This window comes from Collinsella aerofaciens, assembly GCF_015553355.1.
In the GTDB taxonomy this organism is placed as follows: domain Bacteria; phylum Actinomycetota; class Coriobacteriia; order Coriobacteriales; family Coriobacteriaceae; genus Collinsella; species Collinsella aerofaciens_V.
This window is the reverse complement of record NZ_JADNGN010000002.1, coordinates 1-52,738: the sequence shown is the minus strand read 5'-3', so window position 1 is coordinate 52,738 and position 52,738 is coordinate 1. Positions and strand designations below refer to the sequence as shown.

At 59.8% G+C, this 52,738-nt stretch carries 48 protein-coding genes; 40 read left to right on the top strand and 8 right to left on the bottom strand.

The genetic code is table 11. From position 1 onward, the window contains the following. The 30 genes from I2D57_RS10060 to I2D57_RS01010 all read left to right on the top strand — a co-directional run. On the top strand, positions 1-85 hold an 85-nt coding region (locus I2D57_RS10060; protein ID WP_148315932.1), incomplete at its 5' end, for an arginine deiminase family protein. A 105-nt stretch (positions 86-190) separates the two neighbouring features. After that, positions 191-1,186 carry an ornithine carbamoyltransferase gene (gene argF, locus I2D57_RS01150; RefSeq protein WP_006234279.1) on the top strand — a complete coding sequence of 332 codons (996 nt, stop codon included), beginning with the start codon at positions 191-193 and terminating at the stop codon, positions 1,184-1,186. Positions 1,187-1,324: 138 nt separating this feature from the next. Beyond that, positions 1,325-2,812, top strand: a complete 1,488-nt coding sequence (locus tag I2D57_RS01145; RefSeq protein WP_411161247.1) for a YfcC family protein — start codon at positions 1,325-1,327, stop codon at positions 2,810-2,812. 485 nt (positions 2,813-3,297) lie between these two features. Further along, on the top strand, positions 3,298-4,779 hold the full coding sequence (locus I2D57_RS01140) for a DUF1846 domain-containing protein (protein ID WP_006234276.1): 1,482 nt from the start codon (positions 3,298-3,300) through the stop codon (positions 4,777-4,779). Positions 4,780-5,028: 249 nt separating this feature from the next. Further along, on the top strand, positions 5,029-5,367 hold the full coding sequence (locus I2D57_RS01135; RefSeq protein ID WP_195361183.1) for a helix-turn-helix domain-containing protein: 339 nt from the start codon (positions 5,029-5,031) through the stop codon (positions 5,365-5,367). A 178-nt stretch (positions 5,368-5,545) separates the two neighbouring features. Further along, a complete protein-coding gene (locus I2D57_RS01130) occupies positions 5,546-7,207 on the top strand; it encodes a CTP synthase (protein WP_195361182.1) in 1,662 nt (553 codons plus the stop codon). 2 nt (positions 7,208-7,209) lie between these two features. Then, on the top strand, positions 7,210-8,151 hold the full coding sequence (gene xerD / locus I2D57_RS01125; protein ID WP_195361181.1) for a site-specific tyrosine recombinase XerD: 942 nt from the start codon (positions 7,210-7,212) through the stop codon (positions 8,149-8,151). Positions 8,152-8,612: 461 nt separating this feature from the next. After that, positions 8,613-9,047 (top strand): division/cell wall cluster transcriptional repressor MraZ, encoded by a 435-nt coding sequence (locus I2D57_RS01120; protein WP_035137949.1) that lies wholly within the window; start codon positions 8,613-8,615, stop codon positions 9,045-9,047. A 20-nt stretch (positions 9,048-9,067) separates the two neighbouring features. Beyond that, positions 9,068-10,033 carry a 16S rRNA (cytosine(1402)-N(4))-methyltransferase RsmH gene (gene rsmH, locus I2D57_RS01115; RefSeq protein WP_195361180.1) on the top strand — a complete coding sequence of 322 codons (966 nt, stop codon included), beginning with the start codon at positions 9,068-9,070 and terminating at the stop codon, positions 10,031-10,033. Positions 10,034-10,123: 90 nt separating this feature from the next. Further along, a complete protein-coding gene (locus tag I2D57_RS01110) occupies positions 10,124-10,594 on the top strand; it encodes a hypothetical protein (RefSeq protein WP_022094483.1) in 471 nt (156 codons plus the stop codon). Positions 10,595-10,776: 182 nt separating this feature from the next. Then, positions 10,777-12,477, top strand: coding sequence for a peptidoglycan D,D-transpeptidase FtsI family protein (locus I2D57_RS01105; protein ID WP_324249177.1), 1,701 nt, complete (start codon positions 10,777-10,779; stop codon positions 12,475-12,477). 126 nt (positions 12,478-12,603) lie between these two features. After that, positions 12,604-14,028: a UDP-N-acetylmuramoyl-tripeptide--D-alanyl-D-alanine ligase gene (locus tag I2D57_RS01100; protein WP_195361179.1), complete on the top strand. Its 1,425-nt coding sequence runs from the start codon at positions 12,604-12,606 to the stop codon at positions 14,026-14,028. Positions 14,029-14,031: 3 nt separating this feature from the next. After that, positions 14,032-15,051: a phospho-N-acetylmuramoyl-pentapeptide-transferase gene (gene mraY / locus I2D57_RS01095; RefSeq protein ID WP_117746963.1), complete on the top strand. Its 1,020-nt coding sequence runs from the start codon at positions 14,032-14,034 to the stop codon at positions 15,049-15,051. Between the two features lie 9 nt (positions 15,052-15,060). Further along, entirely contained in the window at positions 15,061-16,467 is a 1,407-nt protein-coding gene (murD, locus tag I2D57_RS01090) for a UDP-N-acetylmuramoyl-L-alanine--D-glutamate ligase (protein WP_195361178.1), read from the top strand. Positions 16,468-16,503: 36 nt separating this feature from the next. After that, the gene (gene ftsW, locus I2D57_RS01085; RefSeq protein WP_195361177.1) at positions 16,504-17,997 is read left to right on the top strand and encodes a putative lipid II flippase FtsW; all 1,494 of its coding nucleotides are present in this window, start codon (positions 16,504-16,506) and stop codon (positions 17,995-17,997) included. Then, positions 17,987-19,102, top strand: coding sequence for an undecaprenyldiphospho-muramoylpentapeptide beta-N-acetylglucosaminyltransferase (gene murG, locus I2D57_RS01080; protein ID WP_195361176.1), 1,116 nt, complete (start codon positions 17,987-17,989; stop codon positions 19,100-19,102). The genes ftsW and murG overlap by 11 nt, the downstream gene beginning before the upstream one ends. 97 nt (positions 19,103-19,199) lie before the next feature. Continuing rightward, on the top strand, positions 19,200-20,618 hold the full coding sequence (murC, locus tag I2D57_RS01075) for a UDP-N-acetylmuramate--L-alanine ligase (protein WP_055286074.1): 1,419 nt from the start codon (positions 19,200-19,202) through the stop codon (positions 20,616-20,618). Between the two features lie 5 nt (positions 20,619-20,623). Then, complete coding sequence (murB, locus tag I2D57_RS01070; RefSeq protein ID WP_006234257.1) at positions 20,624-21,535, top strand: UDP-N-acetylmuramate dehydrogenase; 912 nt, start codon at positions 20,624-20,626, stop codon at positions 21,533-21,535. Between the two features lie 424 nt (positions 21,536-21,959). After that, positions 21,960-22,748, top strand: coding sequence for a cell division protein FtsQ/DivIB (locus I2D57_RS01065; protein ID WP_227790121.1), 789 nt, complete (start codon positions 21,960-21,962; stop codon positions 22,746-22,748). A 199-nt stretch (positions 22,749-22,947) separates the two neighbouring features. Beyond that, positions 22,948-24,102 carry a cell division protein FtsZ gene (gene ftsZ / locus I2D57_RS01060; protein WP_022094491.1) on the top strand — a complete coding sequence of 385 codons (1,155 nt, stop codon included), beginning with the start codon at positions 22,948-22,950 and terminating at the stop codon, positions 24,100-24,102. Positions 24,103-24,312: 210 nt separating this feature from the next. Further along, the gene (locus I2D57_RS01055) at positions 24,313-25,113 is read left to right on the top strand and encodes a polyphenol oxidase family protein (protein WP_195361175.1); all 801 of its coding nucleotides are present in this window, start codon (positions 24,313-24,315) and stop codon (positions 25,111-25,113) included. Beyond that, the gene (locus I2D57_RS01050; RefSeq protein WP_195361174.1) at positions 25,110-25,946 is read left to right on the top strand and encodes a phosphate ABC transporter substrate-binding protein; all 837 of its coding nucleotides are present in this window, start codon (positions 25,110-25,112) and stop codon (positions 25,944-25,946) included. The genes I2D57_RS01055 and I2D57_RS01050 overlap by 4 nt, the downstream gene beginning before the upstream one ends. Position 25,947: 1 nt before the next feature. Further along, positions 25,948-26,874, top strand: coding sequence for a phosphate ABC transporter permease subunit PstC (pstC, locus tag I2D57_RS01045; protein WP_195361173.1), 927 nt, complete (start codon positions 25,948-25,950; stop codon positions 26,872-26,874). 3 nt (positions 26,875-26,877) lie between these two features. Continuing rightward, a complete protein-coding gene (gene pstA / locus I2D57_RS01040) occupies positions 26,878-27,783 on the top strand; it encodes a phosphate ABC transporter permease PstA (RefSeq protein WP_006234250.1) in 906 nt (301 codons plus the stop codon). A gap of 12 nt (positions 27,784-27,795) precedes the next feature. After that, positions 27,796-28,599 carry a phosphate ABC transporter ATP-binding protein PstB gene (gene pstB / locus I2D57_RS01035; protein ID WP_006234249.1) on the top strand — a complete coding sequence of 268 codons (804 nt, stop codon included), beginning with the start codon at positions 27,796-27,798 and terminating at the stop codon, positions 28,597-28,599. 92 nt (positions 28,600-28,691) lie between these two features. Then, the gene (locus tag I2D57_RS01030) at positions 28,692-29,549 is read left to right on the top strand and encodes a phosphate signaling complex PhoU family protein (RefSeq protein WP_161162099.1); all 858 of its coding nucleotides are present in this window, start codon (positions 28,692-28,694) and stop codon (positions 29,547-29,549) included. Positions 29,550-29,668: 119 nt separating this feature from the next. Continuing rightward, complete coding sequence (locus tag I2D57_RS01025; RefSeq protein ID WP_138112193.1) at positions 29,669-30,406, top strand: YggS family pyridoxal phosphate-dependent enzyme; 738 nt, start codon at positions 29,669-29,671, stop codon at positions 30,404-30,406. A 60-nt stretch (positions 30,407-30,466) separates the two neighbouring features. Continuing rightward, entirely contained in the window at positions 30,467-31,189 is a 723-nt protein-coding gene (locus I2D57_RS01020) for a cell division protein SepF (RefSeq protein WP_195361172.1), read from the top strand. A 15-nt stretch (positions 31,190-31,204) separates the two neighbouring features. After that, positions 31,205-31,492 carry a YggT family protein gene (locus tag I2D57_RS01015; RefSeq protein WP_040358293.1) on the top strand — a complete coding sequence of 96 codons (288 nt, stop codon included), beginning with the start codon at positions 31,205-31,207 and terminating at the stop codon, positions 31,490-31,492. 61 nt (positions 31,493-31,553) lie between these two features. Further along, entirely contained in the window at positions 31,554-32,228 is a 675-nt protein-coding gene (locus tag I2D57_RS01010; protein WP_022094499.1) for a DivIVA domain-containing protein, read from the top strand. Between the two features lie 165 nt (positions 32,229-32,393). Here I2D57_RS01010 and I2D57_RS01005 read toward each other — a convergent pair whose 3' ends face one another. From I2D57_RS01005 to I2D57_RS00995, 3 genes are all read right to left on the bottom strand, one after another. Further along, on the bottom strand, positions 32,394-32,924 hold the full coding sequence (locus I2D57_RS01005) for a nitroreductase family protein (protein WP_195361171.1): 531 nt from the start codon (positions 32,922-32,924) through the stop codon (positions 32,394-32,396). 283 nt (positions 32,925-33,207) lie between these two features. Continuing rightward, positions 33,208-33,831, bottom strand: a complete 624-nt coding sequence (locus tag I2D57_RS01000; RefSeq protein ID WP_055309822.1) for a DUF47 domain-containing protein — start codon at positions 33,829-33,831, stop codon at positions 33,208-33,210. Positions 33,832-33,897: 66 nt separating this feature from the next. Then, on the bottom strand, positions 33,898-34,947 hold the full coding sequence (locus I2D57_RS00995; RefSeq protein ID WP_117584218.1) for an inorganic phosphate transporter: 1,050 nt from the start codon (positions 34,945-34,947) through the stop codon (positions 33,898-33,900). Positions 34,948-35,197: 250 nt separating this feature from the next. Between I2D57_RS00995 and I2D57_RS00990 the strand changes: the two genes are divergently transcribed. From I2D57_RS00990 to I2D57_RS00975, 4 genes are all read left to right on the top strand, one after another. Next, positions 35,198-35,536, top strand: a complete 339-nt coding sequence (locus I2D57_RS00990; protein ID WP_118256758.1) for a hypothetical protein — start codon at positions 35,198-35,200, stop codon at positions 35,534-35,536. Positions 35,537-35,615: 79 nt separating this feature from the next. Continuing rightward, positions 35,616-36,311 carry a Bax inhibitor-1 family protein gene (locus I2D57_RS00985; RefSeq protein WP_195361170.1) on the top strand — a complete coding sequence of 232 codons (696 nt, stop codon included), beginning with the start codon at positions 35,616-35,618 and terminating at the stop codon, positions 36,309-36,311. Positions 36,312-36,451: 140 nt separating this feature from the next. Then, positions 36,452-37,582, top strand: a complete 1,131-nt coding sequence (locus I2D57_RS00980; RefSeq protein WP_195361169.1) for a TIGR02452 family protein — start codon at positions 36,452-36,454, stop codon at positions 37,580-37,582. A 78-nt stretch (positions 37,583-37,660) separates the two neighbouring features. Further along, positions 37,661-38,320, top strand: a complete 660-nt coding sequence (locus I2D57_RS00975; protein WP_195361168.1) for a GDSL-type esterase/lipase family protein — start codon at positions 37,661-37,663, stop codon at positions 38,318-38,320. A 335-nt stretch (positions 38,321-38,655) separates the two neighbouring features. Here I2D57_RS00975 and thiD read toward each other — a convergent pair whose 3' ends face one another. Both thiD and thiC read right to left on the bottom strand, forming a co-directional pair. Further along, complete coding sequence (thiD, locus tag I2D57_RS00970) at positions 38,656-39,486, bottom strand: bifunctional hydroxymethylpyrimidine kinase/phosphomethylpyrimidine kinase (RefSeq protein ID WP_022094507.1); 831 nt, start codon at positions 39,484-39,486, stop codon at positions 38,656-38,658. A gap of 177 nt (positions 39,487-39,663) precedes the next feature. Next, a complete protein-coding gene (gene thiC / locus I2D57_RS00965; RefSeq protein WP_195361167.1) occupies positions 39,664-40,998 on the bottom strand; it encodes a phosphomethylpyrimidine synthase ThiC in 1,335 nt (444 codons plus the stop codon). A 171-nt stretch (positions 40,999-41,169) separates the two neighbouring features. On the opposite strand from thiC, the gene I2D57_RS00960 reads away from it, so the two are divergent. Further along, a complete protein-coding gene (locus I2D57_RS00960) occupies positions 41,170-41,691 on the top strand; it encodes a hypothetical protein (RefSeq protein WP_006234163.1) in 522 nt (173 codons plus the stop codon). 134 nt (positions 41,692-41,825) lie between these two features. On the opposite strand, the gene I2D57_RS00955 is transcribed toward I2D57_RS00960, so the two are convergent. Both I2D57_RS00955 and I2D57_RS00950 read right to left on the bottom strand, forming a co-directional pair. Next, complete coding sequence (locus I2D57_RS00955; RefSeq protein ID WP_195361166.1) at positions 41,826-42,635, bottom strand: YaaA family protein; 810 nt, start codon at positions 42,633-42,635, stop codon at positions 41,826-41,828. Between the two features lie 100 nt (positions 42,636-42,735). Then, positions 42,736-44,133 (bottom strand): aminopeptidase, encoded by a 1,398-nt coding sequence (locus tag I2D57_RS00950; RefSeq protein WP_195361165.1) that lies wholly within the window; start codon positions 44,131-44,133, stop codon positions 42,736-42,738. Between the two features lie 166 nt (positions 44,134-44,299). Between I2D57_RS00950 and polA the strand changes: the two genes are divergently transcribed. Further along, positions 44,300-47,050: a DNA polymerase I gene (polA, locus tag I2D57_RS00945; protein ID WP_195361164.1), complete on the top strand. Its 2,751-nt coding sequence runs from the start codon at positions 44,300-44,302 to the stop codon at positions 47,048-47,050. A 277-nt stretch (positions 47,051-47,327) separates the two neighbouring features. Here polA and I2D57_RS00940 read toward each other — a convergent pair whose 3' ends face one another. Then, positions 47,328-48,155, bottom strand: a complete 828-nt coding sequence (locus tag I2D57_RS00940) for a Cof-type HAD-IIB family hydrolase (protein ID WP_195361163.1) — start codon at positions 48,153-48,155, stop codon at positions 47,328-47,330. Between the two features lie 555 nt (positions 48,156-48,710). Here I2D57_RS00940 and I2D57_RS00935 point away from each other — a divergent pair. From I2D57_RS00935 to ndk, 4 genes are all read left to right on the top strand, one after another. Further along, complete coding sequence (locus I2D57_RS00935; protein ID WP_195361162.1) at positions 48,711-49,937, top strand: argininosuccinate synthase; 1,227 nt, start codon at positions 48,711-48,713, stop codon at positions 49,935-49,937. Positions 49,938-50,168: 231 nt separating this feature from the next. Beyond that, positions 50,169-50,339 (top strand): hypothetical protein, encoded by a 171-nt coding sequence (locus I2D57_RS00930; RefSeq protein ID WP_156058436.1) that lies wholly within the window; start codon positions 50,169-50,171, stop codon positions 50,337-50,339. Positions 50,340-50,457: 118 nt separating this feature from the next. Then, entirely contained in the window at positions 50,458-51,888 is a 1,431-nt protein-coding gene (gene argH, locus I2D57_RS00925) for an argininosuccinate lyase (protein WP_195361161.1), read from the top strand. A 385-nt stretch (positions 51,889-52,273) separates the two neighbouring features. Beyond that, complete coding sequence (gene ndk, locus I2D57_RS00920; RefSeq protein ID WP_055251725.1) at positions 52,274-52,678, top strand: nucleoside-diphosphate kinase; 405 nt, start codon at positions 52,274-52,276, stop codon at positions 52,676-52,678. Positions 52,679-52,738: the final 60 nt, after the last annotated feature.

Genomic DNA, 52,738 nt, shown 5'->3' with positions numbered 1-52,738 from the left:
TCTCGTCGTGCCCTCCGCCGAGCTCTCCCGCGGCCGCGGCGGCCCGCGCTGCATGAGCATGCCCTTCTGGCGCGAGGATCTCTAAGTCTTTCCGTTTCCGGTGCGGTCCCCCTACAACCGCACCGGCTTCGCCCGTTAAACGGGCAACACTAATACTTACGTAATTCATTTCTTCGAAAGGAATCAAACCATGGGTGTTAACCTCTCCGGCCGTAGCTTCCTCAAGCTTCTCGACCTCACCACCGAGGAGATCGAGTACCTGCTCAAGCTCTCCAAGAACTTCAAGGATATGAAGCGCGCTGGCGTTCCGCACCGCTATCTCGAGGGCAAGAACATCGTTCTGCTCTTCCAGAAGACCTCCACTCGTACCCGCTGCGCCTTCGAGGTCGGCGGCATGGACCTGGGCATGGGCGTTACCTACCTCGATCCCGGTTCGTCGCAGATGGGCAAGAAGGAGTCCATCGAGGACACCGCCCGCGTTCTCGGCCGCATGTATGACGGCATCGAGTTCCGTGGCTTTGCCCAGGACGACGTCGAGGAGCTCGCTGCTAAGTCCGGCGTGCCTGTCTGGAACGGCCTGACCACCGAGTGGCACCCCACCCAGATGCTCGCCGACATCCTGACCGTCCAGGAGAACTTCAACTACGACATCAAGGGCAAGACCCTCGTCTTCATGGGCGACTGCAAGAACAACGTCGCTCGTTCCCTCATGGTCGTCTGCTCCAAGCTCGGCATGAACTTCGTGGCCTGCGGCCCCGAGGAGTGCATGCCCGCCGACGACGTCATCGAGGCCTGCAAGCCCATCGCCGAGGCCAACGGTTGCACCATCAAGCTGACCACCGACGTCAAGGACGGCGTCACCGGTGCCGACGTTATCTACACCGACGTGTGGGTCTCCATGGGCGAGCCCGACGAGGTCTGGGCCGAGCGCATCGCTCAGCTCACCCCGTATCGTGTCACCTCCGAGGTCATGGCTATGGCCAACCCGGGTGCCATCTTCCTGCACTGCCTGCCCAGCTTCCACGACACCAACACCACCATTGGCGCCGAGAAGTGCGAGCAGTTCGGCATCACCGAGCAGGAGGTCACCGACGAGGTCTTCGAGAGCCCGGCTTCCAAGGTCTTCGACGAGGCCGAGAACCGCATGCACACCATCAAGGCTGTCATGTACGCCACGCTCAAGTAAGAGCATCTAGCATCTCGCTCGGGGTGTCTTGCTGCACACCCCGAGCAGTTTTATCTGGTAATAATCTCGCATCAAGCGGCAGGCACGGCACGGAAGAGCCGCTTCTGGCGAGATCAGTAAATGATTTATGAAGGGGGGATGAGAACTATGACTGAGACCGCTAAGAAAAAGCGCGGTATGCCTTCATCGTTCACCATTCTTCTTGCTCTGCTGGCAATTGTCGCAGTGATTACCGTTATCGTCTCCGGCACGTCCGGCGGCGCGGTTACTGCCGCCCGTCTGAGCGATTTCTGCACCGCCCCGATTAAGGGCTTCGCTGACGCTCTGCCCGTCTGCCTCTTCGTTATGATCCTGGGCGGCTTCCTCGGTATGATGACCGAGACCGGCGCCCTGGACAACGGCATCGCCGTTCTGGTGCAGAAGCTTAAGGGCAACGAGATTATGCTCATTCCCGTGCTGATGCTCATCTTCTCCCTCGGTGGTACCACCTATGGTATGTGCGAGGAGACCGTTCCCTTCTACGCCCTGCTCGCCGCTACCATGATGGCTGCTGGCTTCGACCCCATGGTCGGCGCTGCTACCGTCCTGCTCGGCGCTGGCTGCGGCTGCCTGGGCTCCACGGTTAACCCGTTCGCCGTCGGCGCTGCCGTCGACGCTCTGACCGGCGTTGGCATTGAGGTCAACCAGTCCATCATCATCGGCCTCGGTGCCGTCCTGTGGATTGTTACCACTGCCATGTCCATCTTCTTCGTCATGAGTTATGCCAAGAAGGTCAAGGCTGACAAGGGTTCCACCATTCTTTCGATGCAGGAGCTCAAGGACGCCGAAGAGGCTCACGGCAAGGCTGCTTCCGAGGTCCACAAGGAGGTCAAGCTCACCGGTCGTCAGAAGGGTGTTCTGATCGCCTTCGCCTTCACCTTCGTCGTCATGATCGTCGGCTTCATCCCGCTGGCCGACCTCAACGAGGGCGTCGCCAACTTCTTTGACGCTGGCGCTGTCTACGATGCCGACGGTAACGCCATCGTTCAGGGCTGGTCTGCCCTGATCACCGGCCTGCCCATTGGCCAGTGGTACTTCGACGAGGCTTCCACCTGGTTCTTCCTCATGGCTGTCCTGATCGGTATCATCGGTGGCCTGTCCGAGAAGCAGATTGTGAACACCTTCATTACCGGCGCTGCCGACATGATGTCCGTTGTCCTCGTCATCGCTCTCGCCCGCGGTATCTCCGTCCTCATGGCTAACACCGGCCTCGACGTCTACGTCCTCGACGCCGCCGCCAATGCCCTGGCTGGCCTGTCCGGCGTGATCTTCGCTCCCATGAGCTTCCTGGTCTACTTCGGCCTGTCCTTCCTGATCCCCTCGACCTCCGGTATGGCCACCGTCTCCATGCCCATCATGGGACCGCTGGCTGTTAAGCTCGGCTTCTCGCCCGAGGTCATGGTCATGATCTTCTCCGCCGCCATCGGTGTCGTGAACCTGTTCACCCCGACCTCCGGCGCCATCATGGGCGGTCTCGCCCTGGCCAAGATCGAGTGGACGACCTGGCTCAAGTTTGCCCTTAAGCTCATCGTCGCGCTCTCCGTCGTCTGCGCCATCATCCTGACCGTCGCCTGCGTGTTGCTCTAAGTACCCAACGGGTACCCCACGGAAACCTTGACGATCCTGTAAAGGATCACCTGGTCATCGTCTGTCCGGTGGGGTAAACCCACCGGTAGACTCCTACCTTTAGCCCCCTCCCGTTCCGTGCGCGGGAGGGGGCGCTCTTGTGTTCCGGCGTTTTACCAAACGCCGGAACCACTCGACGCTGCAAGCCCGCCAGAGCGGCAATCTGACGTTCAATCGTCGGGCATGGCCAAAAGGCCTATGCCCTCCTCTTTCACGTCACCTTGCTCGCTCTGGCGGGCTTTCGCTGACTTTTGCTCCACCTGCGGCGCTGCCATTGTTGGTGTTATGGGGCGGTGCAATGGGGTCAGGTTAGTTTGCACCAAATATGTCCGACAAGAGGTTTGACGGATGTTTGGTTGGTGCCTGTTGATGGTCTGGGTATCGGGGAGGGCGGGCTCCGTTATAATCGCCTAGAACATTAAATGGAAACGGGACGGGAGCCATATATGCGCCAGGGTTTCGACAACGCGAAGTATATCGAGCTGCAGGCTGCTCACATTAAGGAGCGCATCTCGCAGTTTGGCGGCAAGCTCTATTTGGAGTTTGGCGGTAAGCTATTCGATGACTATCATGCGAGCCGCGTGCTACCGGGTTTTGAACCGGACAGCAAGTTCCGCATGCTCAAGAGCATCGCCGACGATGTCGAGGTTATCATCGCGATCAACGCGAACCACATCGAGAAAAACAAGGCTCGTGGTGACCTGGGCATTACCTATGACGAGGATGTGCTGCGCCTGGTTGACCTGTTCCGCGGCAACGGCTTTGCCGTCGCGGCTGTGGTCATCACCCAGTACGCTGGCCAGCCTGCTGCTGATGTGTTCCGCAACCGCCTGAACGCGCTCGGTATTCCCGCCAAGCTGCACTATCCCATCGAGGGGTATCCGCACGATGTCGATCTGATCGTGTCCGACGATGGCTACGGCAAGAACGAGTTTGTCGAGACCACGCGTCCGCTCGTCGTGGTCACCGCTCCCGGCCCCGGCTCAGGCAAGCTCGCCACTTGCCTCTCGCAGCTCTATCACGAGCACAAGCACGGCACCGCCGCCGGCTACGCCAAGTTCGAGACTTTCCCGGTCTGGAATCTGCCCCTCACGCATCCGGTCAACATCGCCTATGAGGCAGCAACGGCCGATCTCGACGATGCGAATATCATCGACTCCTTCCACTTGGAGGCCTATAACAAGACTACGGTCAACTACAACCGCGACGTCGAGGCCTTCCCGGTGGTCCGTGCTCTGATGGAAAAGATCCTGGGCAAGAGCCCCTACCAGAGCCCCACGGACATGGGCGTCAATATGGTCGGTTTTGCTATTACCGATGACGATGCCTGCCGCGACGCTTCCAAGATGGAGATCGTCCGCCGCTACTTTACCGCGGTCGAAAATGTGCGCCGTACCGGCGTGGGCGATGAGCAAGTCGACCGTCTCAAGATCATTATGAAGAAGGCCGGTATCGACAAGAACTACTCGCCGGCACGCTCGGCCGCCCTTACCAGGGAGCAGCTGACGGGTGGCCCCGTAGGCGCCATGGTCATGCCCGATGGCTCCGTGGTGACCGGCAAGACTTCCACGCGCCTGGGCGCCGCGAGCTCGCTCATCATGAACGCACTTAAGCATGTCTCGGGCGTTGACCTTGAGCTCGAGGTCATTAGCGATGAGGCGATCGAGCCTATCAGCAAGCTCAAGACGCATTTCCTGGGTAGCAAGAACCCGCGCCTGCACACCGACGAGACGCTTATGGCGCTCTCGATCACCTCGGCAACGAGCGAGACGGCGGCCCGCGTCCTTTCGGGCCTGGAGCAGCTGCGCGGCTGCGATGCCTTCTTTAGCGTGATCATCTCGCCGACGGACGAGACGGTGTTGCGCAAGCTGGGCATCAACGTGTGCTGCGAGCCCAAGTTCGAGCGCCGTGGTTTCTTCCACCGCTAAGCCTGGATTAATTGGTCTGAAAGGGGCGCATCGGGTATGCATTCGGTGTGCCCCTTTTATCAACAAAGCTACCGTTTAACCTAAAAATAGCCCGTTTACCTGCCTATGAGCGATTTGGGCGGTATACAATAACCCTAACTGTTTCATCCTTTTGCGGGGATGCCGCATGATGGATGTTGCCGGCCATCATGGGGTGTGCCGGTCGCGCACGGTGCAGGTGATGCCCGTGCTCGGTTTGAGGAGGCTGCCATGGCTGGCAAGGGTCGTGCGAGTGTCAACGATATGAAGCGTGTCGAGGTACAGGTGCTGATGGAGATCGCACAGCCGTCCGAAGACAACGGCGGATTTTATGGCTTTTCGCGCAAGACGCTTGCCGAGCGTGTGGGGGTGTCTCCGTATCGCGCCCGCGCGGCAATTGAACGCTTGGAATCCGAAGACATCATCGAGGTCGTCTCGCGCTACAGCGACGACGGCGGCCAGCTCGCAAATGGTATTTGTCTCACGGAGCGTGGCGAATGGTATCTAGAGGGCATCCGTGCCGGTATGCTCGTGAAGGACTTGATCGAGGATGAAGCCGCCGATCGATAACAGCGTGCATTCATAGTGGAAACGACGCCGCCTGGGCAACCGGACGGCGTTTTGTTTCGAGATGGAGAAATGCGATTGCGCGTAAGAAAAAATGCGTGCGGCGCGCGTCGCGAGTATTACAATGAAGACCCGTAAGATGTGTATGGACAACTTCTACGGGAAGCGCAGGTAACTCAATATGACCAAGCATGTGTTCGTGACCGGCGGCGTGGTTTCGTCTCTGGGCAAGGGTATTACCGCGGCCTCGCTGGGCCGTCTGCTCAAGTCGCGCGGGTACAAGGTAACGATGCAAAAGGCCGACCCGTATCTGAACGTCGACCCCGGCACCATGAGCCCGTTCCAGCATGGCGAGGTCTTTGTGACCGAGGACGGCTACGAGTCCGATCTGGACCTGGGCCACTACGAGCGCTTTATTGACGAGAACCTAACCCGCGATTCCAACTTTACGACTGGTGCCATCTATAAGAGCCTGATCGCCCGTGAACGTCGCGGTGACTTTTTGGGCGGCACCGTACAGGTGATTCCGCACGTCACGAACGCCATTAAGGAAAAGTTCCGTCGTATTGAGGAGCAGACCGGCTCCGATGTAGTCATCACTGAGCTGGGCGGCACTATCGGCGACATCGAGTCCCAACCGTTTGTCGAGGCCATTCGTCAGTACCGCAAGGAGGCCGGCCCCGAGAACGTCTGCTACATCCACGTGTCGCTCGTTCCCTATATCGCCGCCGCCCACGAGGTCAAGACCAAGCCGACGCAGCACTCCGTTAAGGAGCTCCGCAGCTTTGGTATCCAGCCCGATATTATCGTTCTGCGCTCCGACCACCATATCGACGATGCCATCCGCGGCAAGATCGCAAGCTTCTGCGACGTCGACACCGACTGTGTCTTTACCAACGAGGACTGCGCGAGCATCTACGATGTTCCGCAGTTGCTTGCCGAGCAGGACTTTGACCTGCGCATTTGCGAGCGTCTGGGTCTGGACCCGCGTGAGCGCGACCTGAGTCAGTGGAACGAGTTCCTGCGCAAGCAGAACCATGCCAACCAGCACGCCGACAAGGTGAAGATCGCCGTCGTGGGCAAGTATACGCAGCTGCCCGATGCCTACCTGTCGGTTATCGAGGCCCTGCACCACGCTGGTGTGTTCTACGATCGCCACGTTGACGTGCAGCTGGTCGATGGCGAGAGCCTCGACGAGCAGAATGTCTCCGAGGTCCTGGGTGACGCCTCGGGCATCTTGGTCCCTGGCGGCTTTGGCAAGCGCGCCCTGGAGGGCAAGATCCTCGCGGCCGAGTTCGCCCGCGAGCACAAGATTCCGTATCTGGGCATTTGCCTGGGTATGCAGGTAGCCGTGTGCGAGTTCGCCCGCAACGTGGTCGGCCTTGCCGGCGCCAGCTCTTCCGAGTTCGATCCGGATGGCCCGTATAGTGTCATCGACCTGATGAGCTCGCAGGAGGACGTGACCGAGAAGGGCGGCACCATGCGCCTGGGCGCCTATCCGTGCAAGCTCGCCGCCGATACCCTCGCGCGCGAGGCATACGGCGAGGAGCTCGTCTACGAGCGTCACCGTCACCGTTTTGAGTTCAACAACGCCTTCCGCGATCAGCTCGAGGACGCCGGTCTGGTAATCTCGGGTCTTTCGCCCGACGAGCGTCTGGTCGAGATGGTCGAGCTGCCGCGCGACGTACATCCGTGGTATGTGGCAACCCAGGCTCATCCCGAGTTCAAGAGCCGCCCGACCAACCCGCAGCCGCTGTTCCGCGAGTTCGTGCGCGCTTCGATCGGCCAGCACGAGGGCGTCGATCGCTTGCAGGTGACGCCCAAGAACCTCGCTACGGACTAAGGGTGCCGGCGAATAAGGAACATACCGAAGCTACTCCCTCGTCGCTCGCCGTGGCGGCGGGGGAGTATCTCGATTACCTCGCGGTCGAGCGGGGCTTGGCGCGCAACACGATTGCGGCCTATCGTCGTGACCTGACGACGTACTGCGCCTATCTGGAGCGGGCTGACATTGCGTCTTTTGAAGAGGTGACCCGTCAGGTCGTGGAGGGCTTTGTTGCCGATCGCCGCGACGGAGGCTATTCCGACGCCTCGGTGGAGCGCGCGCTTGCTGCCGTGAAGGGCCTGCATGCCTTTTTGGTGCGCGATGGGGCCGTGGCCCAAAACCCGACGGCGGCGTTGCGCCTGCCCAAAAAGGCAGATCGCCTGCCGGAATACCTTTCGGTGGAGGACGTCTCGGCACTGCTCGATCAAGACTTTCCCGAGGGCGAGATGGGACTGCGCGATCACGCCATCTTGGAAGTGCTTTACGGTTGCGGCTTGCGCGTGAGTGAGCTGGTTGGGCTCGATGTGGGCGATATCCATATCGATGACGGGTTTGTCCTGGTGCGCGGTAAGGGCTCCAAGGAGCGTCTGGCCCCGTTGGCGGGAAGCGCGGCGCGTGCCCTGACACGCTATATAGGTGACGGGCGCACTCTCCTGGCCGCCCATGCTCACGGGACGGAGACCTCGGCGGTCTTTTTAAATAAGAACGGACGTCGCCTGTCGCGCCAGGCCGTGCATGCGATATGCGAGCGGTATGGGCGCCAGGTGGGGCTGGTTGGGCTCCATCCCCACACCCTGCGCCACTCCTTTGCCACCCACATGCTCGCGGGCGGTGCCGACCTGCGTGTGCTGCAGGAGATTTTGGGCCATGCCGATATTTCGACCACGCAGGTCTACACGCATGTCGACCGCACGCAACTGACCGAGGTCTATCTGGCGGCGCATCCGTTGGCACATCGCTAGCACCTCGCTGACCTGCATATTTATAAATATTAAAGGGGACGGGCCCCAGATTGCCGAGACGCACTTTTGCGCGCATGGGCAATCCGGGGCCCACCCCATTTTTCGCCAGACACCGACGCGGTGGTGGGCCGTGTGTGCCGTGGGTGGGGGAGTTTGGGGCGATGTGAACGACGTGTAAAGGGACGTAAAAATCGCCTCAAGGTCAACTTGAAGGTTGAGGTTCGCGGGCGTGGTTCTACAGGTGGCATCCCGCCTTTGCTGTAAACACAACATATTGTGTTTTCGAACATATGCTCGGGGGTGTTTTACAACATATTGGGGGTGGAGTGGTGGGGTGGGGTGGGGGAAGGGGGGGGGAAAGGTGTTGAAAAATGGGGCGGTTCCCCATATTATTGATGACGTCGACAGGCGGGGTGGTTCCCCGCGTACGTGCCATCTGAGTAACCGAGGGGAGGGCGCACATGGGAATGACGGGTGCATACGAGCGCAATCTCGATGCAAAAGGTCGTCTATCCCTGCCTGCACCCCTTCGCGAGGAGCTTGGAGAGCACGTTCGCGTGTTTAAAGCCCTGGATGTCGATGCTCTGTACGTGTTCTCTGCCGAGGCCTTCGATAAGTGGGTCGAAGGACTCTTCGCGGGTCGTGAGGGCCATGAGGGTTTTAACCCGCGTGACATTAACGACCAGAAGCTCATGAGGGCGATCAACAAGCGCACCACGTCGATGGATGTGGACAGCGCGGGTCGTATCGGTCTTTCTGAGTCTCTCCGCAAGCAGGCGAACCTCGACCGCGAGGTCACGGTTGTGGGCAACTACGACCACCTTGAGGTTTGGGACCGCGCTACGGCCGATGAGGACGATGATGACGAGGCCCTGCTGGACCTCTTCTTCTCGTAAGGGCAAGGCACGAGTAACGGATGGAGCGTGGGATCTTGACACAAGAATATCGGCATGAACCTGTCATGCTCGGCGAAGTGCTTGAGTCGCTGCGGCTAAAGAGCGGCTCCGTTGTCTGCGATTGCACCCTTGGCGGTGCCGGCCATTCGGTAAAGATGGCCGCGCAGGTGGGGAAGACGGGCCTTTTGCTCGGCGTCGATCAGGACGACATGGCCCTCGAGGCCGCTGGCGCCCGTCTGGACCGCGAGGTTCCCGGCGTTCCGCACCAGCTGCTGAAGGGCAACTTCGGCGACTTGGACGAGCTGCTTTGCTCGGCCGAGGTGCCCGGGGTCGATGGCTTCCTGTTCGATTTGGGCGTTTCGTCGCCGCAACTCGATATCCCTGGCAGGGGCTTTTCGTATAACGAGGACGCCCCATTGGACATGCGGATGGATCCGGGTAATAACACCTTAAACGCAGCTGAGGTCATCAACACCTATAACGAACACGACCTCGCCCGGATTCTACGCGTCTACGGCGAAGAGAAGTTCGCCTCGCAGATCGCGCGCGAGATCGTGCGCCGCCGCGAGCAAGAACCGATCGAAACCACCGGCCAATTTGTCGAGATCATCAAGGCGGGTATCCCGGCTGCCGCTCGTCGGCATGGTGGACACCCGGCCAAGAAAAGTTTCCAGGCCATTCGCATCGAGGTCAATCACGAGCTCGATGTGCTCGAACGAGGGCTTGATGCCGCCACCAGGTGGCTCAACCCGGGCGGACGTATCTGCGTCATCTCGTATCACTCGCTCGAGGACCGTATCGTAAAGAACCACTTTAAGGAGATGAGCCAGGGGTGCACGTGTCCGCCGGAGATTCCGGTGTGCGTGTGCGGCAACGTGCCGATACTCAAGGTCATCACCCGCAAACCCCTGGTTGCCCAGCCTGATGAGGTTGAGCGCAACCCTCGGGCGAGATCAGCCAAAATCCGCGTGGCGCAGCGTCTGTAGGCGCGACCGCGCGATATTGGACCTCCCGCTCGCACCATAAACGAAGCTTAAACACACTACCAACGCACTCGGGATGGGAGGCGGCATATCATGGGCTACAACACTTCAAGCGCAGCACTCGCCTATGATATGAACGCCATGCCCGCCTATCGTGAGACGCCGCAGGCCCCCGTTGCTCCCCGTGAGCAGCGCACGCCGCGCTTTGATGTCTACACGGGCGCGGGCCGTCAGGCAAACCAGGCGGTCAGCCCGGTTTTCATGAGCGTTCTTAAAACGTTTTGCATCATTGCGGCTATCTTCATGACGATCGGCGTCGCCCGCGTGGCGCTCGCCGGCGTTACGGCCCAGGTGCTCAACAGCAACGCCGAGCTTACCAACACGCTCGAAAAGGCGACCGATGAGAGCTCCGACCTGGAGGTCATGCATTCGGTCTATGGCGCCGACACGCGCATTCGCGACCTTGCGGGAGCTTATGGCATGGTGGAGCCCAGCGAGAGCGTTACACTTGACTTTTCGCAGGATGCAGCCGCGGGCGCCAACGCGACCGCGACCGCTCAGTAGCAAGACGGTAGCTGAGTATGACAAATGACTATCGCCGCGGTTCCGATGGGGGCCGCGGTTCTGGACGTCCCTCGTCGCGGGGACGTTCTGGTTATCAAGGAACGGGTCGGCAATCTTACAACGCCGGGCAGTCCCGTGGCAACGACCCGGCGTCGCGACTTCGCGGCTCGGGCGGCCCTCAAGTGCATAACACCAGGTCGCGCAAGAGTTCGTCGACCGAATGGCTCACAGGCGCGCCTCTGCCTCGCCGCAAAGCCGTCATGGGCTTCATCGGGCTTGGCTTGGGCTTGGGCGTCTTTCGCCTTGCCGACTATCAAATTGTCGAAGCCGATAAACTGCGCGAGCGTGCCGACGCGCGTCGCCTGCTTGCGCAGACCCTCTATGCCAAACGTGGCACCATCTACGACCGCAACGGCAACGTGCTGGCGTCGTCAGTCGAATGTCGCAACATCGCCGTGAACCCGCAGCTTGTCGAGGATGTTGGCAAGACGGTGTCGGCGCTGGTCAAGGCAACTGGAATCGATAAAAAGACCTGCCGCAAGCTCGTTGAGTCCGATGGAACCTGGGTGTATATCAAGCGCCAGGTGGACGAAGACGATGTTGCGGCGCTGGAGAAGAAGAACCTGCCCGGCGTGCTTTTTGAGCAGGCCATGAAGCGTGTATATCCATACGGCAATCTGGCATCGCAGGTGCTGGGTGTAGTGAATGTAGACAACGACGGCTTGACGGGTCTCGAAAAGCAATACAACAAGCTTCTGACCGGCACGAACGGTTCTCTCGTACGCGAGCGCGCGAGGGACGGCAGCTATATCGCGGGCGGTGCCTATAAAAAGGTGGCTGCGGTCGACGGCGTTGATATCGTGACGACGCTCGACGTCAATATCCAGCGTGCGGCCGAGGATGCCCTGGCAGAGGCTGTCGAGAAGACAAAGGCCAAGAACGGCTCGGCGCTGGTCACCGACCCCACGACCGGTGAAATTCTCGCAGCCTGCTCGTACCCGACCTACGACCAGACCGATCTGGAGAACGCCAAGACCGAGGATATGAACCTGCGCCTGGTCACCGACGCCTACGAGCCCGGCTCGGTCTTTAAGACGCTCGTGGCGGGCGCCGGTTTCGACTTGGGTGTCGTGCGATCGAGTACGTCGTTTGAGGTGCCGGCGAGCATCAAGGTGGGCGACGATACCGTCACCGATGCCGACAAGCGCGACTATGCCATGACCATGGATGTGCGCGAGATGATGCGCCGTTCGTCCAACGTGGGCTTTGTCCTGGTGGGGCGCAAGATCGGTGCCGACGACTTTGCCGCCTATGTGGACAAGTGGGGCATCGGTCACAGCTCGGGTGTCGATTTTCCGGGAGAGAGCCTGGGTATCGTCAAGGAGCGTGACCAGTATGACGGCGCCACGTTGGGCTCGATGAGCTTTGGACAGGCACTGTCCGTCTCGCCGATTGAGATCGCACGTGCCGTGGGCGGCATCGCCAACGGCGGCGTGATGATGACACCGCACTTCTATAAGTCCAGCAAAGGCGACGAGAAGGACTGGGGTGAAGGCGAGCGCGCGATTTCGGAGGACGCCGCATCCCAGGTGACATCGTGCATGCAGACGGTTGTGTCCGAGGGAACGGGCGTTGGCGGCGCGGTTGACGGCTATGACGTGGCGGGTAAGACCGGTACGGCCGAACGTGCCGACGAGAACGGCGGCTACCTCAAGGAGAACTACATGTCGTCCTTTATGGGCTTTGCACCGGCACAATCGCCCAAGGTGCTGTGCTATATCACGCTCGACGGAACGCCGAGCGGCTCAGATGCCGCTGCGGTGCCGTTCCAGTCCATTATGGCCAACGCGCTCGACGTGCTGGGTATCCCGCACACGAAGTAGGGGGTTACAATCTTTGGGGCGTTGTTTGTTGTCCCATATGAGGGTGTTCACATGCCCTGCACCACGCATGTGCGGCGCTGGGATACAATACGCCGATAGCATTATTAGGTTTACAGGGGAGCTGCAATGATAGAGATCGCCGTCAACAACCTCGCGGCCGCAACAGGGGCCCGAACCGTGACGGGAGAAGCCGATCGGGTATGCCGCGGGTGCGTTATCGACTCGCGCCAGGTCGAGGAAGGGACGATTTTCGTCGCCTTTCCCGGTGAAAACGTCGACGGCAATGATTTTGCTTCCCGTGCCGTCCAGTCGGGTGCCGGCGCCGTCGTGATGACGCGTGAGCCCGAGGCTGAGCTGGTCTCGCTGGCGCAGGACAAGGGGTGCGCCATCCTGCTGACCGATGATCCCGAGGAGTTTCTGCTGCGTTTGGCGCACACGTATCGCCTGGAGCTTGGCTGCCTGGTCGTTGGCATTACCGGTTCCATCGGCAAGACGGCGACCAAGGACGTGCTCGCCGCCGTGCTCGCCAAGCGCTATCGTGTCTGGGCCACCAAGGGCAATTTCAATAACCTGATCGGCATGCCGCTCACGGTGCTTTCCGCTCCGGCCGATACCGAGGTCCTGGTGCTCGAGATGGGCATGAACCATTTCCACGAGATTGAGCGCCTGTCCCAGTCCGCCAATCCCAACCTTGCCATCGTAAGCAAGATTGGTACCTCTCACATCGGCATTTTGGGCAGCCGCGAGAACATCGCCCGCGCTAAGGCCGAGATTGTCCAGGGTATGTGCGCCGCCGGCGACTTCTTGCCGCTGCTGGTTTTGGGCGGTGAGGACGACTTTACGCCGTTCATTCGCGATACGTTCGCCCAGCCTGCTGGTATCGATGTGATGCTGGCCGGCGTCTCGGACGATGATGAGGTCCGTGCCCGCGACATTCGTGTTGATGACGAGGGACGTCCGGTCTTTACGCTCGATTTTGGCCAAGGTGAGACGATCGATACCATGCTTGCCATCCCCGGCGTGCAGTCCGTTCCTAATGCCGTAAAGGCCGCCGCGGTTGCCTATCGCTTGGGCGTGACGCCCGAGCAGATCGATGCTGCCTTTAGGGGCCTCACGATCACCGGTCACCGCCAGGAGATCAAGCGCGCCAAGAGCGGTGCCCGCGTCATCGACGATTCCTATAACGCCAGTGCCGAATCCATGGCTGCTGGCCTCGATCTACTGTGCTCGCTTTCGTGCACGGGGTCTCGCATGGCGATCCTGGGCGAGATGGGCGAGATGGGCGATGAGGCTCCTCGCATGCATGAGCTCGTGGGCGCCTATGCGGCCGCCAAGAAGCTCGACATGCTGGCGTGCGTGGGTGGTGAGCTGGCCCAGCTTATGGCCGATGCCGCGCGCATGATGGGCATGGACGAGGACCGCATCCAGGTGTTCTCCGATTATCAGCAGGTGCTCGACCGCATGGGCGGCGCGCTTGAAAAACATGATGTTGTACTGGTCAAGGGTTCCCGCTTTGTTGAGCTCGACCGCTTTGTGGAAGGTGTGTGCTAGCCCATGTTCGGCAATCCCTCGTATCCAACGTATCAGGCTTTTTTGGGGCTTGGCATCGCCGCTGCCATTGCGCTGCTGCTCATGCCGTGGTGGATCAAGCTGCTGAAGGTCGAGGGTATCGGCCAACAGGTCCGAGCCGACGGCCCCAAGCGTCATTTGATTAAACAGGGTACGCCGACCATGGGCGGCGTCATCATCCTTGTTGCGATTTCGCTGACCTGCCTGCTGATGGGCAAGCTCACCACCGAGCTCGTGCTCGTGCTGCTCGCCACGCTGGCGACCGGCGTGCTGGGCCTGATCGACGACCTGACCTCCGTTACGCATGGGCGCTCGCTCGGTCTGACGCCTCATGCCAAGATGATCGGCCTAACCATTATCTGTGTCACCTTTACGGTACTTGCCGTTAACTGGTGCGGCGTCGCCCCCGAGATTCGTTTTCCCGGCGGCCTGACGATTGACCTTGGCGTGCTTTCGACCACCATCTGCGGCCTTTCGTTCCCGTGGCTCTACATTGTCTTTTGCTGGCTGATGATCGCCGGTCTTTCTAATGCCGTGAACCTGACCGATGGCCTTGACGGTCTTGCTGGCGGCACCTCCATGATTGCCATGCTCGCCATGGCTGCCATGGCGTTTTTGCACGGAGACGTGAACCTGTCCATCTTCTGCACCGCGTGTGCCGGTGCCTGCTTGGGCTTTCTGTGGTTCAACTGCTATCCGGCGAGCATCTTTATGGGCGATACCGGCTCGCTTGCCCTGGGCGCCGCGTTTGCCTGCACGTCCATCATGACCAACACCGAGGTCGTCTCCCTTATCATCGGCGGCCTGTTTATCGTTGAGACCCTGTCGGTCATGATTCAGGTTGTCTACTTCCACTTTACGCACAAGCGCGTCTTCCTTATGGCGCCCATCCATCATCATTTCGAAAAGAAGGGCTGGGCCGAGACCAAGGTCGTCATCCGTTTTTGGATTATCGCTGCTGCCTTTGGTGCCGTTGGCCTTGCTCTGTTCTTCCAGTTGGGATAGTGGTCTTTCATGTCTCTTGCTGATGTCTTTAGCCTGCTCGTTTTGGGTCAGGGCAAATCCGGTCTCGATGTCGCCCGCTGGGCGCTGGCACATCCCGAGCGCGTAAGTGCCGTTACCGTGTATGGCGGTGGCACCTCTGAGCCCAATGACGCCACGCGTGCGCTCGAGGCTGCTGGTGCGTCGTTTGTCTATGGGACCGAACAGGTCGAGGGCGCCTATGACGTATGCGTGACGTGCCCGGGCATCTCGGAGTTCTCGGGCTTCTTTAAGGCTGGGCGCGAGCATGCCGCCCAGATTATGGGTGAGCCCGAGTTTGCCTATCGCCTGTCGCCCGATAACTGGATTGCCATCACGGGCACCAACGGCAAGACGACCACCACGTCGCTGACTGATTATCTGCTCAAGGCTGCCGGCGAGGCCAGCGTTGCTGTCGGCAACATCGGCGAGCCGCCGGTCAACGAGATTGACGGCCGAGCCCACAACGAGTGGTTTGTGGCTGAGCTCTCGAGCTATCAGATTGCTACGACAACCGAGCTCCACCCCCGCGTGGCGGTGCTGCTCAACATCACTCCCGACCACTTGGGCTGGCATAAGAGTCATAAGAACTATGCGCTTGCCAAGATCAAACTGTTTGACAATATGGTCGATGACGATCTGGTGGTTGTCGACGTCGAAGACGCCGGCATTCACGAGTTCGATGAGTACATCTACACGCCGGGTCGTCGCATCTGCAAGGTTGCCTTTGACGAGCCTGAGGGCGAGGATGCCGCCTTTGTGCGCGATGGCAAGATGATCGTGCGTCTGAAGGGTGTCGAGACCCCGCTCATCGCTACATCCGAGCTCAAGATCTCGGGCCATCACAATGTTATCAATGCCCTGTGCGCTGCCACGGCTGCCTTGGCAGTCGGTGCCGATGTCGACGGTGTCTGCCGCGGTCTGGCCTCGTTCCAGCCGCTCGAGCACCGCGTGGAGCCGTGTGGCGAGATTGACGGCGTGCGCTACGTCAACGATTCCAAGGCGACTAACACCGATGCGGTCGAGAAGGCACTGACGGCATTTCCCGATGACGACGTGATCTTGCTGCTCGGCGGCCACGATAAGGGTACGCCGCTTGCGGACTTTGCCCGCGTCGTTATGGACAACGTGCGCTCGGTCGTTTGCTTTGGCGATGCGCGCGAGCGCTTTACCGCCGCTATGGACGAGGCCGATGTCGATGGTGACGTGGATATCGCCCAGGCGGATGACCTGCGCGATGCCGTGGACGTCGCCCGTTCGCTGTCGAGCCGTGGCGACGTGATCTTACTTTCTCCTGCCTGCTCTTCGTTCGATGAGTTCTCGGGCTATGAGGAGCGCGGCCGCGTGTTTAAGGACTATGTGGCCCAGCTTGCCGCTGCGGCGAAATCGCAAATGGAATAGGGGTTGCCGGTGAGAGAGGAGAGCCCCCGACAAGGTATGAGGAGGCCCGACTCGGACCGTGCTTCCTCGCGGCGCAGCACACCGCGTTCCGGTCGCGGCGGGCAGACGTTTAGCGAACGCTATATTGCCGGCGTTCCCGCCCGTATCATGCGCCCCCGTTTGATATTCATGGCCTGCCTGTTTACCTTGGTATGCTTTGGCCTGCTGATGGTGTACTCGGCGTCTTCGGTCGAGGCGCTGCACGAGAATGGCTCGGCGACGTTTTTTCTGTTTCGACAAGCCGCGTTTGCCGGAGTTGGCGTGCTGGCTATGGTTGCCATCGTGCGCATCTTGCCGGACAGTTGGTTTGGGGAAGACGTGCTCAGGATCTTCCTCATAGGCATGATAGGGCTACTGTTTCTGGTGTTCTTGGTGGGCAGCGGCAGCCGTGGCGCCACGCGCTGGCTCAACATTGCCGGCATTCAGTTCCAGCCTTCCGAGTTTTTAAAGCCATTTGCCATTGCGTATTCGGCCATCATGCTTGATCGTTTCTTTTCGCCCGGTGGCAACATCAACGAATTCCTTCGCAAGATGGGCATCTACCTGGGTATTTCGCTCTTTCTGATCTTTATCCAGCCCGATTTCGGTACTGTCCTGATCATCCTGTTGACCCTCATGTGCATGGCGTTGTTTGCGGGTCTCGACCCCAGATTTATCATCGGCGTGCTAATCTTCGGCATTCTCGTGATTGTGATTGCGCTTGTTGCAGAGCCGTACCGTATGGTGCGTATTCAGGTTGCCTTGAACCCTTGGGCCGACGAGTATGGTGACGGCTATCAGGCTACGCTTGCCATCATGGCCTTTGCCTCGGGCGGTCTGTTCGGCCGTGGCATCGGCAACTCAACCATGAAGTACTCGTATCTGCCCGAGGCGCACAATGACTACATCCTGGCCATCATTGGCGAGGAGGTCGGTTTTGTCGGAACCGTGCTGTTCTTCTTGGTGTTTGCGATGCTGATCTATTCGGCGTTTCGCATTGCCGAGCAGGCGACCGATCGTCGGGGCGCGCTTATGGCGTCTGGCTCCGCGGTCATTCTCGCGGTGCAGTTTTTGATTAACGCGTTGGGCATCCTCAACGTGTTTCCCATGACGGGCAAACCGTTGCCGTTTATTAGCTACGGCGGTTCGTCGATTATTGTGTCGCTTATGCTTGCCGGATTGATCCTGCGCGTTTCGTACGAGAGCGCCCGTCGCGATGAGTACGACCGTCGCCGCGAGAGCTTTGCCGTTATGGATGAGAGTACCGCTGGCGTGCCCCACGTGCGCGGCGAGCGATCTTCGCGTAACGGTTTTACCGTCCTGGATGGCTCTGCGACCGAGCCGGCAGTCCGCCCGCGTCAGCGAACGGCGCCGCAAGGTCGTCCTCAGCGCCCCAGCCCTCGCAACGCGGGCGGCGGATATAATCGAATCGATTTGAACTCGGACCCGTCGGCGCGTCTGCGCACCGACGACCAGGGACCGCGTGTACGAAGGGACTACCATGACCGATAAGATGACCGTTGCTATTGCAGCCGGCGGCACGGCAGGACACATCAACCCCGCGCTCGCCTTGGCCGAAGAGCTGCGTGATCGTGGCCACCACGTTGTGTTCGTGGGCCAGTCGCGCAAGCTCGAGGGTCGTCTGGTCCCCGAGGCTGGGTTTGATTTTGTGCCCATTACGGTCACTGGCTTCGACCGCTCCCGTCCTTGGACGGCGCTGACCTCGCTGTGGCGTGTCAACAAGGCCAAGCGTGCGCTCGCTGGTCATTTCTCAAAGGTCGGCAAGCCCGACGCTGCCATCGGTTTCGGAGCCTATGTCGAGGTTCCGCTGCTGGGGTGGTGCAAGGGCGCGGGCGTTCCGTATCTGCTGCATGAGCAGAACTCTGTTCCGGGCCTGGCCAACAAGATGATGAACTCCCACGCCGCCCGCGTGTGCATCTCGGTGCCGGCTGCACGTTCGGTCTTTGAGCGCGAAGGTGACCCTGGCCACGTGCTCATGACCGGCAACCCCGTACGTCGCTCGGTGATCGAGGGCGATCGCGCTCGCGGCCGCAAAGCACTTGGCGTTCCCGAGGACGCTACGCTGCTGCTCGTCTTTGGCGGTTCACTTGGCGCCCAGCACCTCAACGAGCGCGTGGTTTCGCTCAAAAACGAGCTGCTTTCGCGCAAGAACCTCTATGTGTTGCATTCGACGGGTGCCGACGGCTTTGAGGAGACCGAGCGCGCTTTGGCGCTGACGCCCGAGGAGGCGAAGCGTTACCGCGTCCAGTCTTACATCGACAACATGGGCGATATGCTGGCTGCTGCCGATTTGGTGCTCTCGCGTTCGGGCGCATCGAGCGTGGCCGAGATCGCTGCGCTCGCCGTACCTTCGGTGCTCGTGCCGTATCCGCATGCGACGGCCGACCACCAAACCACCAATGCCCGTTATCTGGTCGACGCCGGGGCCGGCGTGCTCTGCGCCGATGCCGATATCGACGGTTTTGCCTTTGCCGATGAACTGCTGCACCTGGTCGATGACGCGGCGGCGCGCGACGCCATGCGTCAGGCGGCGCGTGGTCTGGCTCAGGATAGGGCCGCCGCTCTTCTGGCGGATGCGGTAGAGGGTTTGCGTTAGTTAGACGGGATATCGTCGGTCGCCCTCGCGCTGATGCGGTAGGTGCGGTACAGTTAACGGGTTACAGGCAGTGTTTACGCAAGGAGTACACGAGCACATGGCTGATTCCCAGACTGCAACCTCCGCGCCCGAGTTTAAGAGCGCCCACTTTATCGGTATCGGCGGCGCCGGCATGAGCGGCATCGCCCTCGTTCTGCACGAGCGCGGTTATGCCGTTACCGGCTCCGACCTTAAGACGTCACGTTATATCCGCCAGCTTACCCGCGCTGGTGTGAAGGTGCATGTGGGCCATGAGGCCGCCACGATCGACGAGGTCAAGCCCGACGTGGTTGTTGTCTCCACCGCTATTCCGGAGTCCAACCCTGAACTCGTGCGCGCTCGCGAGCTTGGTATTCCCGTGTGGCCCCGTGCCAAGATGCTCTCTGCTTTGGGCCACGGCTACACCACCGTCGCTGTTGCCGGCACGCATGGCAAGACCACCACGTCTTCGATGTGCGCCACCATGCTCGACCGCATGGGTCTGGATCCGAGCTTCCTGATCGGTGGCATCGTCGAGGGCTATGACACGAACGGCAAGAACGGCTCGGGCGACTACTTTGTCGCCGAGGCCGACGAGTCCGACAGCTCCTTCCTGTTCCTGAACCCCAACGTGGTCATTGTGACCAACGTCGAGGCCGACCACCTCGATCACTACTCGGGTATCGAGGAGATCGAGGCAACTTTCGCCAAATTCATGAGCCTGGTGGGCGAGGACGGCACCGTCATCGTCTGCGGTGAGGACCCGCATCTGGTCGAGCTCGCCAAGTCGACGGGCCGTCACGTGCTTTCCTACGGCTTTGCCGAGAGCAACGACATCGTCTGCATGCACCCGGATGTCAAGGGCATCCAGAGCGACTTTATCGTTCGCTTTGAGGACGGCACTGAGCACGCTGTGGAGATCAAGAGCAATCCCGGTCGCCACAACATGCTCAACGCCACGGCGGTGCTCACCGTCGCCCATGTCCTGGGCCTTGACATCGACGCCGCCGCCAAGGCGCTCTCGAGCTTTGAGGGCGTCCGCCGTCGCTTTACCCACGTGGGCGATATCGATGGCATCACCGTGGTCGATGATTACGGCCATCACCCCACCGAGATCAAGGCGACGCTTGCTGCCGCTTCGTCGCTGGGCTACAAGCACGTCGACGTCGTGTTCCAGCCGCACCGCTATTCGCGCCTGCAGGCCCTGTGCGACGACTTTGCCGATGCATTTGCCAATGCCGATAAACTGCTGCTGATTGATGTGTTCTCGGCTGGCGAGATGCCCATTCCGGGTGTCACCTCTAAGATGCTCGCCGATACCGTGCGCGCCAAGCATCCTGGCAAGGAGGTCGTGTACTGCTCCAGCCGTCTTGAGCTCAATCAGGAGCTCGAGCAGATGGTGGGCGAGGGCGACCTGCTGCTCACAATGGGTGCCGGTGACGTTACGACCGTCGGTCCCGAGTTTATCGAGTATCTGACTGCCAAGAAAGACGCTTAAGTCTAATGGGTCTGTTTAACGCCGTCATGGCGCTCTCGGGCATGATCGACACGGATGTGATCGAGGACGAGCGCCTTGCGCGTCATACGAGCTATCGTATCGGCGGCAAGGCCGACCTCTTTGTGACGTGCCATAGCTATCATGCCCTCCGCCGCGCCGTGGCGGTGCTCGATCGCGAGCAGGTGCCGTGGGTCATCATCGGCAAGGGCTCCAATCTGCTGGTTGCCGATGGCGGTTATCGCGGTGCCGTCATTTCGCTCGGACGTGAGTTTCAGCGCACGGTTGTTGCCGATGACGGTTGTACGCTGACGGTCGGTGCGGGCGTGATGTTTGCGCGCCTGGTCAACGATGCCCTGTCGCGTAGCCTCTCGGGCCTTGAGTTTGCCGTTGGCATCCCTGGCTCGGTTGGCGGTGCGATATCTATGAATGCAGGCACACGGACCGAGTGGATTGGCTCGCTGGTTGAGGATGTCGTAACGTTTGACCCGGCATCCGGTATCAAGCATTATGCGGGGTCCGAGATCACTTGGGGCTACCGCGAATGTAGCCTTCCCCGCAATGAGATTATCCTCGAGTGCGTGCTCAAGCTTAAACCGGCGCCCAAGGCCGACATTCGCGAGCGCATGGAGCGGTACCTGACGAGGCGCAAGCGTACGCAGCCCATGGGTCGCGCATCCTGCGGGTCGGTCTTTCGCAACCCGCCCGATGCGAGTGTGGGCAAGCTTATCGAGGATTGTGGATTAAAGGGTTTTTCGATTGGCGGCGCGGAAGTTTCGCCCGTTCACGCTAATTTTATCGTTAATAACGGAACTGCCTCGGCCGATGACGTTGCCGCGGTTATCAGACATGTGCACGGAAAGGTGAGGGAGGCGTATGGCATCGAGCTCAGACCGGAAGTTAAATTCCTCGGCTTCTAGAGCATCGAAACCCACCTTCCGCCGCGCCGGAGGGCGTTCCGGCGCGCCTGCCAAACCTCAACGCAATACCGTCGCGCACTCTAAGTCTGTCGGGCATGCTCGACAGACCAGTCGTCCGGTTGTCGGCTCGCAGCTCGGTAATCGTCCGGCCGCAAAAAAGTCCTCGCGTCCCTCGGTGACGTCAAAGCCTGTTATGGGCGCCAAACCCGCCCGTCCCATGGCAACTCCTAAGCCCTCGACGGGAACTAAAGCGCCGCGTCCAGGTCGCACGCTGGGCGCATCGAAACCGCGCTCGCTGACATCGGTGCCGGCTACCGCCAAGAAGCCTTCGGGTAAAAAAAGCGTCAACCCGTTGTCTTCACTTGGGGCGATGGTAAATAAAACATCAGACGCCGCTTCTGTCGTTGCAGGCAAAGGCAAAATCGTGGGCGGCGTTCTGGCCGCCTTGGCCGTGCTCGTCGTCGTTGCCATCGTGGTGATCAACTCTGGATTGTTTACCGCCACTGATATTCAGATTCAAGGCAGCGAGCATGTGACGAAGCACGATGCTATCCAGCTGATCGATTTGCCCGAGGGAACGTCGCTTTTTAACGTCGATCCCGACCAGATTACCGAGGACCTCAAGCAGAATCCGTGGGTCTCGGGCGTGGATGTCCAGCGTCAGTTCCCGCATACGCTCATCATTACGCCGATGGAGCGCAAGGTCATCGCAATTGCCTATATCAGTTCCGATGACCTTGCCTGGGCCATCGGGGATGATGACACTTGGATCGCCCCACTGTCGACGTCGGTCGAAGTGGACGACCAAGGCAACGTCATCACGACAGGGCAGGGCTCAAATACCTTGACCGGAATCGATGCCGCGCTGGCGCTCGCTAAGCACTATGGCGCGGTGTTGTTGACTGATGTCTCGGCGGATGTCGCTCCGGTTTCCGGCCAGGCAGTGAGCTCCAAGGCCGTTAAGGCTGGCTTGGATTATGTGCGTGGTTTTTCGAGCGAGTTCTTGGGACAAGTCAAGGATATTTCCACGCCTTCGGTCGAAGCCATCTCGGCAAACCTCAATAACGGCATTGAGGTGTCGCTGGGCGATTCGAACGATATCGTCAAGAAGGAGCGCGTAGTCACCAAGCTGCTTTCGCAGGTAGAGGGCGTAACGTATATCAATGTGCGCTCTCCGGGTAACTATACATTTAGGAACGCTCCGACCTCGTAGCGCTGGTTGATGCTTTGTTGAGGGGCCATACCACGCCGTTTATCTGGTTTGTTTGGTTTTCACGGTCAATTATTTGACTGATACGTTCATAATGTGCAAACATAATACGGTTTACCTTTGCATTTACTTTCAACCTGAAGGTTAATGTGCGCAGGGGTCGACCCATGCTATGGCTATAACCTTTGTTCGGAGGACCGACATGCACGAGACAGAGATCAACAACTACCTTGCCGTCATTAAGGTGGTCGGCGTCGGCGGCGGCGGTACCAACGCGGTCAATCGAATGATCGAAGAGGGCATCCGCGGCGTCGAGTTTGTTGCCATCAACACCGATGCTCAGGCACTCGCGATCTCTGATGCCGATATCAAGGTGCACATCGGCACCGACCTTACCCGCGGCCTGGGCGCCGGCGCCAACCCCGAGGTTGGCCGCAAGGCTGCCGATGAGTCCCGCGACGACATTGCCGAGGCGCTCGCTGGCGCCGACATGGTGTTCATCACCTGCGGCGAGGGCGGTGGCACCGGTACCGGCGCTGCTCCCATCGTTGCCGATATCGCGATGAACGAGGTCGGTGCGCTGACCGTCGCCGTCGTGACCAAGCCCTTCACCTTCGAGGGCCGCAAGCGCAAGAAGAGCGCCGAGGAGGGCATTAAGACCCTCTCCGATTGCGTCGACACCATGATCGTCATCCCTAACGATAAGCTGCTCGACATCGCCGAGAAGAAGACCACCATGCTCGAGGCCTTCGCGATTGCCGATGGCGTCCTTTCCCAGGGCACCCAGGGCATCACCGACCTCATCACCGTCCCCGGTATCATCAACCTGGACTTCGCCGATGTTAAGACCATCATGAAGCAGGCCGGTACCGCCATGATGGGTATCGGTACCTCTTCTGGGGACACCCGTGCCGTCGACGCTGCCCAGCAGGCCATCTCCAGCCCGCTGCTCGAGAGCTCCATCGATGGTGCCACGCGCGTGCTGCTCTCCATCGCCGGTTCCAAGGACCTGGGCATCCAGGAGATCAGCGACGCCGCCGACGTTGTCGCCAACGCCGTCGACCCCGAGGCCAACATCATCTTCGGTACCGTTGTCGACGAGTCCCTGGGCGATCAGGTGCGTATCACCGTCATCGCTACGGGCTTCTCCGACTCCAACGTCAACCGTCAGGACGAGCTCTTTGCTGCTCAGCAGTCTCAGAGCAAGGCCGCTGCCTCCGCTGAGCCGCAGCGCACCGCTCCTGCCACGAGCCCGGCTCAGGCCGCTCCGACCCGCAACGTCGGTGGCACCGAGCTTCCTAACTTCGGCAACGATCAGTTCGAGCTTCCCGACTTCCTGAAGCGCGGTAGCTTCTAAGTCGTTCTTTGCATTGTTGTGCACAGGGGCGTGTCCGTATGGACGCGCCCTTTTTATTTCGACTTTGTAAACTAGAACCTCCAATCTCTTTACGTTCCCTTTACGATTGCCTTCAGCGCAGCAGGTATCCTTTTAGAGAAGTATGACAGCCGTATAAACGCGGGCTGTAGCGGCGATGCCGCGGTACTTGTGTTATTAGGAGGCTTTAGTATGGCAGCACGTGCGGACAAAGTTTCGCGTGTCGACCATGATGGAGTTACGTTGGTGGAGGGCGCGACATCCGATGTTCGCTTTGCCTTCACCGAGCGCGCCGGTGGCGTTTCCGAAGATGCGTACTCCTCACTCAACTTGGGCTCGCATGTTGGCGATGACCCCTTTGCTGTTCAAGAAAATCGTTGTCGTGCGCTCGAGGCTATGGGTGCCGCCGAGTGCGAGCACAACCTGCTCGTTCCCAATCAGGTCCATGGTGATCATATCGTTGCGGTGACCTCGAACGGCGCCGATGACCTTGAGGACGTTCGCGAGCAGATTGCCGAGGGCTGTGATGCCATCGTCTGCACGGCGCATAACGTGCCCGTGCTGCTCTGCTTTGCCGACTGCGTTCCCGTGGTGCTGGTGGCCCCCGGCGGATTTGCCGTGGTGCACTCCGGTTGGAAGGGCACGATTGCACGTATTTCCGCCAAGGCGTGCCAGGCGCTTTGCGATGCTGCCGGCTGCGATGCGGGCGACGTTTCCGCCTATATCGGCCCCCATATCTTGGGTGACGAATATGAGGTATCCCAGGAACTCATGGATCGCTTTGCCGCCGAGTTCTCTTGCATCGATGCGAATACCTCTCGCATGCTCGATCTTTCCGCTGCCATTCGCGAGGCGCTGGTAGATGTCGGTGTCGACGCGGATAATATCGTGGATACCCAGCTTTCGACCGTGCGTCAGAACGACCGCTTTTATTCCTACCGTAACGAGGACGGCACCTGTGGGCGCCATGCTGCGATCGGCGTGATGCTATGAGAAAGATCGTATCGGTCCTGAGCGCCGCTGTGCTTACGCTTACGCTGTGCGCCTGTTCTTCGGGATCTTCTACCTCTTCCATTACCGTGGCCGGCTCCACGACCTGCCTTCCTATCGCCGAGATTGCGGCCGAGGGCTTTAAGGAGGAGACCGGCATCGACGTGCTCGTTTCCGGTTTGGGTTCTTCCGCTGGGATCGAGGCCGTCAGCGCCGGCGCGTCCGATATCGCCAGCTCCTCCCGTGGACTCAATGCCGACGAACAGGATCTGGGCCTGACTCCCATCGTCATTGCCCACGACGGTATTGCGGTCATCGTGAACGACGACAACCCCGTCGATAACCTCTCGACCGAGCAGCTCCGCGATATCTACGCCGGCAAGATTACCAATTGGAAAGAGGTCGGTGGCGAGGACCTGAGGATTCAGGTCATCAACCGAGACGAGGCGTCCGGTACGCGCGAGGCCTTCCGTACCATCGTGATGGATGGCACGCCGTTCGATCGCCGCTCGGCTGTTCTTTCGGGTACGGGCCAGGTGCGCGACGTGGTATCTCGTTCGCGTGGGGCCATCGGCTACATTTCGCTGGGCTTCGTCGATAGCCTCAACGCCAAGACCTCGGTCAAGGCTGTCTCGGTCAATCATGTTGAGGCGTCCGAGAAGACGGTCGCGAGTGGCGGCTATCCCATCTCGCGCGACCTTTACTTCTTTGTGAAGGGTGCGCCTTCGCAGCAGGCGCAGGATTACATCGACTACGTGACGTCCGAAAAGATGGACAAGCAGATTCGCGAGGCGGGCTTTATTCCCGTCACCAACGACGAGAAGGGGAGTGAGTAGCATGGAAGCACAGGAAAACTCCCAGACTGAGCAGAATGCTCAGGCGCCCAAGAAGCGCGAGCTGGCGCTCGTATCGCGCAGTACCTATATCAAGGAGAAGGCGCTGAAGTGGATCTTCTTTGCCTGCGCGTTCTTGGCGGTCGTTACCGTCATCTTGATTTTTGTCTTTACCACGTACTCGGCGCTGCCCGTCTTTACCGACATCGGTCTGGCGGATTTCTTTAGCTTTACGTGGGCGCCCTCTGAGGGCCACTACGGCATCTTGTCGCTGCTTGCCGGCTCGGGTCTGGTGACCGTCGGTGCGCTCGCCATGGGCGTGCCGCTGGGCGTGGGTACGGCCGTTTACCTGGTCGAGATTGCCAGCAAGCGCGTGCGCAAGCTCATCAGCCCTGCCGTTGACCTGCTGGCGGGCATACCCTCCATCATCTACGGCTTCTTTGGCATGATCATCATCCGCCCGTTTATCGCACAACTGACCGGCGGCCTTGGTTTTGGTGCGCTGACGGCGTGGTTTGTGCTCGCCATCATGATCGTCCCTACCATCACCACGCTCACCATCGATGCTCTCAATTCCATTCCCATGGGCATTCGCGAGGCATCGTATGCCATGGGCGCCACCAAGTGGCAGACCATCTATAAGGTCGTGCTACCTGCCGCGAAGCTGGGTATCGTTGATGCCATCGTGCTGGGTATGGGCCGTGCCATCGGCGAGACCATGGCCGTGCTCATGGTCGTAGGTAACGCCCCGGTTATTCCCGACAGCATTGCGAGCCCCATCTCGACGCTCACGAGCCAGATTGCGCTCGACATGAGCTATTCCTCGGGTCTGCACCGCTCGGCGCTGTTCGGCATGGGTGTGGTCCTGTTTATCATCTCCGCCACGCTGGTGGGCATCGTCCGTCTGATTTCCAAGAAGAAGAGGGGGTAGGCTATGTCCGATTCCGTTGACACGACGGTCGATACGACCTCGTCGCGCGAGCGCATCAAGCGTGCCCTTTCCCACGGCAAGAAGGGCCGCATCAACAAGGACCTGTCCAACAAGATCATGCTTGGCGTGTTCCGTGCCGCTGCCTACATCACCACGCTGGTGCTGGTCGCTATCATCGCCTACGTGGTCATCAACGGCCTGCCACACATCTCGCTCGACTTTATCTTCGGTTGGCCCCAGGGCGTCAACGCCGAGGGCGGTATTTGGCCCACGATCGTCTCGACCGTCTACGTGACGGCGCTCGCCATGCTTATCTGCACGCCGATCGCTGTGCTGGCAGCCGTCTATCTGGCCGAGTACGCCAAGCAGGGCAAGGTCGTCGAGCTCATTCGCTACGCTGCTGACGCTTTGGCCTCGGTGCCCTCCATCGTTATGGGCCTGTTTGGCTACGCCTTGTTTGTCGAGGCTATGGGCCTGGGCCTTTCGATGGTCTCTGCCGCTCTGGCACTCGCGCTCTTGATGCTCCCCATCGTCATGCGCACCACCGAAGAGGCCATTCGCGCCGTTCCGCGCTATATCCGTTGGGGCGCGTACGGCCTGGGCGCCACCAAGTGGCAGGTTGTCTCCAAGATCGTGCTTCCTTCTGCCTTTGGCCGTATTGCCACGGGCATCGTCCTCGCCATCGGCCGTGCCATTGGCGAGACCGCGGTGGTGCTCTACACCATGGGCCAGGCCATCAACCTGCCTATTTCGCCGCTCGATTCCGGCCGCCCCATGACGGTTCACCTGTACCTGCTTGCCAACGACGGCATCAACATGAACGCAGCCTACGGCACTGCGCTCTTGCTGATGGTGATCATTTTGGCCTTCAACCTGTTTGCGCGCTTCCTGTCGCGTAAGCGTCGCTAGTTAAGGAGTCCCATGTCCGTTTATCAGTCCGCTCCCGCGTTGGAGCAAGCGGCCATTACGGCCAAGGATTTCAACTTTTGGTACGGTGACTTTCATGCGCTGACGGGGCTTGACCTCAACATCGCCAAAAACGCCATCACCTCCTTCATTGGCCCTTCGGGCTGCGGCAAGTCGACGTTTTTGCGCTGCATCAACCGCATGAATGACCTGATCGAGGGTACGCGCGTCGAGGGCACCATGACGCTCGACGGCAACGATATCTATGCCGAGGGCGTCGACCCGGTCGACCTCCGTCGCCGCGTGGGCATGATCTTTCAGCAGCCCAATCCGTTTCCCAAATCCATCTACGAGAATGTCGCCTTTGGCCCTCGTCTGCAGGGCGTGACTAGCAAAAGTGACCTCGATGACATCGTGGAAGAATCGCTCAAGCGCGCCAACCTCTGGAAAGAGGTATCCAATCAGCTCAACAAGGATGGTTTGGCGCTCTCGGGCGGTCAGCAGCAGCGTCTGTGCATCGCGCGCGTGCTTGCGGTGCAACCCGATGTCCTCCTGATGGACGAGCCCTGCTCCGCCATCGACCCCACGTCCGTCTCTAAGGTCGAGGATCTGATGGCCGAGCTGGCGCCCGAGATGACGATCATCATCGTCACGCATTCAATGCAGCAGGCAGCTCGCATTAGCGACTACACCGCATTCTTCTTGCAGGAAGTTGCCGGCGAGCCCGCTACGCTCATCGAGTATGGTCAAACCGACGCGATCTTCACCAGCCCGGTGGACTCGCGGACGGAAGACTATATCACCGGCCGCTTTGGCTGATCGGTGCGACTAGTCCCAAGCCGATCGGATCTGGTCCGGTGCGTATTCACTGTGCGGGCGGCATGACCGCACCCAACTGATTGGAGTGAACCATGCGCAAACTGTTTTCCCGTCAGCTCATCGAGGCCCGTCACGAGATGCTGAGCATCTACGAGGCCGTCGATCTGGCCCTCCACGATGCCGTGAAGGCCTATGTGACCGACGACCGCAAGCTCGCCACCAAGACCAAGAAGCGCACGCTTTCGATTGACGCACGCTGCGCCAACCTGGAGGCCGTCTGCTACAACCTGATTGCCACGCAGTCACCGGTCGCCTCCGACTTCCGCTTGCTGCAGACGATCATCTACGTCGACTTTAACCTGCAGCGCATGACCGATAAGGTTCGCCAGATTTGCCGCGCCACGCGTCATATGATCAAGGCCGACATCTCGCTGCCCAAGGAGCTTGTCGGCACGGTCGAGGCCGAGGCTGAGGCCGTCTACCAGGTGCTGGGCTCTTCGCTTTCTGCGCTCGTCACCAACGACATGTCCATCATCTGCAACTTGGCCGTCGAGGACGAGCCAGTGCACGCCGCCTACGAGAAGTTCTTCCGCACCTTTAACCGCATGGACACGGGCGATTTTATGGACGACGACAGCAACTATGACGACCTGCGCCGCGCCATCATGGTATCGCGCTATCTCGATCGCATCGCCTCGATTTCCATCGATGCCGCCTGCCGTCTGACCTTCCTGTTGACCGGACAGCGTATGACTGCCGGTGATATCGCCTGCACTGATGAGGATGAGCTCGAGAGCATGCGCGTGCCTTCGGGCGAGGGTGTTATCATGAGGCCCGCCGTCGACGCTCGCTACGTTGCCAAGGTGCCCACTAACGAGGTCAGCGAGGGTCTTCGCTACCTGCTCGATCATCTTGAGGACGAGGACGATGGCGAGGACGACGAGGAGTAAGTAATTCCGTTCGTCGAAAGATTGTAAATACCTAAGTGAGCGCGGCCTTGCACATGCGGGGCCGCGCTCTTGCGATAGCATGGGGCTACTTGTTTGGCTGTCAGCGGAGGCGATTGGCAATGGATAACTATTTGGACTTGATGCGCGCTCGCCGCGAGCAGATTCTGGAACGTTTTTATGCGGCGCTCGATCGCGCAGGCCGTCCCCACGACGCCGCGCGCCTCATTGCCGTGTCCAAGACCGTTGGTGTCGATGAGACCGTTGCCGCCATCCAGGCGGGATATCGCCATTTTGCCGAGAATCGCCCGCAGGAGCTGGTTCGCAAGCTCACAGGTTTGGCGGAGCATCCGGAGCTGCCCGAGGTGCGCTTCGATATGATCGGCAACCTGCAGACCAATAAGATCAATGCGGTGCTGGGCTCAGCCGAGCTGATTCACTCGGTGGGTTCGCTGCATCTGGCGCAGGCGATCTCGAGCCGTGCTGCCCGCAAGATTGAGGCAGGCGAACTCGCCGGCCCCCAGCGTGTGCTCATTGAGGTCAATGTGAGTGGTGAGGAGTCGAAGGGAGGCTTTTCGCCCGATGAGATTCGCGCCGCCGCGGGTGAGCTTGCGGAACTTGAGGGAATTTGCGTACAGGGGCTTATGACTATGGCGCCCCGGGGGAATAAGGATGTGGCACGCCGCACCTTTGCGGGGCTTCGTGAGCTGAGGGATGAGCTGGAGGCGGCGCATCCCGATTTGAACCTGCCTGAGCTTTCCTGCGGCATGAGCGAAGACTTTGAGCCTGCCCTTGAGGAGGGCTCTACGCTCGTTCGCCTGGGCAGGGTAGTATTTAGCCCGGAGTTTGCAGTAAAATAAGGCTCTGAAGTGCGCACTGATTATCGGGGCGCCTGCACTAAACCGCGAGAGGACACAACCATGGGCTTCCTTGACGAGATTAAAAATAAGATGCACCTGGGCGGCCAGCAGGGTTACGACCAGGGTTATGGCCAGGACGACGACTACGGCTACGATGACGGCTATGACGATAGTTATCAGGGCAACGGCTACAGTGGTGCTTCGGGCGAGGGCTTCTACACCCAAGACGAGCCGAGCAACGGCCTGCTTGGTCAGACGCGCCGCGGTGAAGCTGAGTCGGTTGCCGTGTATACGCGCTCCGGTCAGCTGGTCGGCGATGACTCCCGCCATGCCACGACGTATAACCCGCCTTCGCGCTCGCAGGACAGTGTTGCGAGCGGTTATCGTCCTGGTGCCTATGACACGCCGTCTAGCTACGCCGAGAACACCCGCGCCCGTGCCGCCGCTGCGCCCGCGGCTGCACCGAGCGATGCCTCGGCCTATGCGAGCAATATCATCAACGCCACACCGCAGCTGCCGGCCTATGTCCTGCGCCCCGAGAGCTATGACGACGTGGAGACCGTGGTGCGCCGCGTTCGCACCAAGCAGCCTGTCGCACTGATTTTTGTGGGCGTACGCACCGAAGTTGCCAAGCGCGTCTTGGACTTCTCTTACGGCTTTGCCTGCGGTCTGGGTGCCACGGTCAAGGAGGTGGGCGACCGCGTGTTCATGGTGCTGCCCGCCGGCTGCGAGGTCAAGGATTCGGACCTCAAGAAGCTTCGTGCGGACGGCTACCTTAAGTAAAGACAAGACGAGGAGATTCCCATCAACATCTACACTATCGTCCAGCTGGTCAACACGCTGTTCAACTTCTATTCTACGCTCATTGTCGTCTACTGCTTTATGACGTGGATTCCCATGAAGCAGGGTGGTTTGCTTCAGGATATTGCCGCGGTGCTTGATAGCGTGTGCGGTCCGTGGCTCAACCTGTTCCGTCGTTTCATCCCGCCGATGGGCGGTATCGATTTTTCGCCGGTCGTTGCGATTATTGCGTTGCAGTTGGTGCAGAGGCTGGTTCTGCAGCTTCTTATAGGTATACTCGTGTAGAACTGACTTAGTAACTTACGTCGGGCGTGTAGCGCCGAGGCGATGAAAAAGGAGACTTGTTATGGCTATTACCCCTGCAGACATCCAGGCTCAGACTTTCTCTGAGGCCAAGCGTGGCTACGATCCTGCCGAGGTCGACGTCTTCTTGGAGACGCTGTCCTCCGAGGTTGACGCTATGCTCGCTAAGATCGTCGACCTTAAGGGTCGTCTGACTGCTACCGAGCAGCAGCTTGCCGATGCGCAGGCTCAGCTTGCCCAGGCTCAGGATGCCCCCGCCCAGGCCGTTCCTGCCGCCCCCGTGGCTGCTCCCGCCCCTGACTTCTCCGCTCAGGAGCGCCAGATTTCCGCTGCCCTGATTGCCGCCCAGCAGACCGCTGAGACCATCGTCAACGATGCCAATGAGAACGCTGAGCGTATTCGCAACGAGGCTGACGCCAAGGCCCGCGAGGTTATCCGCCAGGCTCTGACCGAAAAGCAGGCCGAGCTCGAGGAGATCGATCGTCTCAAGGCTTCTCGTGAGGAGTTCAAGGCCGAGTATCTCAAGCTCATCCAGCACTTCATGGACGATGCCCAGAACTCCTTCCCGGCCGACCTCATGGCCTCCACGCCGGTCGGTTCTGCCGCTTCTCCTGCGGTGACTGTTCCTGCCGAGCCGCTGCCCGTCGCTGACCCGGTTGTCCCCGTGGCCGATCCTTTCGCCCCGATCGACAACTTTGCCGCCGACGACCTGGACTAGCATCAGAGCTACAATCTAGTGTCCTTAAGAGGAGCTCGCACCTGCGGGCTCTTTTTTTGTGGCTGTATACGGGTTGGGAAACAAAACGCCGAGCTCTGCATGCGATAGGACAGAACTCGGCGAAGGGCGCGTGGTAAAAGGTAGATTTTAAGGTATGTCTAAAAACTACTTGAGGAGGAAGTTGGAGAGGGGAATGGTGCGGGCCTCGCGATGCTCGGGATCGGCGATGTGGTCGGCGGGATAGCCACAGACGAGCATGTGATAGGGATAGACGCCCTTGGGCAGATTGAACTGCTCCTCTGCCACCTCAGGCTTAAAATGGCATACCCAGCACGTTCCCAGGCCCTGCTCGGTGGCCTCCATCATCATCTGATCACACACGATGGACGTATCGATTTCACTGGAATTCATCTGGTCATACGGGCGTACCCAAGCATCATCGGTAACGCTGCAAATAAGGAAGACAAGCGGAGCCCCAAAGATAGACCCATCACGAGCAAACCGAGGCTGACAAGCAGCAGCCTTCTCCAGAAGCTCAGGCGTATCCAGCACCATCACACGGGTTGGATGATTATTACAAGCAGAAGGAGCAATCCGCCCCGCCTCAACAATGGCATCCACTACCGACTGCTCAACAGAACGATCCTCAAACTCGCGACAAGAATACCGACCCCGAGCCAGATCCAAATAAGACATACAAGCCCTCCAAAGCTAATAAAACAACCAAAAACTAAGCAAAAGGGTACCCAAAGCCCTATCCAGCCAAACGCTCATCGAATACCAAAGTAATACCCCGGGCAATCAAGGGCCATTACAGCAAAGGCCTCACCACGCTCAACCCCTCAGCCAAAGTTCCCAATGGTGGTACATAAGGGAGCGGGCCCGGCCACTAATAACCTTTTGAACGACTCTGCTTGCAGCCGGAGTGAAAAAGGTTATTAGTGGCCGGGCCCGCGACCGCCGGGACATGTACCCCCAATTAACTGTTCTTCATGACAATCGAATCCACGACATCGGCCACATTCTCACAGCAGTCAGCGCAGTACTCCAAGAAGGCGTAGACGTCACGCCAGGCGATGACCTCGAGCGGGTCCTTGCCGTTAACGTGCAGGTTACGCATGGCGTTGATATAGAGCTCGTCGGCCTCGGACTCGATGGTGTTGATCTGGATGACGAGCTCGCGCAGCGTCTTGGACTTGCGGTAGTTAGGCAGCTCGACCATCAGGTCCTTCATGGCGCGGCAGGCGTCGGTCACCTTGTGGGCGATGACGATGGCGTCGGGATGGATGCTCTGGATGTTGGTGAAGTAGACGCGCTGCACGACGCCCTCGATACGGTCGAGCACGGTGTCGAGCGAGCAGCTCATCAGGTCCAGATCCTCGCGCTCAAGCGGGGTGATAAAGGCGGTGAGCAGGGCGTCCTCAAGCTCATGGTGCTTCTTGTCCGCCGCGTGCTCAATCGCATGCATCTTATCGAGCATATCGTGGATCTGCGCGGGGTCAAAGTTCTCAAAAATCTTGGTGAGCAGCTCTGCGGCCTGGACGGCGAGGTCGGCGCAGGCGACGTAGTTGTCAAAGTAGAACGAATCGGGTTTCTTTGCCATGAGTGGTCCTTTCGAGGCGAAGACGGGTGGGCGAGGTAATGCGGTCCGGATGGACGTTCGGTTTGACTAGAGGAACATCATGAACAGCTTGGCCATGACAAAGCTGATGAGTCCGCAGGCGGGGAAGGTGAAGAACCAGGTGAACATCATGTCCTTGACTACGCCGAAGTTGATGGCCGAAAGGCGCTTGACGGCACCGACACCCATAATGGCGCAGGTCTTGATGTGCGTGGAGGACACGGGGATGCCGGTAAGGGTGGCAAGCAGCAGGTTTGCGGCGCCCGCGAGGTCGGCGGAGAAGCCCTGGTACTTTTCGAGCTTGACCATGCTCTGGCCAACGGACTTGATGATGCGCTCGCCGCCCACGCTGGTGCCGATGCCCATGGTGGCCGAGCACAGCAGCATAATCCAGATGGGGATGCCGGCATCGCCGACGCTCGTCTGGCCGCTGGCAAAGGCCACGCCTAAAAAGAGCACGCCGATGAACTTCTGTCCATCCTGCGCGCCGTGCATAAAGCTCATGGCCGCAGCGCTTGCGATCTGAGCGTATTTAAAGAAGACATTGGCACGTCGCCTGTTGGCGGCGGCGAAAAGAATCGAGACGAGCTTGCACAGGACCCAGCCCATGACAAAGCCCAGGCCGATGGAGAGCGCCAGGCCGTAGATGACCTTCATCCACTCGTGGACGTTGACGCTGCTCGCACCGCCGAGGGCGATGGCGGCACCGGTCAGGCCGGCGATAAGGCTGTGGCTTTGCGAGGTGGGGATGCCAAAACGCGACGCTGTGGCGCCGTAGACGACGATGGAGAACAGCGCCGCGCACAGGCAGGCGAGCGCCATGGTGCTGTTTCCGCCAAAGTCGACAATATGGGAGATGGTGTTGGCGACGCTCGCGTTAAAGTGCGTCATGATGAGCACGCCAAGGAAGTTGAATGCGGCACTCATGAGGATGGCGGCGCGGGCGGGCATGCAACGCGTAGTGACGCAGGTCGCGATGGCGTTGGGTGCGTCGGTCCATCCATTGACGAAGATGGCGCCGAGCGCGAGGATCACGGTGACGGCAAGGACTGGGTTCGACACAAGTTGGCCGAGGAAGGTTGAGAACGTTACGTCCATATATGGGCTTTCTCGAAGTTTGCAGGCACGTTACAGAAACATGATAAATCGTATCACCTCCTGCGGGTTTCTTTACCGAGTTCTGATGGGAGCAGTGAATTTTTTGGCACTAAAAATGAATATTAGCCCTATTGACCGCGGGTGTTCTTTTTGCTAACACACCATGAGGACACGTGCGCGCGCCCCAACACCCCAAAACCACAGTCTGTTCGCTTTACAATATGCAAACATGCGTTCGATAATAGGAGGCATGGAATATCGACAGACAGACGGCAAAACTCGGCGCGTGCACAAGCAGTATGTGGACGTCGTGACCCGCATCCTTGCGGGCGGACAAGTCGTGCCGGTCACCGTCTGCTGGGTCGACGGCCGTTGCTTTACGATCGACGAAATTATCTCGACCACCGGGTTTGGCCTGACGGTTCACGGCATTCGTACGGCAACCTATAAGGTACGTTTTGGCGGACATGCGACCGAGTTGTATCTGGAGGACCAAACGCGTGAGCGGGCGGATGGCTCGCAGACGCATGTGATGCGTTGGTGGGTATGGGCGTTTGACCGCACGCTTGAGGGCGAGCGCCGCAGGTAAGAGCGCACGGCATTCGGGTACAATGGCAGGGATCTTGTCACCTACGGCGCTGTCGTGGCGCTTTTTGAAAGGACGAAGTATGAACGATATTCAGGGCTATCAGAACGGCCCCGTCGAGACCGGCGCAAGCCGCGCCAAGGAGATGTCGCCGCGCGCGTACAATCTCGCCATGTCCGCCCTCATCTTCTTGGGCTTTTGCGCCATGGGCGCTGGCGCCTACTTTACGAGCACCATGTCGTTTGCCCGCATGATGATGAGCGGCGCCGCCCTGCCACTGGTCTTTGGCTCGTTTATTTTAACCATCGTCGGCATGGTCATGATGTCGGCTGCTGCCAGCAAACAGTCCGTGGGCCTGTCACTCGTGGGCTACGTGGTCTTTGCGAGCACCTTTGGTCTGACGGCGTCGTTTGGTCTTGCCAACTACGACTTGCCCACCATCAACACCGCCTTTATCGCCACGGCTGCCATCACCTTTGTCTTTGGTGCGCTGGGTGTGACCTTCCCCAAGTTCTTCCAGCGTGTGTATGGCATTAGTTTTGGCATCCTGCTTGCCACGATTCTGGTCGAGATCGTGCTGATGTTCATGGGCGTCTCGCAGACCATCACCGACCTGATCGTGATTGTGGTGTTCGCCGGCTTCATCGGCTACGACACCTATGTGGCAACGACGGTGCCACCCACGCTGCCCAACGCCGTGCTTATGGCATCCAACCTGTTCGTGGATATTATCAACGTGTTCCTGCGCATTCTGAACATCCTCGGCCGTCGCGATTAAAGCGCGACATTGCGATGCTTCCTGCCGGACACGGTAAAACGATGCGAAAGGCGGTCCTTCGGGACCGTCTTTTTTGTGCGCGGCGGGGTATCATGGATGGGAAAAGCCGATAGCGGCAGCGACAGGAAAGGTGGCCATGTATGGCAGACGTCGACAGCAGGAACCGTAACCGCAGGTCCAACCGAGCGGGTCAGCCCAATCCCAAGCGTGAGGCGCGTGCCAAGGCCGCCGAGCGCCATGTGACGGCTGTGTCCGAGGCCTGCGCCAAGGACATCGAGCGTTCGCTTGCCGGCGTGCGCGAGTTCGATGGTATGCCTGCCGGTTTTGTCGCGGCGATGAAGGCCAAGGTCCAGAAGGCAGCGGCTGCTGAGGAGCAGGTTGCTGAGGACGTCGAGGCTGCCGAGGTCGAGGCCGCTGAGGTCGAGGCTGCGGTCGATGCCGAGGTGGCGCCCGAGCCCGTCGAGGAGGCCACCGAAGCCGAGCCCGCGCCTGCCGCCGAGGAGCCCGCTCCGGTCCTGCCCGAGGTCACCGTGCTTGACGCCTCTGCCACGCAGGCCATTCTGGATAACGGCCGAGGCTACGCGCAGTTCTGCGACATGGCTGTGCTTGCCTTTGCCTCGTTCACCAATCCGGGTGGTGGCTACATCCAGGGCTATCTGGGCCAGGAGGCCACGCTGTGCGCCGATTCGTACCTGTACAACGTTCTCGATAAGCAGCGTAAATGGTACGGCGAGAACCGTCGCCGCAACATCAACTGTGAGCTGTACCGCAACCGTGCGCTGGTGGTGCCCGCGGTGCGCTTCGACCGCAAGCATGTGCACGCCTATGCCGACGTAATCGTCGCCGCTGCACCCAACGCCAAGCGTGCTCGCCAGGAGTACCGCGTGAGCGACGATGCCTTGCTTGACGCCCTGCGCGACCGCATTCGCTTTGTGCTTGCTATCTGCGATGAGCTGGGCCGCGAGAAGCTCGTACTGGGTGCTTGGGGCTGCGAGAACAACGGCTTTGACGCCGAGGCCGTGGCCGAGCTCTTCCGCAAGGAGCTCGCATCGGGCGACTTCAAGGTCAAGCAGGTCTTCTTTGCTGTGCCCTCTACGCGCTGGGACGAGGATTTTGCCAAGTTCGAGCACGTGCTGGCAAACTTCCCCGAGCGCAACGAGGAGTCCTATGCCCAGGTTGCCGCCCGCGCCGCAGCCGCTCGTGCCGCCGAGCAGGCCCAGGCAGCAGCCGAGGACGATGAGGACGAGGACGACTGGCGCAAGTACCTGTAAGCGGTGCGTGCGATGTGATATGCCAAGCCGACGGGAGGGATCGCCCCCGTCGGCTTTTTACGGAATAGGGAGCTCAAGATGAAAAACGTTCTGTGCTTTGGTGACAGCAACACCTATGGCTATGATCCGGCAGGTATGCGCGACGGCACCGCAGTGCGCTATGCGCAGGATGTGCGCTGGTGCGGTGTGGCGCAGCGTGACCTGGGTGAGGGTTGGCATGTGATTGAGGAAGGCCTAAATGGTCGCACGACGGTGCGCGACGATATGTGCCATCTGGACACCAACCTCAACGGCATTCGCGCGCTGCCGATGCTGCTCGAGGCCCATAAGCCGCTGGATGCGATCGTGATTATGCTGGGCACCAACGACTGCAAGACGGTCTTTGGCGTGACGGCCTCCGATATTGCCCGCGGCGCCATGGCGTTGATTCGCGCCGTCCGTGCGTTTGCCTGGACCGATGCCGCGCCCTGCCCACGGATTCTGCTGATGGCGCCTATCAAGATTAAGCCGCAGATCGCCGACGTATATATGACCGATTTTGACGAGCATTCCGTAGAAGCCTCGGAACATTTTGGTGAGTACTACGCGCATGTGGCTGAGCAGTTTGGCTGCGACTTTTTGAATGCCGCCGATTTTGCCGAGCCGGGCGATATCGATTATCTGCACATGATGCCCGAGAGCCACGAGAGCTTGGGACACGCCGTGGCAGCCAAGCTCAAAGAGATGCTCGGTGAGTAGCACGGCCCCAAACCACCACAATAGTTCTCCTTGCGGTGGCTTGTTTCGTTGATTTGTCTTGATCTGTAACAGTTGTAAGGCCGAAAACGGGCTAGATGTTACAGATTGAGATTATTTTAGGTCGATATCGGTCGTTTGTCTCGATCTGTAACATCTAGGGTCGATTTTGCCGAGTTAATGTTACACATCGAGATTATCTTCTCAATGGAATTTGGATGTCTCGATTTGTAACAGGTGGGCCGAAAAATGGACTCTAACTGTTACAGATCGAGATGTTTGTGGGAACCACCGCAAAGGTGCACTGTCCCCTTTGCGGTGGTTTTGAACTGCGAGTCTTAATACTGCCACATATGGTTAACGGGGCCGGAGCCTTTGCCCATGTCAAAGCCGGCGGCGAGAGCGCCGGTTAGGTAGGCCTTGCCGGCGTTGACGGCGTCGGCAAGATCCATGCCCTGGGCCAGCGCGCAGGCGATGGCGGACGAGAGCGTGCAACCGGTGCCATGCGTGTTGCCGGTCTCGATGCGCTTGTGGCGGAACCACGTGGTGAGCGGATCGCCCAGGTGGTTGCCCTCGTCATCGAGCGGCGCGGGCTCTGCTAGCACATCGTTGGCCTCGTTGACAAAATGCCCGCCCTTAACGAGAGACGCGCAGCCAAAGCGGCGGGTGAGAAGCATGGCGGCATTTTGCTGAGTGCGCTCGGAATCGACCTCATAATCGAGCAACGCCATGGCCTCGGGAATATTGGGCGTGATGACGGTCGCCAGTGGGAACAGGCGGCGTGTAAGTGCTTCGGCGGCGTCCTCTGCGATCAGACGAGCACCCGAGGTGGCGACCATGACGGGGTCGACGACGATATTTTGTGCGTCCCAGGCACTCAGACGGTCGGCGATAACCTCGATAATCTCGGCAGAGGAGACCATGCCGATCTTGACGGCACTGGGGCGGATATCGTCAAAAACGGCATCGATTTGCGCCGCGACAATATCCGGGGAGATGTTTTGCACGGCGGTGACACCGAGCGTGTTTTGTGCGGTTATGGCTGTGATGGCCGTCTCGGCATACAGACGGTGCGCCGTGATGGTCTTGATGTCGGCCTGAATGCCGGCACCACCGCTGGAATCTGATCCCGCGATGGATAGAACGGCGGGTACCTTACTGCGATCCATGTTCGCTCCCTTGTTCGGTCGGATTCAAATGGGTCTTCTGCCTGCATTATAAAGTTGCCCGGGCCGGCTGTATGCCGAACCCGGGCGGGTAGTGCAATCTTTACGCAAACGCAAGCAAATGTTCACACGTCAACAATTGACGAACACCTTGTTACCGATTGTGGCTCCGGAGACGCGTTAATCCTCCATGCCGAGGTCGATCGTCGTGCCTTCGAACACCTTGTTAACGGTGCGGACGGCGCACATCTTGCCACACATGGTGCAAGTGCCCTCGGTGGCGGCGGGGGACTCCTCGTAGCGCTTCTTGCCCGTAACCGGGTCGAGCGCGCACTTCCACATGGCGTCCCAGTCGAGCTTGCGGCGTGCCTGGCCCATCTTGTCGTCCATGTCGCGGGCGTGGGGCACCTTTTTGGCGATGTCGGCGGCGTGTGCGGCAATCTTGGTGGCCATGAGGCCGTCGAGCACGTCCTGGGCGTTGGGCAGGCACAAGTGCTCGGCCGGCGTCACGTAGCACAGGAAGTCGGCGCCGGAGCTGGCGGAGATAGCGCCGCCGATGGCAGCGGTGATGTGGTCGTAGCCCACGCCGATATCGGTCACCAGCGGCCCGAGCACATAGAACGGGGCGTTGTGGCACAGGCGCTTCTGCAGTTTCATGTTGGCGGCGATCTCGTCGAGCGCCATGTGGCCCGGACCCTCGACCATAACCTGGACGCCGGCGGCCCATGCGCGCTTGCACAGCTTGCCCAGCTCGATCATCTCGGCGGTCTCGGTGGCGTCGTTGGAGTCGTAGAGGCAGCCCGGGCGGCAGGAGTCGCCGAGCGAAATCGTCACGTCGTACTCGTGGCAGATTTCGAGCAGCTCGTCGTAGAACTCATAGAACGGGTTCTCGTTACCGGTGACCTCCATCCAGCCAAACAGCAGCGAGCCGCCGCGGCTCACGATGTTCATGAGGCGGCCGGTCTCCTTAAAGGTCTTTGTGACCGATTTATTGATGCCGCAGTGGACGGTCATAAAGTCCACGCCGTCTTCGGCGTGCGCGCGCACGACCTCGAACAGGTCGTCCTTGGTAAGCTTGACCAGCGGCTTTTCCATGTAGCCGATGGCGTCGTACATGGGGACGGTACCTACCATGAGCGGCGTCTCGTCAATGAGCTGCTGGCGGAACTGGCGCGTCTTGCCCGAGTTGGAGAGGTCCATGATGGCGTCGGCGCCAAAGTCCTCGGCGATCTTGACCTTCTTCCATTCCTCGGCGGCATCGGCCTTGTCGCCCGAGATGCCCAAGTTCACGTTGACCTTGGTGGACAGGCCCTCACCGACGCCAAAGGCGCGCATGCCTTTTTTGATGTGCACGATGTTGGCAGGAATGGCGATGCGGCCGTCGGCCACGCGCTCGCGGATGTACTCGGGGTCGCGATGCTCGCGCTCGGCGACCTCCTTCATCTGCGGTGTGATCTGCCCGGCGCGGGCGAAGTCGATTTGCGTGACGAGCTTGGGCTCGGTCTGTGTGCTCATTGGCACGGCTCCCTTCGTTGGCATTACCCATATCAGGTTTGCGGGTCAGGGCGGGCGCGCCCAATCTCAGCCTGCCGTCTTGTCCTGCAAGCCCCCCGTTTATGTAATGGGCTCAAGTATAGCTCGAATGGGTACGATTGGCCTAACGAGCGTGCCTGTGAGGAGGCGAACATGGAAGACAAGCATCTATATCGAGAGACGCAATGGGATGTATCGGCCGAGGAAAGCCGTGCGCACCATGGCCTTGTCGCGATCGGTTTTGCGGTGCTTGCCGTGCTGGTGATTGCCTTTTGTATCTGGACGTTTGGTGGTCGCGGCGGCGCTGCATGGGAGTTCGAGGCTGATGATAGCCTACCGATTATGACGGTGAGGAGTACTGGCGGTAATGCCAATACGCTCGCCGTTCCGGGCGATTATTGGTACCCGTGCGATGAGTTTGTGCAGTTGCAGCTGAGTGGTGGGTCTATTCCTGGTGAGGAAATCGAACGCGTGACGTATGATGCGACGTTCAAAACGTTGACGGTGAAGCTCAAAGATCAAGGGGATGTGCCCACGACGATGGATATCGCGCTGACGGAATGGCGCCTGGAGCCCCCGTCGGGTGTTGCGGTGTCCGAGGTCGAGCACGTCAAGATTGTCTATCAGGACGGTTCGACAAACGGGATTGCAAAGGCCGACGGTCTAGCAGAATAGGTGTCGAGCCTAGCAGCCAATTCATAAAAGTTGCGGTGGAATAGTTCCTGATTGTGCGAAAAAGGCTCAAATAGGAATTATTCCACCGCAAGTTATATAGAGAAGACTGAGCGGGTCAGTGTTGGGTGCCGGCTCTAGAGCATCTGTTCGTTGATGAACATGAGGGTGCCTAGGTATGAGAGCTCGGGGACGTGGCGATAGCCGATGTTGAATGCGGTAAGTTCGCTTGCATCCTCGAGCTTGTTTTCTGCCATCCACCGCACCATGGAGCCGCGCGCCTTTTTGCTGGCGGTCGACTGTTGGATGGGCTTCCCGTTGCGGATGCCCTCGCCAAAGAGGCACGTGACGGCTGTGGCGTCGCCCGCGAGGTGGGGCAGAACGGCTTTGGCATACTCTACGCTGGCGAGGTTGACGATCGTGGTGTTTGAACCTGCCGGGGCGATAGCCCGCGCGAGCTTATCGCTCCAAAATGCGTAGAGGTCTCGGGCACCGTCGACGACAAGCTTCGCGCCCATCTCCAGCCGATACGGTTCGACGGCATGAAAGGGACGAACGCACCCGTAGAGGCCGGAGAGGATCCACAGATGGTCTTGCAGCCATGCGAGCTGCGCGGAATCCATCACCTCGGGTGCCATGCTCTGGTATTGAATGCCGTGATAGGACATGGCGGCAGGGGAGAGGTGACGGGCGAGTGCGGGATTGTCGAGATCGCCGCTTTTCAGGATGGGCCCGAACTCATGCAGGGTGTTGAGGCAAGGTCCCAGCAGTTTGTCACTCACGTTCCACAGCGCCTGCAGGCCGCCGCTGCCTTCATTCCGCTCGATATCTAGCAGTGCGCGGTGGAGGCGAGCCGTCTCGCGCACAAAGGGTGGGATGCCCAGGACTTCAAAAGCATCTTGGGCCGCGCGCATCTGCTTGGCGGGCGAAATGATGACCTGCAGCATGGGCTCTCCTCTGCCAAAAAAGTTGCGGTGGAATACGGTCTGTTTTGGCTGTTTATGGGCCAGTTTAGTCCGTATTTCACCGCAACTGATGAAGGGTTGGTTAGGCTCGCTCGATGAAGGCCTTGTAACCGCGATATGCCTCGTAGATGTCGGCCTTGTTGGCGACCTCCCACAGGGCGTGCATGGACAGGACGGCAACGCCGGAGTCGATGACGTTCATGCCATACTTGGCCATGATGTAGGCAATGGTGCCGCCACCGCCCGCGTTGACGCGACCGAGCTCACAGGTCTGGAAGTCCACGCCGGCCTCGTCCATGATGTCGCGGACGAGGGCCACGTACTCGGCATCGGCGTCGTTGGAACCGCCCTTGCCGCGGCTGCCCGTGTACTTGTTAAAGCACAGGCCACGACCCATAAAGGCGGCGTTCTTCGTCTCGAACTTGCCGGCATAGCCCGGGTCGAAACCGGCGGACACGTCGGAGGAGAGCATGCGGCTGCGGGCGAGCGCGCGGCGCAGGGCCAGCGGGCTATCCTCGCCGGCGAGCGTCATGATCTCGGCGACGGTGTTCTCGAAGAAGCGGCTCGTCATACCGGTGGCACCCACGGAGCCGATTTCCTCCTTATCGACGATGAGCGTGATGCTCGTGCGCTCCACGTTGGCGACGTCGATCTGGGCGAGCATGGACGGATAGGCGCAGACACGATCGTCGTGGCCATAGCCCAAAATCATGGAGCGGTCGAGGCCCATGTCGCGGGCGGGACCGGCGGGCACGACCTCGATCTCGGCGGAGAGGAAGTCCTCCTCCTCGACGTCGTACTGCTCCTTGAGGATGTCCAGGAACATCTGCTTGACGGGCTCCTTGGGAGCGTCCTTGTCGTCTTCATCGAACTTGACGGGACGGCCGCCCACGATCACGTCGAGGATCTCGGCGTCGACGGCGTCCTTGGCGGGCTTGGACATCTGCTCGCTCGAGAGGTGGATCAGCAGGTCGGAGATGGTAAAGACCGGATCGTCTGCCTTGTCGCCGATGTTGATGTCGACGGTGGTGCCGTCCTTTTTGCAGATGACGCCCACGAGTGCAAGCGGGGAGGCCACCCAGTGGTAGCTCTTGACGCCGCCGTAGTAGTGCGTGTCGAGGTAGGCCATGTCGCCGGCCTCGAAGGCGGGATTCTGCTTAAGGTCCAGGCGCGGCGAGTCCACGTGAGCACCCAGGATGTTAAAGCCCTGCTCGAGCGGGGCGGTGCCCAGGTTGACGAGCATGAGGTCTTTGCCGTGATTGGCGGCGTACACCTTGTCGCCGGCCTTGAGCGTGCGGCCCTCGGCGATCACGGTCTCCAAGTCGACGTAGCCCGCCTCCTCGGCCATCTTGATGCCGGTCTTGACGCACAGGCGCTCGGTCTTATTCTCGCTCAAAAACTGCTTATAGCCGCGGCAAAGCTCCTCGAGCTCCTCGATTTGCTGTGGCGTGTACTTTTTCCATGCGCAGGGACGCTCCATGACGCAGGCTCCTTTCGGATCGATCGTGCTGGTTGATGTACCGTGAGCCATCGTATCACGCGCGGGCCCGCGGCGGCAGGGAAGCCTGATGTGCGGTGGCCGCGGGGCGGGGAGCGTGTAAACTGGTGTGAGCAAACCGTGCCCAGCCCAAAGCGAGGTATTCAATATGTCTGACAAGCGCCGCACCTTTGCCGTTATCGACGGCAACTCGCTCATGCACCGTGCCTTCCACGCCGTGCCGCCGACCATGAACGCGCCGGACGGTCGCCCCACCAACGCGATTTTCGGCTTTCTGAACATGTTTCTCAAGATGATCGATGCCTTTAACCCCGACGGCGTGGTCGTGGCGTTTGATAAGGGCAAGCCGCGCGTGCGCATGGAGATGCTGCCGCAGTATAAGGCGCAGCGTCCGCCCATGGACCCCGATCTGCACGCACAGTTTCCGATGATCAAGGAGCTGCTCACCGCGCTCAACGTGCCAATTCTGCAGTCCGAGGGCTGGGAAGGCGACGATATTCTGGGAACCATGGCGCGCCTGGGTGAGGAGGCCGGCTGCGACATGCTGCTGGTGACCGGCGACCGCGATATGTATCAGCTCGTGACCGAGCACGTCAACGTGGTCTCGACTCGCAAGGGTCTGTCCGACGTGGCGATCATGACGCCCGAGAGCGTGGACGACCTGTATCATGGCATTACGCCGGCGCTCGTGCCCGATTTTTACGGTCTGAAGGGCGATACGTCGGACAACATTCCCGGCGTACCGGGCATCGGCCCTAAAAAGGCGAGCGCGCTCATCGCACAGTACGGCAGCCTGGACGAGGTCATCGAGCATGCCGACGAGGTCAAGGGCAAGATGGGCGAGAACCTGCGTGCACACATCGACGACGCACTGCTGAGCCGCAAGGTCGCAACCATTCGCACCGATGCGCCAGTCGAGCTCGACTTTGACGCGACGTCATTCCCGGCGTTTTCTGCCGACGAAGTGTCCGCGTCGCTCGGCACGCTTGGCATTACGGCCATGCAGAACCGCTTCCTGGCGCTGATTGGCGGCGAGGGTGGGGCTGCGGCCGCTGTCAGCACGTTTGAGATTCCCTCTGTTTTGCGTGCCGCCGCTGGCGATGCCGGGGCACTTGCTGCCGCTGCTGCCGAGATCGCTCGCGCGATCGAGACAGGCGAGTGGGTCGCCGCCGTGGTGGACGATGACAAGGAGGAGGGTGCGCTCTTTGGCCTGACGCGTACGCTGTGGCTGGCGACGTCCAAGGGCCTGTTCGCGCTCGAGGAGGGCGACGGCGCCTCCACTGCCGTAGTCGATGGCTTCAACTTCGCTCACGGTGTGATCGCCGGCGTGCTTGCGCGCCTGTTTATGGAGGGCCGCGTGGCGAGCCCGGATACGAAGGCGCTGCTGCACGAGCTTTCGCCCATCGATTCTTCTGAGCCCGAGCTCATGGATCCGCTCGCTGCCGATTCCACGCGCATCTTCGATACCGTGGTTGCCGCTTACCTGCTGGATTCCGACCGCTCCGAGTTCGACGAGGCGTATCTGGCCGATACCTATCTGCAGATGGCGCTGCCTGCGGCGCGCGGTGCAGAGGGTACCGGCGAGGACGCCCCCGCGCCTGCCGCTCGCACGGCGGCCTTGACGCTGGCGCTGGTCGCACCGCTGCGCGATCGCATGACCCGCGAGAACGCCGCCAACGTGTTCGACGGCATCGAGATGCCGCTTGTGCCGGTGCTTGCCAAGATGGAGCGCGCGGGCATGCTCGTAGACCCCGACCGTCTGCATAGTCTGTCCGAGGGCCTAGCGACCCAGATTACCGAGGTCGAGCGTAGCATTCGCGACCTGGCAGGCGACGAGACCTTTAACATCGGCAGCCCCATGCAGCTCTCGCATGTGCTCTTTGATGTGATGGGCCTTCCGACCAAGGGTCTCAAAAAGACCAAGCGCGGCTACTATTCGACCAATGCCAAGGTACTGAGTGAACTTGCCCGCGACCACGAGATTGTTCGTTTGATCTTGGACTGGCGCGAGAAGTCCAAGATCAAGTCCACCTATCTGGACACGCTGGGCCCGCTGCGCCGTGGTGACGGTCGTGTGCACACCACGTACAACCAGACCATCACGGCAACGGGGCGTCTGTCCTCGAGCGACCCGAACCTGCAGAACATCCCGACGCGCTCGGAGCTAGGCCGTACCGTCAAGACGGCGTTTTCGGCAGGCGAGGGCAGCGTCTTTTTGGCGGTGGACTACTCGCAGATCGAGCTGCGTCTGCTGGCGCATCTTTCGGGTGACGAGCACCTGGTGCGCGCCTTTAACGAGGGCGAGGACTTCCACGCCGAGACGGCCGCGCGCGTGTTTGGCGTGCCGGTGTCCGAGGTAACGCCCGACCTGCGCAGTCGCGCCAAGGCCGTGAACTTTGGCATCGTGTATGGTCAGCAGGCCTACGGCCTGTCGCAGTTGCTGCATATCTCGATGGCCGAGGCGCGCGACATGATCGACCGCTACTACGAGGCCTATCCGGGCGTGCGTATGTTCCTCGACAACGTGGTGGCACGCGCCAAGCAGACGGGCTACGCCGAGACCATGTACGGGCGACGTCGCCATATTCCGGAGCTCATGGCCAAAAACCCGCAACTCCGTGGCTTTGGCGAGCGCACGGCCATGAACCATCCCATGCAGGGCACCGCAGCAGACATCATCAAGATCGCCATGGTCCGCGTAAGTCGTCGCCTGGAAGAGGAAGGCTTTGCCGCCCACATGATCCTGCAAGTGCACGACGAACTGGACTTTGAGTGCCCCATCGACGAAGTCGAGCGCCTAACCACCATGGTCCGCGACGTCATGGAACACGTAGTAGACCTCCACGTCCCCCTAATCGCCGAAGCTTCGACTGGAGTGACCTGGGCAGACGCCAAGTAAGGGCACGACCACAATTCCAAAGTAACCAAAACCAGAAGGACGCCCCTCATCAACAAGGAGCGTCCTTCGTTCAATTAAATTCAGCCTAAGTATCTAGACACTCAAGACGCCATCTTGGCGGCAGGTAAGTAAACCTAGGGCCTGGCCGGGCGGCACGGGTTAACTTTTCGTAGATTCCGCACGCAAAGAAAGCCACTTAATGTGGCTTTCGTCTTGCGCAGGACCTGACCGAGCGAAAAGTTAACCCGTGCCGCCCGGCCAGGCCCAACGAGCCACGTTAACGAGCCGCCAAGATGGCGTCGATGAGCGTCAGTACGCCCCCGTCGTTGTTGCTCGGAATACGCCACTTGGCATGCGCGCTCATATGCTCCTCGGCATTGTCCACGATAAAGCTGTGGCCGACGCGCTCGAGCATGGGGATGTCGTTGTAGGTATCGCCCACGGCGGCGGCGTCGGCAATATCGATGCCCAGGTGCTCGCACAGGTGCGCGACGCCGGCGCCCTTGTCGACGCCCAGGTTCATAAAGTCGATCCACTCGCGCCCGGCGTTAGTGACGTAGAGCTTGTCCGAGAACTCGGGGCTATAGGTCTCGCGAAACGCGGGCTCGGCGTCGTAGCCGGGGAAGAAGACCGAAATCTTGTTGGACTCGATATCAATGCTCTCAAAGCTGTCGACATAGTTGATTGTGTTGTAGTAGACGCTGATCTCGTCGTGGTATTGATGGTCGCGGGCAAGCACGTAGAACTCGTCGAAGCAGCACAGGACGGGGACAGCGCGCGGATCCTCCGAGGCGCGGCTCAAGACCTGCTGGTACAGCTCCACGTCGATATTGCTCTTATAGATATAGCTGCCGCGATAGATCACGCACGCTCCGTTGTCGGGACAAAAGGCGAGGCGGTTCTTGATGCCCTCGAACATCTCCTCGAGCTTGGGGGCGGGACGTCCGCTGGCGGGGCAGAATACGATGCCGGCGTCGGCGAGCTTGTCCAGGCGCTCATCAAGACCCTGCGGCAACACGCGCTCGTCGGTGAGCAGCGTCTTGTCCATGTCGACGGCGATGAGTTTAATGTTGCCGATATTGGCGTCTGATTCGTAAGTCTGCATAAAATGCGCCTTTCCGTTTCCAGATTGTTTCGGGCGTAATGACCCTCTGCCATGTAATCGTGCGTATTTTCGCAGGAATGGCGCGTATTTGCACTGCAATTCACAAACTAATGAAAAAACTTTTCAGAAATTTGAATTTGTCGATTGTGCAGCGAGCACTTTATCGTAATATAGCGAACATCGAAAACGGAGACGGCAAAAGAGCCACTTACCGAGGAAAAGGTACCGTTTGCGATATTTGAATTGCGCCCGGCGATACGTGAAAGGAGAGGCAGATGCAGTTCGTACAGATCATCACCACTGCAGACAATGCCCTCCGACGCCAGCGCGCAATTTCCCGACGACGATAACAATCGTCTCTGTCCGCATGGGGCGAATTGCCTCAACAGAGTCATTTTGAGGTCGTTGGGTTTTAGCACGACATTGCTGCATGTTTCTAGGGCATGTATGTGCTGATTTTTGCTATTTAACCTGATATTGCACGGTATATGACCTTGAAATGACTTGCAACTGACCGATGTTCTAACTAGCTACCAAGGGCGAAAGGAAACAGCCATGAGCAAGGAAAAAGTCGTTCTCGCATATTCCGGCGGTCTTGATACATCCGTATGTGTCAAGTGGCTCCAGGACGAGAAGAATCTCGATGTCGTTTGTGTCTGCGGCAATGTGGGCCAGGAGGAGACCGGCCTGGATGCCAAGAAGCAGAAGGCGCTCGACCTGGGCGTTCTGGATTGCCAGGTGCTCGACCTGCGTGACGAGTTCTCCGATGAGTTCCTGGCCAAGGCCATCGCCGCAAACTCCATGTACGAGAACAAGTATCCGCTGCTCTCCGCTCTTTCCCGTCCGTTGCTTGCCAAGAAGCTTGTCGAGGTCGCCCATGAGTTTGGCGCGACCTACGTCGCCCACGGCTGCACCGGCAAGGGTAACGACCAGGTCCGCTTCGAGGCTGCCGTCAAGGCCCTCGACCCCGAGCTCAAGGTTATCGCCCCGGTTCGCGAGTGGGACCTGAAGTGCCGTCCCGACGAGGTCGCCTATGCCCACGCTCACAACGTGCCGGTTCCCGAGGGTGCCAACGACAACCCCTACTCCATCGACGACAATCTGTGGGGTCGTGCCATTGAGTGCGGCCACCTGGAGGATCCCTGGAACGAGCCGCTCGACGACGCCTGGGTTATGACCAAGAACCCCGAGGACACGCCCGACACCCCGACCTACATTGAGATCGAGTTTGAGGCCGGCAAGCCCGTCGCCGTCGACGACAAGAAGATGAAGCTCTCCGAGATCGTCATCGCCCTCAACAAGATCTCCGGCGACAACGGCTTTGGCCGTCTCGATCTGGTCGAGGATCGTCTTGTGGGCCTCAAGAGCCGCGAGTGCTACGAGGTTCCCGGCGCCCTGACGCTCATCACCGCCCACAAGGCGCTCGAGGACATCTGCGTCGAGGGCGACCTGCTCAAGACCAAGATTAAGCTCGAGCAGGATTGGGCCACCGCCGTGTACAACGGCCAATGGTACAGCCCGCTCAAGAACGCACTCGATGCCTTTATGGCCGATACCCAGAAGTTCGTGACCGGCACCGTCCGTCTGAAGTTCTTTAAGGGCAACTGCCATGTCGTCGGCCGCAAGAGCCCGTTTAGCCTGTATGACTACGGTCTGGCCACCTATGACCGCGACACCACGTTTGACGAGAAGGCCAGCGCCGGCTTTATCGAGATCGATACGCTGTCGCTCAAGACGTGGGCAAAGGTCCAGGGTCCCAGCTCCGCTGCCGCCCAGGCCTAGTGCCTCCTTCCCTTGGTATCCGCGCGGCCCATCCGCGTGATACATAACGGGCGCACGGGGTCCCTACCTTTCGTTATGCTTGCTGACACTTCTTAACATCGGTGGCCCCTACGTTCCGCCCGCATATATGATGCCGCGTCTGCGGCTGAGTCCGAGCCCCGCCGGGGTTGTCCGACGGGGCTCCTTCTATCAATTTGGCGGCTCTGTGCCTATATATGAGGAGTATCCATTATGTTCAATGCTATCGCGCATGCTTTGCTTGCCCTTGCGCCCGAGTTCGATGCTGCAAAGGTCGAGGACGTTCCCATGAGCCTGAAAGCCTGGATCGATGGATCGCAGGGCAATATTCGGAGGGAGACGTTGGGCGCCAAGTGCATGGCGCGTCACTTCTTTGCAAATTAGCTACATGGCCCCGTGCACGGTGGGGAATGTGCAAAACTAGCGGTTGAAAAATCGCTTTAGCGACATGGCGCATTACTTTGGGCGCTTGTTTTGGTATTTGGAGAAAGGGGACGGTTCCATGGCTCTTTGGGGCGGTCGTTTTGAGGCGGGCGTGGCCGAGGTCACGCAGGAGTTTGGCGCGTCGCTGCCGGTCGACAAGCACCTCTATAAGCAGGATATCGCCGGCTCTAAGGCGCATGCCAAGATGCTGGCGGCCCAGGGCATCATCAGTTCCGAGGACGAGCGGGCGATTGCCGAGGGTCTGAGCGGAATCGAACGGGATATCGATGCCGGCAACTTCACCTTCGATATCAACGACGAGGACATTCATATGTCCATCGAGAGCGAACTGACGCGCCGCATCGGCGAGGCCGGAAAGCGCTTACACACCGGGCGTTCGCGCAACGACCAGGTGGCGACCGATACGCGCCTGGGCGTCAAGGCGCTGGCCAAGGAGCTCATGGAGGCCAATCTTGAGCTGCGCCATGTGCTAGTGGATGCGGCTAAGAAGTACGACAAGGTGATTCTGCCGGGTTACACGCATATGCAGCACGCTCAGCCCGTGCTGCTGTCGCATCATCTGCTGGCGTATTCCTGGATGTTCGCGCGCGACTTTACACGCTTGAAGGCCGCCTTTGATGCCGCCGACAACTGTCCGCTGGGTGCTGCCGCGCTTGCCGGTACGAGCTATCCGCTCGATCGCCAGATGACGGCTGCCGAGCTTGGCTTTGCGGGCGTGATTCCCAACTCGCTCGATGCGGTTTCCGACCGTGATTTCCTGCTCGATCTGCATTACGCCGGCTCCGTCATGGCCATGCACCTGTCGCGTCTTTCCGAGGAGATCGTGCTGTGGTCGAGCTCCGAATTTGGCTTTATCACGCTTTCCGACTCCTACTCCACCGGGTCGTCTATCATGCCGCAGAAGAAGAACCCCGACTTTGCCGAGCTTATCCGCGGCAAGAGCGGCCGAGTCTATGGCAACCTGGTGCAGCTGCTCGTGACCATGAAGGGCCTGCCGCTTGCTTATAACAAGGACTTGCAGGAGGACAAGGAGGGCGCGCTCGATACCGCTCATACGCTCATGCAGTGCCTGTCCGTTATGGCCGGAATGATTTCGACTTGGACCGTCAACGAGGATGCCATGGCGCGCGAGTGCGGCGTGGGGCACCTTGCCGCTACCGATGTTGCCGATTACCTGGCCAAGCGTGGTCTGCCGTTCCGTGAGGCACATGCCGTGGTGGGCCATCTGGTCCTGATGTGTGAGAAGCGCGGCTGCAATCTTGAGGACCTGCCGTTTGAGGTGTTCCAGGAGGCAAGCCCGCTCTTTGAGCGCGACATTACCGAGGCGCTCGACATCCCGTCGATTGTCGCCGCGCGCACGACCGAGGGCGGCACCGCTCCTGCCGCCGTTGCCGTGCAGCTGCAGCGTGCCGAGTCACAGCTCGTGGCCGACGAGGGCGTTTTTGGATCGCTGACCAAGGTCGTCGAGATGGGCCACGGGGCAAAGTAGAGGTTTGGCTGAAGACGTATTGTCCATTTATTGATAAATCGTTTTCGCTTTACGGGCGCCTGCTGATGTGGGCGTCCGTATTTTGTTGCTATGGGGGAGGGGCTTGTCGAGAACTTCTGTAGGACCTTTGGGCAGGTTGTGAAGGGGATACGTTCGCGGGCGGCAATCGACCGTCTGCTCTGCTCGGTGCGGTTGGTGGACAGTCGGATGGTACTCTAATCGGGCTTCGAAACAGAAGTGACACATATGGAACGCTTCAATAAATTGCAACGTTTCAATAAACAGCTTTTTGTTTAACAGCAGCTAAAACTCTGTTACGATGCAGTCCAGGCGGGTGCCGGAATGGGACTTGGGCACGCGCGAACCTACTTGAAAGGCTACTTTTATGGCTATCGAGAAGACCTTCATCATGATTAAGCCCGACGCCGTGCGCGACCGCAAAATCGGCGAGATCGTTGCTCGCATTGAGCGCAGCGGCCTTGTCATCGAGCGCATGGAGATGACCACGCTCGAGCGCGCTACCGTCGAGGAGCACTACGCCCATCTGGCCGACAAGCCCTTCTTTGGCGGTCTCTGTGACTTTATGACGAGCGGTCCGGTCGTCAAGATGGTCGTTTCCGGTCTCTCCGCTGTCTCCAAGATGCGCACCCTCATGGGCGCTACCAACCCGCTTGACGCTGCCCCCGGCACCATTCGCGGCGATTTCGCTGTCGATGTCAACGCCAACGTGATTCACGGCTCAGACTGCCTGGAGAACGCCGAGATCGAGATCAAGCGCTTCTTTGGCTAAACCAGCTTTGACTCCTTAAAGCTGTTAGCGTGTGGCTTGGGCGCCGCGGAACTCCATCCG

What these genes read in the sequence shown, in the direction of transcription:
- argF (WP_006234279.1), top strand. Translation starts at nt 191, where the DNA reads ATGGGTGTTAACCTCTCCGGCCGTAGCTTCCTCAAGCTTCTCGACCTC.
- I2D57_RS01145 (WP_411161247.1), top strand. Translation starts at nt 1,325, where the DNA reads ATGAGAACTATGACTGAGACCGCTAAGAAAAAGCGCGGTATGCCTTCA.
- I2D57_RS01140 (WP_006234276.1), top strand. Translation starts at nt 3,298, where the DNA reads ATGCGCCAGGGTTTCGACAACGCGAAGTATATCGAGCTGCAGGCTGCT.
- I2D57_RS01135 (WP_195361183.1), top strand. Translation starts at nt 5,029, where the DNA reads ATGGCTGGCAAGGGTCGTGCGAGTGTCAACGATATGAAGCGTGTCGAG.
- I2D57_RS01130 (WP_195361182.1), top strand. Translation starts at nt 5,546, where the DNA reads ATGACCAAGCATGTGTTCGTGACCGGCGGCGTGGTTTCGTCTCTGGGC.
- I2D57_RS01120 (WP_035137949.1), top strand. Translation starts at nt 8,613, where the DNA reads ATGGGAATGACGGGTGCATACGAGCGCAATCTCGATGCAAAAGGTCGT.
- rsmH (WP_195361180.1), top strand. Translation starts at nt 9,068, where the DNA reads ATGGAGCGTGGGATCTTGACACAAGAATATCGGCATGAACCTGTCATG.
- I2D57_RS01110 (WP_022094483.1), top strand. Translation starts at nt 10,124, where the DNA reads ATGGGCTACAACACTTCAAGCGCAGCACTCGCCTATGATATGAACGCC.
- I2D57_RS01100 (WP_195361179.1), top strand. Translation starts at nt 12,604, where the DNA reads ATGATAGAGATCGCCGTCAACAACCTCGCGGCCGCAACAGGGGCCCGA.
- mraY (WP_117746963.1), top strand. Translation starts at nt 14,032, where the DNA reads ATGTTCGGCAATCCCTCGTATCCAACGTATCAGGCTTTTTTGGGGCTT.
- murD (WP_195361178.1), top strand. Translation starts at nt 15,061, where the DNA reads ATGTCTCTTGCTGATGTCTTTAGCCTGCTCGTTTTGGGTCAGGGCAAA.
- ftsW (WP_195361177.1), top strand. Translation starts at nt 16,504, where the DNA reads ATGAGGAGGCCCGACTCGGACCGTGCTTCCTCGCGGCGCAGCACACCG.
- murG (WP_195361176.1), top strand. Translation starts at nt 17,987, where the DNA reads ATGACCGATAAGATGACCGTTGCTATTGCAGCCGGCGGCACGGCAGGA.
- murC (WP_055286074.1), top strand. Translation starts at nt 19,200, where the DNA reads ATGGCTGATTCCCAGACTGCAACCTCCGCGCCCGAGTTTAAGAGCGCC.
- murB (WP_006234257.1), top strand. Translation starts at nt 20,624, where the DNA reads ATGGGTCTGTTTAACGCCGTCATGGCGCTCTCGGGCATGATCGACACG.
- ftsZ (WP_022094491.1), top strand. Translation starts at nt 22,948, where the DNA reads ATGCACGAGACAGAGATCAACAACTACCTTGCCGTCATTAAGGTGGTC.
- I2D57_RS01055 (WP_195361175.1), top strand. Translation starts at nt 24,313, where the DNA reads ATGGCAGCACGTGCGGACAAAGTTTCGCGTGTCGACCATGATGGAGTT.
- I2D57_RS01050 (WP_195361174.1), top strand. Translation starts at nt 25,110, where the DNA reads ATGAGAAAGATCGTATCGGTCCTGAGCGCCGCTGTGCTTACGCTTACG.
- pstC (WP_195361173.1), top strand. Translation starts at nt 25,948, where the DNA reads ATGGAAGCACAGGAAAACTCCCAGACTGAGCAGAATGCTCAGGCGCCC.
- pstA (WP_006234250.1), top strand. Translation starts at nt 26,878, where the DNA reads ATGTCCGATTCCGTTGACACGACGGTCGATACGACCTCGTCGCGCGAG.
- pstB (WP_006234249.1), top strand. Translation starts at nt 27,796, where the DNA reads ATGTCCGTTTATCAGTCCGCTCCCGCGTTGGAGCAAGCGGCCATTACG.
- I2D57_RS01030 (WP_161162099.1), top strand. Translation starts at nt 28,692, where the DNA reads ATGCGCAAACTGTTTTCCCGTCAGCTCATCGAGGCCCGTCACGAGATG.
- I2D57_RS01025 (WP_138112193.1), top strand. Translation starts at nt 29,669, where the DNA reads ATGGATAACTATTTGGACTTGATGCGCGCTCGCCGCGAGCAGATTCTG.
- I2D57_RS01020 (WP_195361172.1), top strand. Translation starts at nt 30,467, where the DNA reads ATGGGCTTCCTTGACGAGATTAAAAATAAGATGCACCTGGGCGGCCAG.
- I2D57_RS01010 (WP_022094499.1), top strand. Translation starts at nt 31,554, where the DNA reads ATGGCTATTACCCCTGCAGACATCCAGGCTCAGACTTTCTCTGAGGCC.
- I2D57_RS01005 (WP_195361171.1), bottom strand. Translation starts at nt 32,924, where the DNA reads ATGTCTTATTTGGATCTGGCTCGGGGTCGGTATTCTTGTCGCGAGTTT.
- I2D57_RS01000 (WP_055309822.1), bottom strand. Translation starts at nt 33,831, where the DNA reads ATGGCAAAGAAACCCGATTCGTTCTACTTTGACAACTACGTCGCCTGC.
- I2D57_RS00995 (WP_117584218.1), bottom strand. Translation starts at nt 34,947, where the DNA reads ATGGACGTAACGTTCTCAACCTTCCTCGGCCAACTTGTGTCGAACCCA.
- I2D57_RS00990 (WP_118256758.1), top strand. Translation starts at nt 35,198, where the DNA reads ATGGAATATCGACAGACAGACGGCAAAACTCGGCGCGTGCACAAGCAG.
- I2D57_RS00985 (WP_195361170.1), top strand. Translation starts at nt 35,616, where the DNA reads ATGAACGATATTCAGGGCTATCAGAACGGCCCCGTCGAGACCGGCGCA.
- I2D57_RS00980 (WP_195361169.1), top strand. Translation starts at nt 36,452, where the DNA reads ATGGCAGACGTCGACAGCAGGAACCGTAACCGCAGGTCCAACCGAGCG.
- I2D57_RS00975 (WP_195361168.1), top strand. Translation starts at nt 37,661, where the DNA reads ATGAAAAACGTTCTGTGCTTTGGTGACAGCAACACCTATGGCTATGAT.
- thiD (WP_022094507.1), bottom strand. Translation starts at nt 39,486, where the DNA reads ATGGATCGCAGTAAGGTACCCGCCGTTCTATCCATCGCGGGATCAGAT.
- thiC (WP_195361167.1), bottom strand. Translation starts at nt 40,998, where the DNA reads ATGAGCACACAGACCGAGCCCAAGCTCGTCACGCAAATCGACTTCGCC.
- I2D57_RS00960 (WP_006234163.1), top strand. Translation starts at nt 41,170, where the DNA reads ATGGAAGACAAGCATCTATATCGAGAGACGCAATGGGATGTATCGGCC.
- I2D57_RS00955 (WP_195361166.1), bottom strand. Translation starts at nt 42,635, where the DNA reads ATGCTGCAGGTCATCATTTCGCCCGCCAAGCAGATGCGCGCGGCCCAA.
- I2D57_RS00950 (WP_195361165.1), bottom strand. Translation starts at nt 44,133, where the DNA reads ATGGAGCGTCCCTGCGCATGGAAAAAGTACACGCCACAGCAAATCGAG.
- polA (WP_195361164.1), top strand. Translation starts at nt 44,300, where the DNA reads ATGTCTGACAAGCGCCGCACCTTTGCCGTTATCGACGGCAACTCGCTC.
- I2D57_RS00940 (WP_195361163.1), bottom strand. Translation starts at nt 48,155, where the DNA reads ATGCAGACTTACGAATCAGACGCCAATATCGGCAACATTAAACTCATC.
- I2D57_RS00935 (WP_195361162.1), top strand. Translation starts at nt 48,711, where the DNA reads ATGAGCAAGGAAAAAGTCGTTCTCGCATATTCCGGCGGTCTTGATACA.
- I2D57_RS00930 (WP_156058436.1), top strand. Translation starts at nt 50,169, where the DNA reads ATGTTCAATGCTATCGCGCATGCTTTGCTTGCCCTTGCGCCCGAGTTC.
- argH (WP_195361161.1), top strand. Translation starts at nt 50,458, where the DNA reads ATGGCTCTTTGGGGCGGTCGTTTTGAGGCGGGCGTGGCCGAGGTCACG.
- ndk (WP_055251725.1), top strand. Translation starts at nt 52,274, where the DNA reads ATGGCTATCGAGAAGACCTTCATCATGATTAAGCCCGACGCCGTGCGC.